At 69.3% G+C, this 57,671-nt stretch carries 40 protein-coding genes and 1 tRNA gene (2 of these 41 running past the window's edge); 17 read left to right on the top strand and 24 right to left on the bottom strand.

Annotated features, from left to right (window positions below):
- Nucleotides 1–625 carry the 5' portion of an alpha/beta fold hydrolase gene (locus tag FCG67_RS16140; protein ID WP_136910741.1) on the bottom strand. Its footprint begins 821 nt before the window's first position, so the window shows 625 of its 1,446 coding nt (coding positions 1–625); it begins with the start codon at nt 623–625; the stop codon falls past the left edge of the window.
- Nucleotides 626–710: 85 nt separating this feature from the next.
- On the opposite strand from FCG67_RS16140, the gene FCG67_RS16135 reads away from it, so the two are divergent.
- Nucleotides 711–1,265, top strand: a complete 555-nt coding sequence (locus FCG67_RS16135; RefSeq protein WP_136910740.1) for a CGNR zinc finger domain-containing protein — start codon at nt 711–713, stop codon at nt 1,263–1,265.
- A gap of 365 nt (nt 1,266–1,630) precedes the next feature.
- Here the strand turns inward: FCG67_RS16135 and FCG67_RS16130 are convergent, their stop codons facing one another.
- The 5 genes from FCG67_RS16130 to FCG67_RS16110 form a co-directional block, all read right to left on the bottom strand.
- Nucleotides 1,631–2,740: a baeRF11 domain-containing protein gene (locus FCG67_RS16130; protein ID WP_136910739.1), complete on the bottom strand. Its 1,110-nt coding sequence runs from the start codon at nt 2,738–2,740 to the stop codon at nt 1,631–1,633.
- Nucleotides 2,741–3,042: 302 nt separating this feature from the next.
- Nucleotides 3,043–4,281 (bottom strand): YhgE/Pip domain-containing protein, encoded by a 1,239-nt coding sequence (locus tag FCG67_RS16125; protein ID WP_136910829.1) that lies wholly within the window; start codon nt 4,279–4,281, stop codon nt 3,043–3,045.
- A gap of 208 nt (nt 4,282–4,489) precedes the next feature.
- The gene (locus FCG67_RS16120; RefSeq protein WP_136910738.1) at nt 4,490–6,847 is read right to left on the bottom strand and encodes an MMPL family transporter; all 2,358 of its coding nucleotides are present in this window, start codon (nt 6,845–6,847) and stop codon (nt 4,490–4,492) included.
- A gap of 33 nt (nt 6,848–6,880) precedes the next feature.
- The gene (locus tag FCG67_RS16115; RefSeq protein WP_136910737.1) at nt 6,881–7,501 is read right to left on the bottom strand and encodes an acyl-CoA-like ligand-binding transcription factor; all 621 of its coding nucleotides are present in this window, start codon (nt 7,499–7,501) and stop codon (nt 6,881–6,883) included.
- A 113-nt stretch (nt 7,502–7,614) separates the two neighbouring features.
- Nucleotides 7,615–8,550 (bottom strand): methionyl-tRNA formyltransferase, encoded by a 936-nt coding sequence (locus FCG67_RS16110; RefSeq protein WP_136910736.1) that lies wholly within the window; start codon nt 8,548–8,550, stop codon nt 7,615–7,617.
- 119 nt (nt 8,551–8,669) lie between these two features.
- Between FCG67_RS16110 and FCG67_RS16105 the strand changes: the two genes are divergently transcribed.
- A complete protein-coding gene (locus tag FCG67_RS16105) occupies nt 8,670–9,470 on the top strand; it encodes an alpha/beta fold hydrolase (RefSeq protein WP_136910735.1) in 801 nt (266 codons plus the stop codon).
- A 3-nt stretch (nt 9,471–9,473) separates the two neighbouring features.
- On the opposite strand, the gene FCG67_RS16100 is transcribed toward FCG67_RS16105, so the two are convergent.
- The 3 genes from FCG67_RS16100 to FCG67_RS25200 all read right to left on the bottom strand — a co-directional run bounded on the left by FCG67_RS16100 (nt 9,474) and on the right by FCG67_RS25200 (nt 10,868).
- The gene (locus FCG67_RS16100; protein WP_211243227.1) at nt 9,474–9,884 is read right to left on the bottom strand and encodes a hypothetical protein; all 411 of its coding nucleotides are present in this window, start codon (nt 9,882–9,884) and stop codon (nt 9,474–9,476) included.
- 160 nt (nt 9,885–10,044) lie between these two features.
- Nucleotides 10,045–10,536, bottom strand: coding sequence for a carboxymuconolactone decarboxylase family protein (locus FCG67_RS16095; protein ID WP_136910734.1), 492 nt, complete (start codon nt 10,534–10,536; stop codon nt 10,045–10,047).
- Nucleotides 10,537–10,562: 26 nt separating this feature from the next.
- Nucleotides 10,563–10,868, bottom strand: a complete 306-nt coding sequence (locus FCG67_RS25200) for a hypothetical protein (RefSeq protein WP_211243226.1) — start codon at nt 10,866–10,868, stop codon at nt 10,563–10,565.
- A 225-nt stretch (nt 10,869–11,093) separates the two neighbouring features.
- Here FCG67_RS25200 and FCG67_RS16085 point away from each other — a divergent pair, with 225 nt between their 5' ends.
- The 3 genes from FCG67_RS16085 (at nt 11,094) to FCG67_RS16075 (ending at nt 29,639) form a co-directional block, all read left to right on the top strand.
- On the top strand, nt 11,094–27,887 hold the full coding sequence (locus FCG67_RS16085; RefSeq protein WP_136910733.1) for a non-ribosomal peptide synthetase: 16,794 nt from the start codon (nt 11,094–11,096) through the stop codon (nt 27,885–27,887).
- A 121-nt stretch (nt 27,888–28,008) separates the two neighbouring features.
- On the top strand, nt 28,009–29,403 hold the full coding sequence (locus FCG67_RS16080) for a lysine N(6)-hydroxylase/L-ornithine N(5)-oxygenase family protein (RefSeq protein ID WP_136910732.1): 1,395 nt from the start codon (nt 28,009–28,011) through the stop codon (nt 29,401–29,403).
- On the top strand, nt 29,400–29,639 hold the full coding sequence (locus FCG67_RS16075; RefSeq protein ID WP_027503481.1) for an MbtH family protein: 240 nt from the start codon (nt 29,400–29,402) through the stop codon (nt 29,637–29,639). Before FCG67_RS16080 ends, FCG67_RS16075 begins: the two co-directional genes overlap by 4 nt.
- Before the next feature lie 31 nt (nt 29,640–29,670).
- Here the strand turns inward: FCG67_RS16075 and FCG67_RS16070 are convergent, their stop codons facing one another.
- Together FCG67_RS16070 and FCG67_RS16065 are read right to left on the bottom strand one after the other, a co-directional pair.
- Entirely contained in the window at nt 29,671–31,113 is a 1,443-nt protein-coding gene (locus FCG67_RS16070) for a threonine/serine exporter family protein (RefSeq protein ID WP_246045108.1), read from the bottom strand.
- A gap of 1 nt (nt 31,114) precedes the next feature.
- Nucleotides 31,115–31,489, bottom strand: a complete 375-nt coding sequence (locus FCG67_RS16065) for a nuclear transport factor 2 family protein (RefSeq protein WP_136910731.1) — start codon at nt 31,487–31,489, stop codon at nt 31,115–31,117.
- Nucleotides 31,490–31,639: 150 nt separating this feature from the next.
- Here FCG67_RS16065 and FCG67_RS16060 point away from each other — a divergent pair, with 150 nt between their 5' ends.
- The 3 genes from FCG67_RS16060 to katG are packed head-to-tail and all read left to right on the top strand — an operon-like array spanning nt 31,640 to nt 37,550.
- Complete coding sequence (locus FCG67_RS16060; RefSeq protein ID WP_136910730.1) at nt 31,640–34,816, top strand: multicopper oxidase family protein; 3,177 nt, start codon at nt 31,640–31,642, stop codon at nt 34,814–34,816.
- 42 nt (nt 34,817–34,858) lie between these two features.
- Entirely contained in the window at nt 34,859–35,374 is a 516-nt protein-coding gene (locus tag FCG67_RS16055) for a Fur family transcriptional regulator (RefSeq protein ID WP_136910729.1), read from the top strand.
- Complete coding sequence (gene katG / locus FCG67_RS16050; RefSeq protein WP_136910728.1) at nt 35,361–37,550, top strand: catalase/peroxidase HPI; 2,190 nt, start codon at nt 35,361–35,363, stop codon at nt 37,548–37,550. The genes FCG67_RS16055 and katG overlap by 14 nt, the downstream gene beginning before the upstream one ends.
- Before the next feature lie 61 nt (nt 37,551–37,611).
- On the opposite strand, the gene FCG67_RS16045 is transcribed toward katG, so the two are convergent.
- Nucleotides 37,612–38,790: an acyl-CoA dehydrogenase family protein gene (locus FCG67_RS16045; RefSeq protein WP_136910727.1), complete on the bottom strand. Its 1,179-nt coding sequence runs from the start codon at nt 38,788–38,790 to the stop codon at nt 37,612–37,614.
- A gap of 291 nt (nt 38,791–39,081) precedes the next feature.
- Here FCG67_RS16045 and FCG67_RS16040 point away from each other — a divergent pair, with 291 nt between their 5' ends.
- Complete coding sequence (locus FCG67_RS16040; RefSeq protein ID WP_136910726.1) at nt 39,082–39,933, top strand: alpha/beta fold hydrolase; 852 nt, start codon at nt 39,082–39,084, stop codon at nt 39,931–39,933.
- Here the strand turns inward: FCG67_RS16040 and FCG67_RS16035 are convergent.
- A complete protein-coding gene (locus FCG67_RS16035; RefSeq protein ID WP_169310547.1) occupies nt 39,867–40,391 on the bottom strand; it encodes an AraC family transcriptional regulator in 525 nt (174 codons plus the stop codon). The genes FCG67_RS16040 and FCG67_RS16035 overlap by 67 nt on opposite strands.
- A gap of 244 nt (nt 40,392–40,635) precedes the next feature.
- Here FCG67_RS16035 and FCG67_RS25045 point away from each other — a divergent pair, with 244 nt between their 5' ends.
- On the top strand, nt 40,636–41,070 hold the full coding sequence (locus FCG67_RS25045; protein WP_169310546.1) for a YjdF family protein: 435 nt from the start codon (nt 40,636–40,638) through the stop codon (nt 41,068–41,070).
- Nucleotides 41,071–41,083: 13 nt separating this feature from the next.
- On the opposite strand, the gene FCG67_RS16025 is transcribed toward FCG67_RS25045, so the two are convergent.
- Nucleotides 41,084–42,058, bottom strand: a complete 975-nt coding sequence (locus FCG67_RS16025) for a helix-turn-helix transcriptional regulator (RefSeq protein WP_136910723.1) — start codon at nt 42,056–42,058, stop codon at nt 41,084–41,086.
- Nucleotides 42,059–42,153: 95 nt separating this feature from the next.
- On the opposite strand from FCG67_RS16025, the gene FCG67_RS16020 reads away from it, so the two are divergent.
- The 3 genes from FCG67_RS16020 to FCG67_RS16010 are packed head-to-tail and all read left to right on the top strand — an operon-like array spanning nt 42,154 to nt 44,215.
- On the top strand, nt 42,154–42,567 hold the full coding sequence (locus FCG67_RS16020; RefSeq protein WP_136910722.1) for a VOC family protein: 414 nt from the start codon (nt 42,154–42,156) through the stop codon (nt 42,565–42,567).
- A 1-nt stretch (nt 42,568) separates the two neighbouring features.
- Nucleotides 42,569–43,195 carry a YdeI/OmpD-associated family protein gene (locus tag FCG67_RS16015; protein WP_246045107.1) on the top strand — a complete coding sequence of 209 codons (627 nt, stop codon included), beginning with the start codon at nt 42,569–42,571 and terminating at the stop codon, nt 43,193–43,195.
- A gap of 12 nt (nt 43,196–43,207) precedes the next feature.
- On the top strand, nt 43,208–44,215 hold the full coding sequence (locus tag FCG67_RS16010) for an alpha/beta fold hydrolase (protein WP_136910721.1): 1,008 nt from the start codon (nt 43,208–43,210) through the stop codon (nt 44,213–44,215).
- 15 nt (nt 44,216–44,230) lie between these two features.
- Here FCG67_RS16010 and FCG67_RS16005 read toward each other — a convergent pair whose 3' ends face one another.
- From FCG67_RS16005 to FCG67_RS15970, 8 genes are all read right to left on the bottom strand, one after another.
- Nucleotides 44,231–44,638: a nuclear transport factor 2 family protein gene (locus FCG67_RS16005; RefSeq protein WP_136910720.1), complete on the bottom strand. Its 408-nt coding sequence runs from the start codon at nt 44,636–44,638 to the stop codon at nt 44,231–44,233.
- Nucleotides 44,639–44,719: 81 nt separating this feature from the next.
- Nucleotides 44,720–45,280 carry a dihydrofolate reductase family protein gene (locus tag FCG67_RS16000; RefSeq protein ID WP_136910719.1) on the bottom strand — a complete coding sequence of 187 codons (561 nt, stop codon included), beginning with the start codon at nt 45,278–45,280 and terminating at the stop codon, nt 44,720–44,722.
- 16 nt (nt 45,281–45,296) lie between these two features.
- Nucleotides 45,297–45,890 (bottom strand): PepSY domain-containing protein, encoded by a 594-nt coding sequence (locus tag FCG67_RS15995; RefSeq protein WP_136910718.1) that lies wholly within the window; start codon nt 45,888–45,890, stop codon nt 45,297–45,299.
- Nucleotides 45,891–45,931: 41 nt separating this feature from the next.
- A complete protein-coding gene (locus FCG67_RS15990) occupies nt 45,932–46,903 on the bottom strand; it encodes an antibiotic biosynthesis monooxygenase (protein WP_136910717.1) in 972 nt (323 codons plus the stop codon).
- 10 nt (nt 46,904–46,913) lie between these two features.
- On the bottom strand, nt 46,914–49,640 hold the full coding sequence (locus tag FCG67_RS15985; RefSeq protein ID WP_136910716.1) for a molybdopterin-dependent oxidoreductase: 2,727 nt from the start codon (nt 49,638–49,640) through the stop codon (nt 46,914–46,916).
- Nucleotides 49,637–50,464, bottom strand: a complete 828-nt coding sequence (locus tag FCG67_RS15980) for an FAD binding domain-containing protein (RefSeq protein ID WP_136910715.1) — start codon at nt 50,462–50,464, stop codon at nt 49,637–49,639. The genes FCG67_RS15985 and FCG67_RS15980 overlap by 4 nt, the downstream gene beginning before the upstream one ends.
- A 155-nt stretch (nt 50,465–50,619) precedes the next feature.
- Nucleotides 50,620–51,285: a response regulator gene (locus FCG67_RS15975; RefSeq protein ID WP_097211889.1), complete on the bottom strand. Its 666-nt coding sequence runs from the start codon at nt 51,283–51,285 to the stop codon at nt 50,620–50,622.
- Nucleotides 51,282–52,466 carry a sensor histidine kinase gene (locus FCG67_RS15970; protein WP_136910714.1) on the bottom strand — a complete coding sequence of 395 codons (1,185 nt, stop codon included), beginning with the start codon at nt 52,464–52,466 and terminating at the stop codon, nt 51,282–51,284. The genes FCG67_RS15975 and FCG67_RS15970 overlap by 4 nt, the downstream gene beginning before the upstream one ends.
- A 259-nt stretch (nt 52,467–52,725) precedes the next feature.
- On the opposite strand from FCG67_RS15970, the gene FCG67_RS15965 reads away from it, so the two are divergent.
- The 4 genes from FCG67_RS15965 (at nt 52,726) to FCG67_RS15950 (ending at nt 56,403) form a co-directional block, all read left to right on the top strand.
- Entirely contained in the window at nt 52,726–53,919 is a 1,194-nt protein-coding gene (locus tag FCG67_RS15965; protein ID WP_136910713.1) for a serine hydrolase domain-containing protein, read from the top strand.
- Nucleotides 53,920–54,002: 83 nt separating this feature from the next.
- Nucleotides 54,003–54,074: transfer RNA gene (locus FCG67_RS15960), tRNA-Thr, on the top strand.
- Nucleotides 54,075–54,261: 187 nt separating this feature from the next.
- Nucleotides 54,262–55,098 (top strand): tyrosine-protein phosphatase, encoded by an 837-nt coding sequence (locus FCG67_RS15955; protein ID WP_136910712.1) that lies wholly within the window; start codon nt 54,262–54,264, stop codon nt 55,096–55,098.
- A gap of 57 nt (nt 55,099–55,155) precedes the next feature.
- Nucleotides 55,156–56,403, top strand: a complete 1,248-nt coding sequence (locus tag FCG67_RS15950) for a cation:proton antiporter (RefSeq protein ID WP_136910711.1) — start codon at nt 55,156–55,158, stop codon at nt 56,401–56,403.
- On the opposite strand, the gene FCG67_RS15945 is transcribed toward FCG67_RS15950, so the two are convergent.
- Both FCG67_RS15945 and FCG67_RS15940 read right to left on the bottom strand, forming a co-directional pair.
- Nucleotides 56,312–57,247 carry a pentapeptide repeat-containing protein gene (locus FCG67_RS15945; protein ID WP_136910710.1) on the bottom strand — a complete coding sequence of 312 codons (936 nt, stop codon included), beginning with the start codon at nt 57,245–57,247 and terminating at the stop codon, nt 56,312–56,314. The two genes, FCG67_RS15950 and FCG67_RS15945, sit on opposite strands and share 92 nt — an antisense overlap.
- A 37-nt stretch (nt 57,248–57,284) precedes the next feature.
- Nucleotides 57,285–57,671: the 3' end of an amidase gene (locus tag FCG67_RS15940; protein ID WP_169310545.1), read on the bottom strand. 1,041 nt of this gene lie beyond the right edge of the window; 387 of the gene's 1,428 nt are visible here — the last part of the coding sequence; the start codon falls outside the window, past its right edge; its stop codon occupies nt 57,285–57,287.

Here is a 57,671-nt window from a genome sequence, read left to right as displayed (position 1 = left end):
GGGCGACGTTGTTCTTGTAGTCCAAGGCCAGGGCGCGCTGGGCGTCCTTGCGCCCGGGTAGGTCGAGGAAATGCTGGTCGAGGGTCCATCCGTCGGGGGCGATCAGTTCGGGCCTGGTGGTGCCGCTCTCGTACTGGCTGCGGGTCACGGGCAGGGTGAACATGCCGTCGAGCGCGTCGGCGGGCGCGGCGATGGTGTCCAGTGCCAGGCCCGACAGTCCTTCTTCATAGGCGTTGGCGTTCTGCACGATCAAGCCGGCGATCCATTCCGGATGCCGGGTCGCCAGCCGAAGGCCGATCGGGCCACCGAAGTCGAAGAGGTACATGACGAAGCGGTCCAGCCCCTTCGCGGTGACGAAGCCTTCCATCACGTCGGCCAACCGGTCGAAGGAATAGACGAAGTCGTCGGGCGTCTCGGTGTGGCCGAACCCCGGGTAGTCGGGCGCGATCAGCCGGTAGCGCGAGCCGAGCGCGTCCATGAGTCGGCTGAACTGGTGCGAGGCCGTCGGGACGCCGTGCAGCAGCAGGAGCGGGATTCCGTCCTCGGGCCCGGTCTCCCGGTAGAAGACGCGGACGCCGGCGACGTCGACGTATCCGTGGCTGATGCGGGGGATCTGGATCGTCATGCCACATGCCTCTTTCGGTTGATGTTGCATTAGTTATAGCCATCGCAGGATTAATGTGTCAAGTGCTTCATGTAGCATTAGTTGCATGAGGTTCTTGACAGGCGAGCCGCTGGCGCTGGATCTGCTCAACACGCGCGCGCACACCCCGAGCGGCGATATCGATGCACTGGACACAGGCGAGGGCTTTCAGTCCTGGCTGGAGGTACAGGCCGACCGGCTCACCCCGCTGTCGGCGGCGCCCACCGATGCCGACCGCGCCGCGGTCCGGCAGCTGCGTGAGTACGTGGCCGGAGCAATCGAGCAGGCGCGGCAGGGCGCTCGGCCCTCTCCGGAAACAGTGGCGGCACTGAATCGGGCCGTCCGGGCGGCGCCGCGGTACACGGTTGCGACCTGGGACGGCGAGAGGCTCGTCGCCGACGTGCGCCGAGACGGCGACGAACGGGACCGGTTGCTCGCTGGGCTGGCCGAGGCCGCCGTGGAGCTGCTGACCGACCCCGATGTCGTCAAGGTGCGAGGGTGCGAGGGCCCGCACTGCACCCAGCTCTTCCTCCCCGCGCACCCACGCCGACGCTGGTGCTCACCCGCACTGTGCGGCAATCGCGTTCGGGTCGCCCGCTACAACCAGCGTCACAACGGCTGATCGTGCGCGGGGCGGTCCACCCCGCGGCGGAAGCCCGGAGCGGAAGTTCCACGAGGTCGGGGACGCGCTGGTGTGGAAATTCCAGCAGGCCGCGGGATAGGAATTGATCAGAAAGGGCGCGAAGTCGTCATTCGTCGCCGCTTGGCCGTGCACACCAGCGAAATCAAGGGGCGGCTTTCTATAACTGGTGCATTTGCGAAATCGTCATGTTCCCGATGATTCTTGGGATGGATTCCCAGTGCTCGACGGTGTGTCCCACCACGGATATCGGTTGCGCGCAGATCGCCGAATTATGGACGGGCACCAAGAAATCGGCGAACATGTTCTGATTTCGCTGCGTCGTGGTGCAGCCGCAGCCGGACCTCTTACATCGCGTAGCGCAGGATTGCCGCCGCCGCTGCCGAGTCCGGGATATCGGCGGTGCGCACGGCGAACACCCGTCCGCCCGAGAGGAGGACTCGGCGCGCGACCTCATCGAGGACACCCGGTGCGTCGAGATCGGAATTCGTTGCCAGGGTGAGTGTTCCGTCATCCTCAGCAATGACGCCATGGATGGTCGTGTCGATATCGACCAGCAGGGTGTCGATGATGCCGAAGGTCGCGGCCCGGGCAATGTCGGCGAGGTCGGTGGTGCCCCGGCCTTCGGCGCGCCGATCCTCGAAAAGGACTCGCAGATCAGCCAATTCGCTTTCGTAGTGCCGGTCGAGGATCTCGCGCGCCCGGGTGGCGAGTTGCTCGTCCGAAAGGTGTTCCGGATTGCCTTCGATGGTCTCCGCAAGCAGGCCGTCGTAGCTGTTGACCGAGCGGAACAGGGCCCCGATCGGTTCGGCGGAGGCAAGGATGAGCGGCAGGTCGCGCCCCGACAAAATGTCGCGCAGCTCCTGATCCACCGCGCGCGCATACTGACGCACGCGGACCTTGCGACCCTCGGTGCCTTGGATTCGGCCCTTGGGCGCGCGACCACTCAACGATGCCTTGTTCGCGTAATCAGCTGCACTGGATGGCATTCCGTGAACCAGTACATCCTCGGCCGGGCGATCCGGGGTGATTTCCACCAGTCGCGCCGACCCCTCGGCAAGGGCAAGTACGAATGCGGACTGTGGGAAGGTGACCGCCCGCAGCAGCGGCTTCACGAAGAACCGATCCCCGACGGTGACGCCTGCCTCGAGCCGATTGGGAATCCGGAAGGTGCGCATCCGCTCCGGCGTCGCGTGTACAACCAGCGTGCGCGCCTGAAACCGCCAGAACTCCTCATCCTCGATCAGATCCTCGAGCCCCTCCTCCAGCGCGACCCGCGCATCCCGATCATCGATACGCCCCAACGCATCTCGCGTCTGGTTGGAAAACGCGATCCGATTCTGCTCCGGCGTCGCAGTATCGGCCTCGGTCGGCGTATAGATCGACACGGACCACGGCGCGGAAGCATTCACCAGCGCCTCGATCTCGGAGCGAGTGGGGATATCGGTATGCAACATGTCGACCCTTTCGAATGCTCTTGTCGGTTGCCCCCAACGTAGGACGAATGCGTAACGTTCACGTCTCGCGCCATACCGAAATCGTTGAATCCAGAATCCGACAGAATCAGAAACCCGCCGGTCAACAACCGAAAACAGCGCAACGGGTGACAATGGCCACCCACAGCGAAAGCACGGGCCCAAAAGTGCCGATCGAACGCAACTGGACCGCAGCACGTCACAAATATTCCGCACGGTACGGCCGGTCCGTGTCTACATCAATCCCCGCGCCGGGACGTTCGGGTCGCCCGCCACCGCCAGCGTCACAACGGCTGATCGTGCGCGGGGCGGGCCGCGCCGCGGTGGAAGCCCTTCCGGTCGTAGAGCAGGGTCACCGTCGCGCCGAGCGTCAGCCCGACCAGCAGGCCGATCAACGTCATCATCACGGCGTGCGTGAGGTCGCCCGCGCCGCCGCTGGTGAAGTAGAGCAGGGCGCGGGCGCCGAGGAACACCTGGTGCATGGGTTCGAAGTTCGCCAGCCAGCCGTAGATCGGTGGGGTCGCCTCGATCGGGATGGTGCCGCCCGAGGACGGCAATCCGAGGACGACGAACAGGATGAGGTTGACCAACAGTCCGACGGTGCCGAACACCGCGAGCACCGACAGCGCGGTGATGCCGACCGCGGCGATGGCGAAGGTGCCGTACATCCACAACGCGAGCTGGTTCGGGATCGGCATGCCGAGGGCACGGCCGACGGCCACGTACAGCCCCGAGACGAGCGGGGCGAGCACCGCCATCACGGCCCACTTCGACAGCAGCGTCCGGAACCGTGAGATCTCGACCGCCGGGTTGTGCACATACCGGGGGCCGAACTCGGTGGGCGCGAAACCCAGCATCCCGTCGGCCAGGGAGTTCACGATCATGCCCCCGGTGAACCCGGCGAGCACCAGCAGGAGCGCGTAGTAGAACGCGGACAGGCCGTTGCCGGTCCCGTCCGGCAGCGGATTGTGTGCGGTGGTGAGCACCTTGATCGGTTCGGCCAGACTCAGCCGCGCGGCGCCCGAGAGCGCTGGGGCGTCTGCGATCGCCGCGAGCTGGGCGTTGACCTGCTCGGTCAGCTGCGCGCCGACCGTGTCGTTGACCGCGTCGAGGGCGGGCCAGGCGATGCCCGTGACCAGCCCGACGCCGAACGTCCCGGCGCGGGGATTGGTGTAGACGGTGATGATCGGTTTCTCGACGTCTCCGGGGATGACGCCCGCCTTGGCCAGGATCAGCAGTCGCTTGGTGAAATCGCTCGGGATGACGATCGCGCCGTAGATCTCGCCGGTATCCAGCCGGGACTGGGCCTGCGCGATACCGATCTGCTGCAGGTCGACCTTGTCCGCCGGGACTTTCGCCACCAATCCCTCGGTGATCTGGTTGCCGAAGTTCTCCGGCTTGTCGCCCTCGGGGGTGGACACCGTGTCGCCCTCGTCCTGGTTGACGATCGCGACGGGGAAGTCGTGCAGGTTGCCCTTCGCGTCGAGGATCCCGCCCAGATACAGCGCCGCCAGTAGGGACATCAGCAGGGACACCACGACGAGAGGCGCCAACCAGAATCGGGGCGTGCGCACGATGTGCGTCGGACGGTCGGTCGAACCTCGCCTCAGCGATGTCACAGTGGCAACCCCTCGTCCGCGGATATCCGTGTGCCGATTGTCGCAGCAACGACGGAGGCCGGCAGTGCATCGCGCCGCCGGCCTCCTCGATTCGATCCGGATGTCGCCGCCGCTAGCGGGCGGCCACCGTCTCCTCGCCCTCGAGCGCGTGAGCCGGCAGCTCGCGCTGCAGCTTCTCGCCCTCGATGTCGACGTTCGGCAGGATCCGGTCCAGCCACGCCGGGAGCCACCACGCCTTGTCGCCGAGCAGGGCCATCACCGCGGGGATGATCACCATGCGCACCACGAAGGCGTCGAAAAAGACCGCAGCCGCAAGGGCGAAGCCGATCGACTTGATGAACGAGTTCGGCTCCGCGATGAAGGCCGCGAACACCGACATCATGATCAGCGCGGCGGCGGTGACCACCCGCGACCCGTGGGTGAACCCGATCGTCATCGCGTCCTTGGCGGAGGCGCCGTGCACGTATTCCTCACGCATCCGGGTCACCAGGAAGACCTGGTAGTCCATCGCCAGTCCGAAGACCACACCGATCAGGAAGATCGGCATGAAGCTGACCAGCGGCTGCGGGTTCCCGACCAGCCCGCCCCAGCCGTTCTGGAAGATCGCGACCGTGGCGCCGAAGGTGGCCGCGACACTGAGCAGGAAGCCCAGAGTGGCGGTCAGCGGCACGAGCAGCGACCGGAACACCAGCGTCAGCAGGATGAATGCCAGCCCGACCACCACGAGCAGGTAGGGGATCAGGGCGTCCTGCAGTCGGTCCGAGATGTCGGTCTCGAGCGCGGTCTGACCGGTGACGCCGTAGTTGACGCCGATCTGCTCGTGCATCCCGGTCTCGCTGTCGCGGATGGACTGCATCAGGTCGACGGTCTTCGGGTCGGTCGGGCCACTGGCAGGGGTGACCAGGATCTGCGCGGTATCGCCCGCCTGGTTCACGCCGATCACCTGCGCGTTGGCGACATCGGTCTGCTCGGAGATCGTCGCAGCGACATCGCCGAATGCCTGCATCGCCGGGACGCTGGCGTCGCGGGCATCGACGACCACCAGCAGCGGGCCGTTGCGGCCGGGTCCGAAGCCCTCGTCGATCAGGTCGTAGGCCTGACGGGCGCTGGTCGCGGGGTCGCCGGTGGCCTGGCTGGGCAGCGCCAGCTTGAGGCCGGCCGCGGGCACCGCGAGCACGGCGAGCAGCAGCACGCCGCCGATGAGGGGGATCAACGGGACACGCGCGACCCAGCGGGCGTAGCGCATGGCCGACCCCGGCTGCATCGAGCCGGACTCGGGATCCTTGGCCTTGACGAACGGGATCCGGCCCGCGAACACCTTGCTGCCGAACAGCCCGAGCATCGCGGGCAGGAAGGTCAGCGCGATCAGCACCGCGATGAACACGGAGAAGCCGGCGGCCATGCCCATGTCGGTGAGGAACTTGATGCCGACCACCCGCAGCGCGACGAGCGCGATGATCACGGTCAGCCCCGCGAAGACCACGGCCGATCCGGCGGTGCCCACGGCGCGTCCGGCCGCTTCCTCGCGGTTGTCGGTGACGGTCAGTTCGTGCCGGAAGCGCGAGACGATGAACAGCGAGTAGTCGATCGCGACGGCCAGACCGATCATGATCGCCAGGGTCGGCGTCATCGATCCGAGCTCGGTGAATCCGGTCGCGATGGTGATGCCGAGGCTGCCGATGCCGACGCCGATGATCGCGGAGATCAGCGGCAGGCCGGCGGCGACGAGCGAACCGAAGGTGATCATCAGGACGATCGCGGCCACGGCCATGCCGATCAGCTCGGTGGTCCCCCCGGGAGCCTCCTGGACCTGCGCGGCGCTGCCGCTGAGCTGAACGTTCAGCCCGGCGTCGCGGCCGACCTGGGCGGCGGCGTCGATCTCCGCGATCAGTTCGTCGGTGACGTCGGTGACCTCGCCGGTGAACGGCACGTCGACATAGCCGACGGTCGCGTCCGCGCTGAGCGAGGACAGCGCCTGCGCGTCGGCGAGCGCGCGGTCGAGTTGCTTGCCGGACTCCTGTGCCTGCCCGGTGACCATCTCGATCAGGCCGTCATGGGCGACGACGGGGTTGACCAGGGCCTTGCTGCGTTCCCCGGCGGCTGGCGGGGTGGCGGGGTCGGCCTTCGCGGCGGGATCGACCTGCTCGATGCCGCGTACCCGGTCGAGCACCGCGTCCATCGCGGCCTCGTTCGCCGGGTCGGTCAGCGTCTGGCCGTCGGGCGCGGCGAAGACGAAGCGTGCGCTGAGCGAGTTGAAGGGGTCGCTGCCTGCGGCCTCGGGGAAGCGCTCGGCCATCAGGTCCTGCGCCTGCTGCGCGGGCGTCCCTGGGATCGAGAACGAGTCGTTGGTCGGCCCGGAGAGGGTCGCGGCGCCGACGCCCATCAGGACGAGAAGGGTGAGCCAGATGGACAGGACCGTGCCCTTTCGCCGATAGGCGAACTTGCCGATCCGATAGAGATAGGTGGCCATGGAGGACCCTTCGTTCGTGGTGGTACGGGTCGGTCAGTGCTGCGTGGGGAGGGGCGGCTGCGGGATGCCCGCGCGGAGTTGGCGGAACGCCTCGGTGACGAGTTCGCCGGGGTTCGCGTAGTCGGAGGTGCCCTGCATCCAGAGGTCGATCGCCGCCTTACATGCGGCCCCTGCGGCCATCTGCAGCAGGTTCGGGTACAGATCCCGTTCGACGTCGGTGCCGGTGCGTTCGGCGATCGCCTCACCGAAGATGCGGTTGACGCGCCCCTGTAGCTCGAGCTGGCGGGCCAGCAGCGCGGGGCTGTCCTCGACGAGGGCCATCACGGCGAAGGTGTCGGTGAGGTCGCGCTCGGGATCCATCACGATGCCGACGACCACCGTCTCGAGCGAGTCCCAGATGGGTTCCTCGGCCGGGCGCTCGCGGAGCTGCTGCACCCACTGGGTCACTTCGGTCTCGAAGCGGAAGAGGATGGCCTCTTCCTTGGACGGGAAGTAGTTGTGGAAGGTGCGCGTGGAGACGCCCGCGTCGGACGCGATGGCGTCCGCCGTCACGCAGTCGATGCCGAGTGTCCTGGCGAGCCTGACCGCGGCGTCGCTCAGTGCCCGTCGGGTGGCGGCCTTCTTACGGTCGCGCAGGGGCAGTTCTTGGATCACCCCATCGACGGTACGGACTTTGCAGACCTCTGCAAGGTTGCAGAGGTCTGCAAAATTGGTGTGGTTGCCCACACTCGACGCCGCTCGGTGACGGGGGTCACCGAGCGGGGTCGTCAGCTCAGGTAGCCGCCGCCGTGCGGGAAGAACTCCTTGCCGGTCATCTCGGTGCCGTCGTCGAGGCGCACACGCTCGATCGACAGGCCCCGGTTGTGGCCGCTCCACGCGTCGGGCCCGGCGACGATGACCATGCCGTCGCCCTCGTGGATGAAGACCCGGCCGGGGGTCCCGCCGTAGCAGCCCTTGGACACCGAGGACTCGATGACGCGGATGCGCTGGCCCTTGAAGTGGGTGAAGGCGTTCGGGTACGGGTCGGACTGCGCGCGGACGAGTCGCTCGATGACCTCGGCGGGCCAGGTCCAGTCGATCAGGCTGTCCTCCGCGGCACGCTTGTGGAAGAAGGTGGCCTGCGACCGGTCCTGCGGGGTCCAGTCCGTGCGGCCGGACTCGATCAGGTCGAGGGCGTCGACGGTGATCGGGCCGATCATGTCGACGGTCCGGTGGAACAGGTCGGTGACCGTGTCCTTGGGTCCGACCGGGGTGCTGCGCTGCAGGATGATGTCGCCCGCGTCGAGTTCCTCGTCCATCAGGTGCGCGGTGAGGCCCACCTCGGGCTCGCCGTTGATCAGGGCCCAGATCAGCGGGGAGAATCCGGTGTACTTCGGCAGCAGCGAGTCGTGGATGTTGAGGGTGCCGTAGCGGGGGGCGTCGAAGACGTCCTGCGGCAGCCAGGTGCGCCAGTTGTTCGCCACGATGATGTCGGGGTCGGCTTGCTTCAGCGCGGCCTTGAAATCCTCGTCGGGCTTGTTCGCGATGTGGACCGGCACCCCGTGCTCAGCGGCGAGGTCGGCGACCGAATCGGCCCACATCCGCTCGTACGCGTGGTCGCTCTTGGGGTGGGTGATCGCAAGCACCACCTCATGTTTGGAATCCAGCAGCGCCTGCAGGGTACGGTGACCCCAGGTCTGGTATCCGAGCGTGGCGACTCTCAACGGGTTCCTCCTGGACGAGCGCGACAATTGCCGTCGAGTGATCGACGCGGGGCTAGCTTAGGCTATCCATAGCGCCGGCGCCGGGCCGTGTCCCCGGTTCTCGCCAGAAAGGCTCGTCGATGCCCCTCGCCACGATCAATGGGATTCAGCTGAATTACCAGGTCAAAGGCTCAGGAGACCTGGTCGTCCTGATCATGGGGACCGGCAGCCCCGGTCGGGTCTGGGATCTCCACCAGGTTCCCGCGCTGCTGGCAGCCGGATATCGGGTGTGCACCTTCGACAACCGCGGCATCGCCCCGACCGACGAGTGCACGGACGGCATCGCAATCGAGGACATGGTCGCCGACACCGCGGCGCTGATCGAGCACCTCGGCGGCCCGGCCCACGTGATCGGTACCTCGCTCGGCGCCCGCGTCGCGCAGGAGCTCGCGCTCTCGCGCCCCGAGCTGGTGCGCAAGGCCGTCTTCCTCGCCGCGCACGGCCGCCGGGTCGCGCTGCAGAAGGCGCTGTCCGAGGGGGAGCGGGAACTCGACGCACAGGGCATCACGCTGCCTGCGAGCTACCGGGCGGCGATCACCGCGGTGCTCAACCTCTCGCCCGCCTCGCTGGTGGATCAGATGGCGGCCCAGGACTGGCTGGACATCTTCGCCTTCTCCAAGGCCGAGACCAGCCGCGGTGTTCGCGCCCAGCAGAACCTGGACGACTTCGGCGACCGCCTCGCGGCCTACCGCCGGATCACCCGGCCCTGCCTGGCGATCGGGTTCGCCGACGACCGGTTGGTGCCGCCGCACCTGGCCGCCGAGGTGGCCAAGGCCATCCCTGGGGCGAACTACGTGGAGCTGCCCGACTGCGGCCACTACGGCTACCTCGAGCGCCCCGACGCGGTGAACTCCGCGATCCTGGACTTCCTCACCGGTTAGCTTTCACGAATTGGGCGATGCGGTCCCACGCCGGGGAAGTGGCTCCGGGCTGGGACAGTGCCGCCAACCGCGCGATGGTCGGGTTGTGGACGGGGCGGGTCTCGGATCGGCTGTCGTGGTTGGCGAACCAGTTCCGGGTGCGGTGCGGTGCGCGAGGGCGGGGAGACGGGGATCGTTCGGCGACCTGTCGTACGCGGCGTCGTGTTCGAGGTAGACGACGCGGAAATCGGGATCGGTGATGAGCTCGCGCTTTTCGGCGAGCCGCACAGCGGCGTCCTCGGGTGAGGCTGTCTGCATGAGGATCCAGCCGTCGCGTTCCAGGCACAACTGGCGCTCGCTGACACCGAGTTCACGCAGATCGCCGAGATAGTCGGCGACGTCCGGAGAGACGAAAAGCCGGTCGCCGCCGCGCAACTGGGCGAGTTGATCACGGGTTCGCCGCAGCTGCGCGATGCGGTCTCGGAGGTTGCGATCGATCTCGGCGATGACCGCGGTGAGCGCATCCGAGCCGCCGCCGCCATGACAGCGGACGGCGCGCCCCGGCCCTGAGCGCCCTCGTGACGGAGGGATCAGGTCAGTCCCACTGCTCGTCCGCCAGCGAGGAGACCGGCTGGGGCTTGCCGATCAGGGCCAGGGCGATGAAGAAGTTGATCTGGCCGATCGCGATGGTGAGGGTGGCCAGCGCCTTCTCGTCGTAGTGCCTTGCCGCCTCCGCGTACAGCTCGTCGCTGACACGCTCCTTGCCCTGCTGGGCGGGCTGGAGGACCGCCTCCACCAGGGCCAGCGCTGCTCGCTCGGCCTCGGTGAAGTACGGGGCGTCCTGCCAGGACGACACGGCAGTGATGCGCTCCTCGGACTCGCCGGCCTTGCGGAGGAAACCGGTGTTCAGGATGGTCAGGTAGGTGTTGCCGACGATCTGCCCGGCGCGCAGGTGGACCAGGCTCATCGTGGCGCGGGGGACCGACTGGTTGCCCGTGGCACGGAACAGGGCAGCGCTGATGTCCTTCAGCTCCGGCACGAACTCGCCGGGGTTGGGCATCCGCGAGATGGAGGTGGTGTTCGTCATGGTTGCTGCTCTCTCTCGGTTGGCGTCTACACATCACTGACGGACGCGGCGGCGGGAGTGTGACAGGTGCCGGGAAATCTCTTTGCTGCGACGCGAGTTCGTCGGGTCAGGCGGCCGCCGGCGTTGCGGAAGCGCGCCTGGCCGTCGCGGACGTCGTGGGAGGAGATGCGCAGCAGTCGCAGGTATCCGTCGAACGCCTCGAGTGGATATCCGGCTGGTGCGAACAGGCCGGGACGGATCGGCGCGCAGCGCTGCGGCGGGGCGGAGGTCATGCCGCCGGCGAGCTCGGTGGAGATCCGCTCCTGTGATTCGTCCGCCGGTTCGTAGGTCACCCGCTCCTCCAGCTGACCGTCGACGATGCTGATGTCGATGCGCAGCTGATCGGAGTGGTAGGTGCCGACGAAAGGGGACAGGTCGACGTCTTGCTCCGGTTCGGTGATCAGCGTGGGGATCTGGACGCCGAGCCGGGTAGTTTGCCTACCCTAAGGGTAGGTAGCCTATCCTAAGGTCTGAAATCACGGCGACGACTGGCGCCGCGCGACGAAGATCGGACCTGTATGTCTTCTCCCTCGGACTCGACGGCACTCCCGCACGCCACCGGCCAGTGGCTTCCCGTCACCGCTGCCCAGTCCGAGGTGTGGGTCGCGCAGCAGCTCACACCCGCCAGCCCGGCCTACAACATCGCCCTCGCCGTCGAGGTGAACGGGCCGCTCGACATCGCCCGCGCGGTCGAGTCCGTGTACCTGACCATCCGGCGCGCCGAGGCGCTGCACGTGCGGTTCGCGGTCGGGCCGGACGAGGTGCTCCGGCAGCAGCGACTCGACCCCGAGGGCTGGACCCTGCGGATCGTCGACCTGCGCGACCGGCCGGACCCCGCGGCCGCCGCCCGTGCCTGGGTCGAGAACGACATGCAGACCGTCGCCGAGCTGGAGAGCCATGAGCCGCTGTTCACTCAGGCGGTCCTGCGGATCGACGACGAACTCACCTGGTGGCACCAGCGCTACCACCACAGCATCATCGACGGCTATGGCATCGTGCTGCTGGTCGCGGAGGTCGTCGGCAGGCAGGAACACCCGGAGCTGCTGTTCGACGAGCAGGACTGGTCGCTGCAGACCGCGATCGACTCGGACATCGAGTACCGCGAGTCCGGACGGTACGAGGTGGATCGTGCCCACTGGCTGGAATGGCTGGCCGACGCCCCCGAACCCCCGGTGCTGCTGCCGCCTTCGCCGGACCCCACCGCGCCGCCGATCAAGGCGACCGTCGAACTCGACCCCGAGACCGTTGCCGGGCTGTTCCGGTTCGCCGACGCCCAGGACATCCGGCGCAACCGGATCCCGTTCGCGATGATCGCCGCCTATCTGCACCGGGTCAGCGGCCAGACCGACCTGATGCTGTCGGTGCCGCTGACCGGCCGCACCGGTCGGGCGCTGCGGAACCTGCCGTCGATGGCCTCGACCATCCTGCCGATGCGACTGCAGGTGGACGGCGACAGCACGCTCGCCGCACTGACGGCCCACATCGACAAGGGGCTGGTCGGGCTGCTCCGGCACGGCCGCTACCGCGGTGAGGATCTCGCCAGGGAGATGCGTGCGCTCGACCCGTCCCGGCGGGTGTTCGGCCCGGGCGTCAACATCGTGATGTTCGAGCATCCCATGACATTCGGCGGCAGCCCCGCGTTCGCGCAGAACATGGTCACCGGCGCGATCGGCGAGCTGGACTTCACCGTCCAGGGTGGTCAGGAGGGCCAGTCGATCAGGATCGACCTACGCGTCGGTGCGGGCCTTGAGGACGAACTCGAGCGGCACCGCGTGCAGTTCACCGAGTTCCTCCGCCAGCTCGCCGCCGCGCCCGAGGCCCCGGTCTCGCGGTTCGACGTGCTGTCGGACGCGCAGCGGCGCCAGGTGCTGGTGGACTTCAACGACACCGACCGGCCGCAGCCCAGCCACACCGTGCCCGAACTGTTCGCCGCTCAGGTCGCGGCGACCCCGGACCGGGAGGCGCTGATCGCGGGCGACGTCCGACTCACCTACCGGGACCTCGGCGCGCGGGTGAACCAGCTCGCCCGACACCTGACCGAGCGTGGGCTGGCGCCGGAAGAAGTTGTCGCGGTCGGTGTTCCGCGCTCGGCCGAGATGGTCGTCGGACTGCTCGCGGTGATGGCCGCGGGCGGCGCCTTCGTGCCCCTCGACCCGGCTTGGCCGCAGGACCGCCGTGATCAGGTGCTCGCCGACGCGGGCGCACGGCTGGTGCTCACCGGACCGGGCGGGGTGCAGGCTTCCCCGGACGCCACGGTGGCGGTGGACCTGGCCGACTGGGCGCACGCGGGGCAGTCCGCGGATCCCATCGACGCCGCGATCGAGGGCCGGTCGCTGGCCTACGTCATCTTCACCTCCGGTTCCACCGGCAGGCCCAAGGGTGCGATGATCCGCCACGAGGCGATCTGCGCCCGGTTGCTGTGGCAGGTCGAGGAGGTGCTCGGGTTCGGTGTCGATGACGCCTCGCTGTTCAAGGCGCCGCTCTCCTTTGACATCTCGGTCAACGAGATCCTGCTGCCGCTGGTCTCCGGTGGCCGGCTGGTAGTCGCCGAGGCGGGCGGCGAGCGCGACCCGCACTACCTGCTCGATCTCATCGAACGCGAGCGGGTCACCTTCGTGTACCTGGTCTCGTCGATGCTCAGCGTGCTGCTGGACCTGGCCGAGGGCGGCCGCTCGCTCGACGGCCTCCGGCACGTCTGGTGCGGCGGCGAGGTGCTCACCCCGGAACTGTTCGACCGCTTCCGGCGCCGGCTCAGCACCACCCTCTATCACGGCTACGGCCCCGCCGAGGCGACCATCGGTGTCTCCCATGTGATCTACCGTGACCGGGCCGAGCGGATCGCGTCCTCGATCGGCAGGCCGAACCCCAACACCCAGCTGTACGTGCTGGATTCGCAGCTGCGGCCGGTGCCGCCCGGAGTCGGCGGCGAACTGTATGCCGGCGGATACCTGCTCGGCCGCGGCTACGTCGGCGCCGCCGCCCTGACGGCCTCCCGATTCATCGCCAACCCCTTCGCCGAGGACGGGTCCCGGCTCTACCGCACCGGCGACCTCGCGCGGTGGGCGGAGGACGGCAGCCTCGACTTCATCGGTCGCGCAGACAACCAGGTCAAGATCCGCGGCATGCGCCTCGAGCTCGAGGACGTCGAGGCCGCCCTCGCGTCGCACCCTGGCGTCCGTGACTGCGCGGTGCTGGTACGGGAGAACAACGGATCCAAGTACCTTGCGGGCTATGTGGTCTCGCACGCGGCACACCCGGGGCTGACCTCCGACGAGGTGCGGGCCTGGGCGGCGGCCAAGCTGCCCGAGTACATGGTGCCGACCGCCGTGCTGATCCTCGAGAAGTTCCCGTTGACCGCGAACGGCAAGCTGGACCGGCGGGCACTGCCGGAGCCGGACCTGCGCGCCGCGCTGCCCGGTCTTGCTCCGCGCACCGAGCGCGAGCAGCAGCTGTGCGCCATCATCGCCGGGGTGCTCGGCGTCGACAGCGTCGGCGTCACCGACGACTTCTTCGCGCTCGGCGGTGACAGCATCGTCGCCATCCAGTTGGTGAACCACGCGCGCGGCGCCGGCCTGAACTTCAGTGCCCGCGAGGTCTTCCAGTTGCGCACCGCGGAGGCGCTCGCCCGCGAGATCGAGGGCCGCGCGGAGGCATTGGTGGACCGGCTCGACGTGCCGCTCGGCGAGGTCCCCGCGACGCCGATCATCGCGCACACCAGCGAATCCGGCGAGGCCATCGCCCGGTTCCACCAGTCGGTGCTCGTCCAGACGCCGATCGGGTTCAACGCGGACGCGGCGCGCGCGGCGCTGGCCGCGGTGATCGAGCGCCACGATGCGCTGCGCGCCGCGCTGGTCCGCGGTGAGCGCTGGGCGCTGTCGGTGCCCGAGACCGCGGCCGCGACGGACCTGCTCCTGCTCGACGCGGAGCATCTGTCGGCGGCCGAGCTGGATGCCGTGGTTTCACGCGAAACAATCGACGCCGCAGCGCGACTCGACCCCGATGCGGGCGCGATGGTCGCGGCGGTCTGGTTCGACGGCGGGGCGGACCGCCCGGGCCGGCTGCTGCTGGTGGTGCACCACCTGGTGGTGGACGGCGTGTCCTGGCGGATCCTGCTCGAGGACCTGGCCAGGGCGGGATCGGCGGCGACGGCAGGCATTCCCGTCGAGCTGGCCCCGGTGGGCACCTCGCTGCGCCGGTGGTCCGAGCTGCTGTCCGAGCGGGCCGAATCCGGTGCGTTCGACGGCGAACTCGACCACTGGCTCTCGGTGTCGCGGACGCCGGACCCCGCGCTCGGCTCCCGCGCTCTCGACCCGGCGCTCGACCGCTGCGGCGCAGCCGAGTCGATCACGGTGAGCCTGGCGCCCGAGTTCACCGGGCCGCTGCTGACCGCCGTGCCCGCCGCGTTCGGCGGTCAGGTCGGCGACGTGCTGCTCACCGGACTCGCCGCCGTGCTGGCGGACTGGCGCGGCCAGGACAGTTCCGGCACCCAGGTGGTCATCGACCTCGAGGGCCACGGCCGCGAGGAGGACGCCGCGGGCAGGCCGGTCGACCTGGGACGCACGGTCGGCTGGTTCACCAGCCTGTACCCGGTCCGGATCGACGCGGGTGCGCTCGCGGACGGCCTCGACCCGGCTGCGCTCGGCGCGGCGGTGAAGACGGTCAAGGAGCAGCTGCGGGCGGTGCCCGGCAATGGCATCGGCTACGGCGCGCTGCGATACCTGAGCCCGTCGGGTGCCGACCTGGCCGGCGGCGTCACCCCGCAGGTGCTGTTCAACTACCTGGGCAGGGTTTCCGCCTCCGAGGGCGCGGACTGGCTGCCGATCGCGATGGACGGCGCCAACGACCCCGATGCGCCGATGGGGCACGCCGTCGAGTTCAACGCGATCGCGGAGGACGGACCCGACGGGCCGACCCTGCGCACCACCATCACCTGGGCGCCCGGGTTGTTCCCCGCGGCGCGGATCGCCGCCCTGTCCGAGGCCTGGACCGCGGTGCTGCGTGCGCTCGCGGCGAGCGCCCCGTTCGGCGGCCACACCCCCTCGGACTTTCCGCACGCGCGGCTGGGCCAGGCGGACGTGGACCAGCTCGAGGCCGCGGCCGCCGACCTGGTCGACGTGCTGCCGATGACCCCGCTGCAGGAGGGCATCTACTTCCACAGCGCGTTCGAGACAGAGCACTCCGATCCCTATGTGGTGCAGCAGAGCATCGAGCTGACCGGTTCCGTTGACCCGCAGGCGCTGCACACCGCGCTGCAGACGGTCGTGGACCGGCATGCGGCGCTGCGCACCGGGCTGCGGGCGGTGTCCGACGGCCGGGTGGTGCAGGTGGTCTCCGGCGACGCCAGCGTCCCGATGGCTGCGGTGGACCTGCGTGGGCTGGGTGCCGACGAGGTCTCGTCCCGGGTCCGGCAGATCCTCGCCGACGAGCGGGTGCGCGGGTTCGACCTCGAGCAGGCGCCGCTGCTGCGGTATGTCCTGGTACAGGTCGGACCGGACGAGCACCTGCTGCTGCAGTCGATCCACCACATCGTCGCCGATGGCTGGTCGGTGCCGGTGATGCTGCGCGAGCTGATGGCGCTGTACGCGCCCGCGGGCTCGGCGCCCGCGGCGCTGCCCGCCCCGGAGCCGTACCGGAACTACCTGGGCTGGTTGGGCTCCCGTGATCGGGAGGCATCGATCGAGGTGTGGCGCGCCGCGCTCGACGGCGTCGATGAGCCGACCGGGCTCAGCAAGGCCGAGCGCGGCACCGAGGTCGGCGTCCGCGAGGTCAAGGTCAACCTGTCGGCGGCGCAGACCGCGGACCTCATCGCGTTCGGTCGCGCTCGCGGATTGACGCTGAGCACGCTGGTGCACGGCGCCTGGGGCCTGCTGCTGGGCCGGCTCACCAAGCGCCGCGACGTGCTGTTCGGCTCGACGGTGTCCGGGCGCGGTGGCGACCTGCGCGGCATCGAGACGATGGTCGGGTTGTTCATCAACACGGTGCCCGCTCGATTGCGGTACCGCGCCGAGGAATCGGTCGCGGAGGCGCTGACGCGTTGGCAGGACGAGCAGTCGAGGCTGCTCGAGCACCAGTACATCGGCCTGAGCGAGCTGCGCAGGCTGACCGGGCTGCAGGAGCTCTTCGACACCCTGGTGGTGTTCGAGAACTACCCGATCGGCGAGGGCGCCGTCGCCGACCCCACCGGCCGGCTGGAGATCACCGGCATCACCTTCGAGGAGAACCCGCCGTACCCGGTGACGCTGATCGTCGCGCCCGGTGACGAGCTGCGGCTCGAGGTCAAGTACCAGGCCGCGGTGGTCGACTCGGCCACGGCCAACCGGTTGGCCGACGGCATGGTGTCCTTCCTCGGCGAGCTGGTGCGCGACGGCGACCAGCCGATCTCCGCGCTGGCGCTGGTGACCGCGGCCGAGCGGGACGAGCTGGAGGCGAGCTGGGCCGCGTCCCTCGGATCCGCCGAGGACCGCACCCTCACCGACCTGCTCGACGAGCAGGCCGCCCGGACCCCGGAGGCGGTCGCCGTCGAGTTCGAGGGCGAGGCGCTCACCTACGCCGAGCTGCACGCGCGGGCGAACCGGCTGGCGCGAGACCTCGTCGACCGCGGGGTTGGACCGGAGTCGCTCGTCGCGGTCGCGCTCGGGCGTTCACTCGAACTGATGGTCGCGCTGCTGGCGATCGGCAAGGCGGGCGGCGCGTACCTGCCGCTCGACCTCGACTACCCGGCCGACCGGTTGTCGTACATGCTGGCCGACGCCGAGCCCGTGTGCGTGCTCAGCGACGGCGGGCCGTTCGACGCCGGGCTGCCGGTGCTCACGGTGGATCTGTCCGAGCCGCTGGGGGATTCGGGTGTGCTGCCGACGGTCGCCAGGGCCGCGGCAGGCAATCCCGCCTATGTCATCTACACCTCGGGTTCGACCGGCAGGCCCAAGGGCGTGCTGGTGCCGCACGAGGCCATCGTCAACCGGTTGCTCTGGATGCAGTCCGAGCACCCGCTGGCGGTGGGGGAGCGGGTGCTGCAGAAGACGCCGTCGAGCTTCGACGTCTCGGTGCCGGAGTTCTTCGGGCCGTTGATCGCCGGGGCCACCGTCGTGCTGGCCCGTCCCGGCGGGCACAAGGATCCGGCGTACCTCGCCGGCCTGATCGCCGAACGCGGCATCAGCCGTGCGCATTTCGTGCCGTCCATGCTGGACCTGTTCCTGGCGGAGCCGGGCGCCGCCGCCTGCACCGCGCTGCGGGTCGTCGGCTGCTCGGGTGAGGCGCTGCCCGCCGCATCGGCCCGGCGCTTCGCCGAGGTGCTGCCGGGTGTGCGGCTGGACAACCTCTACGGGCCCACCGAGGCCGCGGTCGAGGTGAGCTACTTCTTCGGGGCGCAGGAGGTTTCGTCGGCGGCGCTCAGCGTGCCGATCGGAGCGCCGGTCGCGAACACCCGGCTGTACGTGCTCGATCAGTACCTGAACCCGGTGCCGCCGGGTGCCGAGGGAGAGCTGTACCTGTCCGGGCCGCAGCTGGCCCGCGGCTACCTGGGCCGCGCCGCGCTGACCGCGGACCGGTTCGTCGCCGACCCGTTCGTCGCAGGCACCCGGATGTACCGGACCGGCGACCTGGTGCGGTCTGTGGACGGTGAACTCGACTATGTCGGCCGCGCCGACGACCAGGTGAAGCTGCGCGGCTTCCGGATCGAGCTCGGCGAGATCGAGGCCGCGCTGCTGGCCGATCCGTCGGTGGTCCAGGCCGCCGTCCTGGTGCGCGAGGACCGCCCCGGCCAGCAGCGCCTGGTCGCCTACGTGGTGCCCTCCGGGCCCGTGAGTCCTTCCGGCCGCAAGGGGGACCAGAAGTACTCACAGGCTTTGGCCGCCTCGCTGCCGGAGTACATGGTGCCCAGCGCCTTCGTGGAGCTGGATGCGTTGCCGCTGAGCCCGAGCGGCAAGCTCGACCGCAAGGCCCTGCCCGCGCCGGACTTCTCCGCCGCGGTGTCGGCACCCGCCTCGAGCACGGGCACCGAGGAGCGCATCGCCGCCCAGTTCGCCGAGGTGCTCGGCCTGGACCGAGTGGGCCCGGGAGACGACTTCTTCACCCTCGGCGGCGACAGCATCCTGGCGATCCGGCTGGTGAACCTGGCCCGCCGCGACGGTGTCACGCTCACCCCCCGCCAGATCTTCGAGCAGCGCACCCCGGCCGCGATCGCGCGGTTGGTCGGTGAGGCTGACCCGGTCGCTCAGGCGGCCACGCCCGACGCACCCGTCGCCGACGGCATCGGCGAGGTCATCCCGCTGCCGGTCGTGCACCGGCTCTCCGAATGGTCAGGCGGCACCGACCGCTTCAACCAGGCCGTGCTGCTGCACACCCCGGCAGGCGCCGACGAGCGCGCACTCCGGAAGGCGCTGCAGGCCCTGCTCGACCACCACGACGGCCTGCGTGCCCGCCTGACGCGGCACGCGCCAGGGGTGTGGTCGACGGTGACCACCGAACCTGGTTCGGTGAGCGCCGCCGCCCTCCTCACCACCGTCGACGCCCGCGACCTGGAGTCGTTGCGCGACATCGTCACCGAGCACTCCGAGGCGGCGACCGAGCGCCTCGACCCCGAGTCGGGCGTGATGCTGCAGGCGGTGTGGTTCGATGCAGGACCGGAGACCACCGGACGCCTGCTGATCGTCGCCCACCACCTCGTGGTGGACGGGGTGTCCTGGCGGATCCTGCTCGAGGACCTCGCGATGGCGAACGTGGCGTCGGCATCCGGTCAGGATGCGGCGCTCGATCCCGTCGGCACCTCGCTGCGCGGGTTCGGCCGGATCGTCGCCGAGCAGGCGCAGGGCGCCGAGCGTCTCGCCGAGCTGGCGCACTGGACCGCCGTCACGGCGCCGGGAGCGGCGCTGGTGCCGGAGGTCAGCGGGCACGCGACCATCGGAACCGGTTCCCAGCACCGGATTTCGTTGTCCGTCGAGGACACCGCCGCCGCGCTGACGACCGTGCCGGCGCTGGCGAACGCCGACGTGACCGACGTGCTGCTCAGCGCGCTACGGATCGCCGTCAGCCGCTGGCACCGCGACACGGGCCGCGCCGCCTCGGACCTGCTGGTCGACCTGGAGCGGCACGGCCGCGAGGAGCTGACGTCGGGCGTGGACCTGTCCCGCACCGTCGGCTGGTTCACCAGCATCAGCCCGGTCCGGCTGCGGGCGGGCGAGCGACCGCTTGACGTGCTCAAGGACGTGAAGGAGCGGCTGCGGGATGCGCCCGAGGGCGGCATCGGCTTCGGCATGCTGCGGTACTCGAACGCCCGCACCGCCGCCCTGCTCGCCGCCCGCGCGGAGTCGCAGGTCCTGTTCAACTACCTGGGGCGGATGCCCTCGGCCGATCTCGGCATCGCGGTCCCGTGGGCCCCCGCGCCCGAGACCGACGCGCTGTCAACCGATCCCGATGCGGACATGGGCGGTCCCTACTTGCTGATCGTCAACGCGATCTGCGAGGACACGGCCGAGGGCCCGGTGCTCCACGCGAACTTCGGCCGCTCCGACCTCGGGCTGACCGAGTCCGACGGTGAGGCGCTGAGCCAGGGCTGGGCCCAGGCGGTGCGCGAGCTCGTCGAGACCGCGGCGCGCCACGACGGACCCGGCGTCCTGACGCCGTCCGACGTGCCGCTGGTGGCGCTGACCCAGGACGAGCTGGACCTGATCGCCGAGCGCAGCCCCGCCGGGGTCGACGCGGTGTGGCCGCTGTCCCCGCTGCAGGAGGGCCTGTACTTCCAGGCGACCTTCGATGAGGGCGCCGACATCTACACCGCGCAGTTCTCGCTGGACTTCGAGCATCGCCTCGACGTCGAGCGGCTGGCCGCGGCGCTGCGCACCCTGCAGCGCCGGAACCCGACGCTGCGTGCGGGATTCCTCAGCGACGGCCTCACCACGCCGGTGCAGTTCATCACCGCCGACCTCGACGTCCCGATCGTCGAGTTCGACCTGCGCGAGCTGGCGGAATCCGATCGCGAGGCCCATGCCGCCGAGCTGATGGCCACCGACCGGCTCACCCCGTTCGACCTCACGGCGCCGCCGCTGTGGCGGGCGATGGTGATCCGCCAGGGCGACGACCGCGACCGCCTGGTGGTCAACCGGCAGTTCCTGCTCTGGGACGGCTGGTCGAACGGCATCGTCGTGAGCCAGCTGCTGGCGCTCTACGAGTCGGCGGGCGACGACAGCGGGTTCCCCACCGCGACGGGCGGTTTCGACGACTACCTGGGCTGGCTGCGCGACCGCGACAGCGAAGCGGGGAAGGCGCAGTGGCGGCGCGCGCTGGCCGGTCTCGAGGAGCCGACGCTGCTCGGGTCGACCGTGGCCGGGGCGCAGGCGCTGCCCGGCCGTCGCGACACCGTACTCACGGCGGACCTCAGCGAGCGGCTGCGGACCAGGGCATCGGCGAGCGGGGTCACCTTCAACGCCGTCCTCAGCGGCGCGCTGGCGTTGGTACTCGGCGCCGAGACCGGGCGCGACGACGTCGTGTTCGGCATCACCGTTGCAGGCAGGCCCCCCGAGGTCGAGGGCCTCGACACGGTGGCCGGACTGTTCCTCAACACGGTCCCGGTCCGCACCACGCTGCGTCCGGCGGAGCGAGTGGAGGACCTGTTGCGGCGCAGCCAGTCCGAGCGTCTCGGCCTGATGCCGCACGACTATCTCGGACTGGCCACCATCGGACGCGAGTCCGATCACCGCCAGCTCTTCGATGTGCTCTACGTGCTGCAGAACTTCGTCGACGAGAACCAGGTGTCGGCGCTCAACAGCGCGCACGACATCAGCGGCGGGGACAGCGTCGACCACACCCACTACCCGCTGACCGTGGTGGTGACACCCGGTAACCGGGTGAAGATCAAGTTCGAGTTCCGCCCCGAGGCGGTGGCCGAGGCGACGGTCGAGTCGATGCTGGCCCGGTTCGTCGGGCTGCTCGAACTGTTCGCCGACGACGTGTCCGCACCGGTCGGGTCGCTGGACCTGTCGCTGCCCGGCGAGCGTGCCGCGCTGGCGTCCCGCAGCGCCGAGCGGGAGCTGCCCGAATCCACCATCGCGGACCTGTTCGCGGAGGCGGCCGCGCGCACCCCGGAGGAGGTCGCGCTGGTCTTCGGTTCGGAGTCGGTGACCTACCGGGGCCTGGACGGCCGGATCAACGCCATGGCCCGGCTGCTGCTGGCACACGGCGCCGGACCGGAACGGATTGTGGCGCTTGGCCTGCCGCGGTCGGTGGAGATGGTGGTCGCGCTGTTCGCGGTGCTGCGCACCGGGTCGGCGTACCTGCCGCTCGAGCTGGATCACCCGGCGGAGCGCCTGCTCGGGATGCTCGAGGACGCCCGGCCGGTGGCGCTGGTGACCACCGTCGCGGTCCGCGAGACCCTCGCCGGTTTCGGGGGCGCGGCGATCGTCCTCGATGGCGACTCGACCCAGGACCACGGCACCGGACCGTTGACGGACGCCGAGCTGGGCGGCTTCGCGCCCGGCACCCCCGGGCGGCTGGACCACCCGGCGTACGTCATCTACACCTCCGGCTCGACCGGTAAGCCGAAGGGCGTGGTCACCGGGTACCGCGGCCTGACCAACATGCAGTTCAACCACCGCGCGGAGATCTTCGACCCGACGATCGAGATGACCGGCGGCAGGCGGCTGCGCATCGCGCACACGGTCTCGTTCGCCTTCGACATGTCGTGGGAGGAGCTGCTCTGGCTCGTCGAGGGTCACGAGGTGCACATCTGCGACGAGCACCTGCGCCGCGACGCGGAGGCCCTGGTCGCGTACTGCAACGCGCATGCCATCGACGTCGTCAACGTGACGCCGACCTACGCGCAGCACCTGTTCGAGGAGGGCCTGCTCGGCGACGGTCCTGCCGAGCACCGGCCGCCGCTGGTGCTGCTCGGCGGCGAGGCGGTGCCGGATTCGGTGTGGAGCCGGCTGCGGGACACGGGGGGGACGTTCGGCTACAACCTGTACGGCCCCACCGAGTACACGATCAACACGCTCGGCGGCGGCACCGCGGACTCCGCGACGCCCACTGTCGGCAAGCCGATCTGGAACACCCGGGCCCACATCCTCGACTCCTGGCTGCGTCCCGTCGCGGACGGGGTGGCCGGTGAGCTGTACATCGCGGGCATCGGCCTGGCCCGCGGCTACCTGGACCGCTTCGGGCTGACCGCCGAGCGCTTCGTGGCCGACCCGTTCACTGCGGGCGGCCGGATGTACCGCACCGGCGACCTGGTGCGGCGCGGCGTCGATGGCAACATCGACTTCCTCGGTCGCACCGACGACCAGGTGAAGATCCGCGGTCATCGCGTCGAGCTGGGCGAGATCGAGTCGGTCCTCGCCGGCCTCGACGGGGTGCGGCAGTGCGCGGTCATCGCGGCGCCGGGCCCCGGCGGCGTCAAGCGGTTGGTCGCCTACGTGGTGCCCTCCGGGCCCGTGAGTGGTTTTGGCCCCCAGGGGGGCCAGAAGTACGCACAGGCGCTCCGCGCCTCTTTGCCGGACTACATGGTTCCGGCGGTCATCGCGGCGACCGAGACCTTGCCGATGACGGTGAACGGAAAGCTCGACGTCCGAGCACTGCCGCCGGTGCCGGACGCGGTCGGTTCGGGCTCACGCGCACCCGCAGATCACATCGAGCAGGCGTTGTGCGAGCTGTTCGGTGAGGTCCTCGACGTCGGCGAACTCGGCGTCGAGGACAGCTTCTTCGACCTCGGCGGGCACTCGCTGCTGGCGACCAGGCTGATCAGCCGGGCCCGGTCGGCGCTGTCGACCGAGCTGACGATGCGGGACCTCTTCGAGGCGCCCACCGTGGCGGAGCTGGCGGAGCGGGTCCGCGCGCGGGGCCAGGCTGTGCGCCCGATGCTGGCGCCCGCGGTGCGGCCCGAGCACCTGCCGATGTCCTCCGCGCAGCAGCGGCTCTGGCTGATCCAGCAGATCGAGGGGGATTCTGCTGCGTACAACTTCCCGATCGTGTTGCGCCTCAGGGGCGACCTCGATGCCGAGCTGTTCGCGACCGCGCTCGCGGACGTGGTCGGCAGGCACGAGTCGCTGCGCACGGTGTTCGGCGAGGTCGACGGCCTGCCCGTACAGCGGATTCTCGACGAGGCGATCCCGGAGCTGACGGTGGTGGACGGGACCGAGGCCGAGATCGCGGGCCTGGTCCGCGGCGCCGTGCTGCGTCCCTTCGACCTGACCCGTGAGATCCCGGTGCGCGGCACCGTGATCCGGCTGGCAGCGAATGATCACGTCCTCGCGCTGGTGCTGCACCACATCGCCACCGACGAGTGGTCGGACCGGCCGTTCCTGCGTGACCTGATGCTCGCCTACGCCTCACGGGCGCACGTGCAGGCGCCGCAGTGGGAGCCGCTGGCCGTGCAGTACGCGGACTACACGCTCTGGCAGCGCGAGCTGCTCGGCGATCCCGCGGACCCGGATTCGGTTCTGAGCGAGCAGCTCTCGTACTGGGAGCGGACGCTGTCCGGTGCGCCGGAGGAGCTGACGCTGCCCACCGATCGGGCCCGGCCCGCGCGGCCGAGCTTCGCGGGCGGCGCGATCGAGCTGGATCTGGATCCGCGCACCACTGCTGCGCTGCGGGCGCTGGCCGCCGACAGCGGCGCGAGCATGTTTATGGTGCTGCACGCCGCCGCCGCGGCGCTGCTGCACCGCATCGGCGCGGGCGAGGACCTGCCGCTCGGTGCGCCCATCGCGGGCCGCACCGAGCAGGGCCTCGACGAGCTGGTCGGTTTCTTCGTCAACACGCTGGTGCTGCGCACCGACGTGAGCGGCAACCCGACGTTCGGCGAGCTGCTCGGCCGGGTCCGCGAGCTCGACCTCGCGGCGTTCACCCACGCCGACGTCCCGTTCGAATCCGTTGTCGAGCGCCTGAACCCGGCCCGCACGCTGGCCAGGAACCCGCTGTTCCAGGTGATGGTCGGCTACCACAGCCGGGCAGCCGACATCACGGAGCTGGGCGGGCTGACGCTGGAGCCGGTGCCGCTTCAGGAGCGGACCGCGAAGTTCGACCTGGTGTTCAACTTCACCGAGTTCCTGCCCGCGGCAGCGGGTTCGGATGTCGGCGACGGCAAGATCACGCTGCGGCTGGAGTACGGAGCAGACCTGTTCGACCGGTCCACCGCCGACGCGATCGCACACCGTCAGCTGGCGCTGCTCGACGCTGTCGCGCAGGAGCCGTCGACGCCGATCGGCGCGGTCGACGTGTTCCTGCCCGGCGAGCGGGACCTGGTGCTGGTGGACTTCAACGACACCGGCAGGGAGGTGCCGGAGGAGACCCTCGACGCCTCGTTCGCGCGCTGGGTCGCGGCCACGCCGGACGCGGTGGCCGCGCTCGACGAGTACCGCAGCACCACGTACGCCGAGCTCGACGAGCGGTCCGACCGGATCGCCGCCGTGCTCGCCTGCCGCGGCGTCGGCACGGAATCAGTGGTGGGCCTTGCCGTTCCGCGCTCGGTGGACATGGTCGCCTCGGTGCTGGCCGTCCTCAAGCTGGGCGCGGCCTACCTGCCGCTCGACCTGAGCCACCCCGCGGACCGGATCTCGTACATGCTGGTCGACTCGAACGCGGGGGTGCTGCTGAGCACCGCCACGGAGTCCGCGCGGATCGAGGAGGTGCCGGGCTTGCGTCGGGTGCTGCTCGACGAGCCGGGGACAGTCGCGGAACTGGCCGCGGCATCGAAGCCGCTGACCGCGGTGCCCGACGGCATCGACCACGCCGCCTATGTCATCTACACCTCCGGGTCGACCGGCAGGCCCAAGGGCGTGGTGGTCCCGCACGAGGGCATCTCCAGCCTGGTCGCCACCGCCGAGGACCGGATGAAACTGGTCCCGGGTTCGACCGTGCTGCAGTTCGCCTCGGTCGGATTCGACGTCGCGGTGTTCGAGCTGTCGATGGCGCTGTGCACCGGGTCGCGGCTGGTGATCGTGCCGGATCGCTCCCGGGTCGCGGGCCCGGAGCTCACCGACTTCATGCACGAGCACGAGGTCACACACGCGATCATCCCGCCGTCGCTGATGGCCGCGCTGCCGCCGGGCGCCCTGGTGCCCGCGGGTTGCACGGTCCTGGTCGGCACCGAGACCGTGCCGCCGGACCTGATCGGACGGTGGGCGGAGCGGCTCAACCTGCTGGCCGCCTACGGCCTCACCGAGGCGACGGTGAACAACACCCTGTGGCAGGCGCAGCCGGGCTGGAACCAGGCCGTGCCGATCGGCATCCCGGACCCCAACGAGCAGGCGTTCGTCCTCGACGCGCGACTGCGGCCGGTTCCGGTCGGCGTCGCGGGCGAGCTGTACATCGCCGGCCGCGGGCTGGCCCGTGGCTACCTCGGCAAGCCGGCGCTGACGGCGGGGCGTTTCGTCGCCAATCCGTTCGGCCCAGGCCGGATGTACCGCACCGGCGACCTGGCGCGCTGGCGGGCGGAGGGCAATATCGACTTCCTCGGCCGGGTCGATGACCAGGTGAAGATCCGGGGCTTCCGCATCGAGCTCGGCGAGATCATCGCGGCGCTCGCGGACAGCCCGGGCGTCAACCAGTCCGCGGTGGTCGCCGACCGGGACGGGTCGATCGCCCGGCTGATCGGGTACGTCGTGCCGCACGAGGGTGCAGTGGTCGATCCGGCCGCGGTGCGCGCCCACGTGGCGTCCTCGCTGCCGGACTACATGGTGCCCAGCGTGGTCATCGTGCTGGACGGGCCGCTGCCGCTCACACCGAACGGCAAGCTCGACCGCAAGGCGCTGCCCGCCCCGGACTGGTCGGAGCTGACCGGCGACGTCGCACCGCGGACGCCGAGGGAGCGGGTGATCGCGGACCTGTTCGCGGAGATCCTGCACCTGCCCTCGGTCGGTGTGCACGACAACTTCTTCGACCTCGGCGGTCATTCGATGGCCTCGATGCAACTGGTCGGCCGGGTGCGCACGGAACTGGGTGCCCAGCTGAGCATTCGGGAGGTCTTCGACGCGCCGACGGTCGCGGAGCTCGCCGAGCTGACCGAGGCGGACAACGGTGAGGGCAGGCCGGCCCTGCTCGCGGGCGCGCCCCGCGAGGGCGCGGCGCCGCTGTCGCCGCCGCAGCGCAGGCAGTGGCGGATGTACCGGGAGTCACCGACCGCCAGCCACGCCCTCTCGCTCTACCCGGAGCGTCGGCTCGACGCCGAGTCGCTGGCGTTGGCGCTCGACGACGTGGTCTCGCGGCACGAGCCGCTGCGCACGGTGTTCTTCGAGCGCGACGGCGGGGTGTTCGGCCAGGAGGCGGTGCGCCCGCAGGTCGGGCTGGTCGACGTCGGTGACGGCGATCTGCACGCGCGGGTCTTCGAGCTGGCCCAGCAGCCGATGGATCTCACCGAGGAGGCACCGCTGCGGGTGCAGCTCGTGGAGGACTCGTCGGGTCGCCAGGGCCTGCTGCTGGTGATGCACTACCTGGCCGTCGACGAGTGGTCCGTGGTGCCGTTGCTCGGAGAACTGCTCGCCGGTTACCTGGCACGGCAGGCCGGACATGCGCCCGAGTTGCCGCAGCTGCCGGTGACCTACGGCGACTACGAGCTGTGGTCGAGGCAGGTGCTCGGCGACCCAGCCGACGAGTCGAGCAGGCACGCAACGCAACTCGCGTACTGGCGGCAGCGGCTGTCCGGCGTGCCTGAGGTCCTCGCCATGCCAGGCGAGCGGCCGGGCGGTCCCCGCCGCGGCGACGTGGTGCCGCTGCCGATCGACGAGTCGCTGCACCGCGAGATCGACGCGCTTGCCCGCCGGACCGGCACCTCGATGTTCATGGTGTTGCAGTCGGCACTGGCCGTCGCCCTCACCGAAGCTGGTGTGGGCGAGGATCTTCCGATCGGGGCCCTGGTTGCCGGCCGGACCGAGGAGGCGCTGTCCGGGTTGATCGGCTGCTTCTTCAACACGGTGGTGCTGCGGACCGACACCTCGGGTGAACCGACCTTCGCGGAGTTGCTGGCCCGGGTCCGGGAGAGCAACCTGTCCGCGCTCGAGCATCAGGATGTCGGATTCGACGACGTGGCAACCGATCTCGGCGGCGACGCGCTGCGGCCTCAGGTGATGGTCGTGCACCACGAACAGGCGCGCCTCGGCGAGGTGGACGGGGTCTTCGGAGGGCTGCTGCCGGTCCCGGTCGGTGAGCCGGTGTCGGACCTGACGCTGAGCTTCTACGAGCCGGTGGGGGAGGGCCCCGTGCACGCCTACCTCGGCTACCGGGCGGACGTGCTCGATTCCGCCGTCGCGTCCGCACTGGCGGACCGACTGCTGGCCGTGCTGGCCGCCGCGTGCGCCGACGCGGATCGTCGGATCGGGGTGGTCGGGTGATGGCCCGCCCCGCCACCCGAATTAGGGTAGGCTGCGCTACTATTCAGCGCGGCCCGAATGTTGGACCCCGAGCTATGTCAGCAACAAGCAGCACTGCCGCCGGCCGAACCGGCGAGGATGGATGACCGTCATGGATACGACTCTCTCGGCCGCTGACCGCGACCAGTCGCCGACCTACGACCTGGTCGGTGTCGGCTTCGGGCCGTCCAACCTGGCGCTGGCCATCGCCATCGAGGAGCACAACGCGAGCTGCGCCCCCGGCGACCGGATCCGGGCGCACTTCCTGGAGAAGCAGGACCGCTTCCGCTGGCACCCCGGCATGCTGCTGGACGGTGCGACCATGCAGATCGCGTTCCCGAAGGACCTGGTGACCTTCCGGAACCCGGCCAGCTCGTTCAGCTTCTTCTCCTACCTGTTCGACAAGGGCAGGCTGGTCGACTTCGTCAACCACCAGACCTTCTTCCCGACCCGGCACGAATTCAACGACTACCTGCAGTGGGCGGCAGGCCGGGTCGACGCCGACGTGCGATACGGCACCGCCGTCACCGGCGTTCGCGGCCTGCCCGCCGCGGATGGGGCGGTGGACGAGTTCGAGGTCGAGACGGCCGACGGGCAGGTCCTGCGGACGCGGAACCTGATCGTCGGGGCCGGGCTGCGCGAGCGGATCCCGGAGTGGGCGACGCCGTCGGCGCGCTGCTTCCACAACCATCAGTTCCTGTTCCGGATCGACGAGCTGCCCGAGCTGCGGCACCAGCGCTTCGTGGTGCTCGGAGCAGGCCAGAGCGCGGCCGAGGTGGTCCAGTACCTGCACCGCAACTACCCGAAGGCCGAGGTGCACAGCGTCTTCTCGCGCTACGGCTACAGCCCGGCCGACGACAGCCCGTACGCCAACCGCATCTTCGACCCCGGCGCCGTCGACGAGTTGCACGGTGCCGACAGCACCGAGCGCGAGCGGATCCTGACCCTGCACAAGAGCACCAACTACTCGGTGGTCGACATCGAGCTGATCAACGAGCTGTACACCACCGAATACCAGGAACTGGTGCGCGGCCAGCGGCGCCTGTTCATGCGCCGGGCCTCGGAGATCGACGGCGTGGTCGAGACCGAGGAGGGCATCGAGGTGAGCGTGCGCAGCAGCCTCGATGGCCTGACCGACTCGCTGATGTGCGACGCGCTGGTGCTTGCCACCGGGTTCACCCCCACCCCGCTGAGCAACCTCATCGGCGACCTGGCCCCCGAGGGCGGGGTGGCCACCGAGGTGGACCGCGACTACCGGCTGGTCACCCCCGAGAACGTCCGGGGTGGCATCTACCTCCAGGGCGGCACCGAGAAGACGCACGGCCTCACCTCGTCGCTGCTGTCCAATGTCGCCGTTCGCGCCGGTGAGATCCTGAATTCTGTGCTGGATAATCGTCCCGACCACGGCGATCTTGATAGGGTCGAGGTGTCCGCTGGGACGGAAACCTCAGCGCTGGAAACACCGATGAACGAATTTGCGACAAGCGAGGCCAGATGAGCACCAATCCCTTTGACGACGAAGACGGCCGTTTCTACGTGCTCGTCAACGACGAGGACCAGCATTCGCTGTGGCCGACGTTCTCGGACGTCCCGCAGGGGTGGCGTGTGGTGTTCGGTGAGGACAGCCGCCAGGCGTGCGTCGAGTACGTCGAGGCCAACTGGACCGACATGCGCCCGAAGAGCCTGCGTGAGGCCATGGAACGCGACGCTGCCGAGCGCGGGAACCAGAGCTGACAACCCGGCGCCACCGGCGCCGGCGCACTGACTACGACGCCCGATTCTGACCCGACCGCCGTCGGCTCAGGGTCGGGCGTTTCAGCGTTCCGGTGCGGCGCAGGATCCGCGGCCGCCGCATGGTCCGGGCGATCCACTCGCCGAGCGTGACCCCCGCGGCGAGCGCACATCCGATGCCGAACGCCGACAGCAGCGCGCTGAAGCCGTCCAGCAACTCGTTGTTGAGCAGGGCGTACAGGCCGCGGTAGAGGGCGAGACCCGGCAACAGCGGGGTGATGCCCGCGACCGCGATCACCTGCGGCGGGGTCAGCGCCCGGCGGGCCAGGATGCCGCCGACCGAGCCGACAACGGTCGCGGCGATGGCCGAGGCGATGACCGGGCCGATGCTCACGCTCAGCGCCAGGGCGTAGACGAGAATGCCGGCTGCGCCGCCGATGCCGGCGACGGGCAGCGCCCGCCGCTCCGCGTAGCAGGCCACCGCGAAGAACAGCGAGGTGAACGCGCCCGCGACCACCTGAACCGGGATCTGGGCCAGGGCGGGCGGAGCGACGGTGGTCAGCACCGGCAGCGTCGAACCGAGGGCGCCCGCGATGCGCAGCGAGATCGCGACGCCCGCGATGATGCCGCCGGTCATCATGAGGACCTCGAAGAACCGCGCGACGGCGGTGATCGGTGCGCCGGTGATCGCGTCCTGCACCGAGCCGACAAGCGACAGCCCCGACAGCAGCACGATCACCCCGGCCGCGATGATCAGTGACGGCCGGATGGTGATGCCCAGCTGGTCGCTGAAGGTATAGAGCAGGCTGGCAGGCGCGGCGGCGATCAGTCCGCCCACCACGTGCTGGAAGAAGAACGGGAGCCCGATGGCGTTCAGCCTGCGGTTGACCCGGTCGATGACCATGGTGGTGAGGAAGCTGACGATCGCCACCAGCAGGCCGCCGCCGAGCAGCACCGAGGCGGACGCGGCCATCGACGCCCACGCCAGCGTCGCGGTCCAGCGGTTGTAGGGATGTGGCGCGCGGGTGATCCGGGTCAGCTCGTCGTGCGCGTCGTCCGGGCTGACCGCCTCGGTCCGCAGCCGGCGGGTGAGCCGGTCGACCGCGGCGAGCCGGGTGAAGTCCAGTGCCCGGTAGTGCACGATCCGCATGGTGGCCGCGGGCGGCATCGTCGGCCCGCGGTGTGCGCTGATGCGGATCGCGTTGTAGGTGACGTCGACGTCGCAGCGCGCGAGCCCGTAGCTCGCGGCGACGAACTGGACCTGCGCGGTGGTGTCCATCGCGGAGGTGCCGGACGCGAGCAGCACCTCGCCGGATCGGAGGGCGATGTCGAGGACCTCGGCGACCTTGGCGTCGTCGGTCAGGTCGATCGGCTGGAGCGGCGCGGGGGCCGATGTCTGGTCGTCGACCACCGCCCGCTCTTCACCGATCAGCCGGTTCAGCGAGGTGAGTGCGTCGCGCAGGCGCCCCCTCGCCACGTCAGGACACCGCGTCCGCTTCGCTCAGATCCGTTGCCGCAAAAGCTGCTTCGAGGTCGTTGTGCCGGAAGATCGAGGTCACCTGGTCGTGCACCACTCGGAAGGCGGTGGCGACGGTCGACTTCTCGTCGGGCTTCGAGGCCCAGCTGGCCTCCTCCTCGACCACGACGACGCCCTCGTGCACGAACATGCGGCCCGGGGTCAGGGTCAGGCTCGCGCTGGAGGCCCACTCACGCAACGCTGTGAGACCCTGTCCGGCACCCTGCGGGCCGCCCACCTCGACGTCGTCGCTGGACAACGCGAGGAGGGTGTCGATGTCGGAATCGTTCAGTGCGTCGTGCCACGCGAGAACCGTGGCGATCTCCGAGGTGCTCATGCCGTCCACGCTATCGGGTTTCCCGCCGCGGGGGCCGCGCACGGGCCGAGCGCAGTTTCGTGTGCGACCGCCGCGGCGGCGAACTAGGCTTTTGAGGCGCTGACGCTGGAGCGCCGGTGCCCGTATTCGTTCACGGAACGGGGCAGCGAGATGGTCGCGAATCGTCGAAGGCCGATCGCCGTCGTCGCGTGCGCCGCGGTCGCCATGGCGCTGGTCCTCACCTCGTGCTTCTCGACGACGGGGGAGCCTGGCGTCAACGCAGGCCCCGATGGTGCCCCCGCCAGATACCGGGAGCCGGTCAAGCTGTCGAGCGAGGACGGCGTGCTCGAGGTGCGGCTGTCGGCCCACCAGGGCACGGTCGCCCTCGACACGGCCTCGGGGCCGGTCTCGAATTTCCTGCTGTTCGGGTATGAGGTCATCCGGGGGACGGCCTCGGACGGCTCGACCGAGGGCCAGGACGTGTACCCGGCGCCGACGTTGCGGGTCGATCCGGGCGAGCGCCTGATCATCCACTACGACAACGACCTGCGGGGCCTGACGATCGAGGACTTCAACGACCCGGCCTTCACCCCGGCGGGCGGCGACGTGCCGATCTATCCGCAGGCGCTGGCGTCCGCGCCGCTGAACCTGCACACCCACGGGCTGCACGTGAGCCCCGACGGCAACGCCGACAACGTGCTGCTCGACATCCCCGCCGGGATGGGCAACCGCTACGACTACGCGGTCCCGGAGGACATGCCCAACGGAATGTACTGGTACCACAGCCATCGCCACACCCTCACCGCGCAGCAGACGTACCTGGGGCTCGCGGGTCTGCTGGAGATCGGGCGGCCGGACGGAAACCTGCCGTTGGTGACGCAGAACGAGATCCCGATCCGCGACATGGCGTTGCAGTACAACTTCGTCGTCGACCGCAAGGGCAGCGGCCGCCAGCTGAACAACGCGTACTGGTCGCAATGGGTGAGCACCTTGAAGCCTCCGGAAGGAGCGCAACTCGCCGACGGCACCTACCGGCCGAGCCTGGCCCCGGTGAACTTCGACGAGACGACGAAGGGCTCCCGGTACATCACCAACTGGTACACCGGGCCGCTGTCCCCGGCCAACCATCGTGGGCAGAACCAGTTCATACCCGGCAACCTGCAGACCTTCACCAGCGACACGGTGACCGTCCCGGCGGACCCGTCGCTGCCGGACAACCAGCGCGACGTCCAGTTCACGATCAACGGGCAGTTCCAGCCGGAGCTGAAACTCGCGCCGGGTCAGACGGAGATCTGGGTGCTGGCGAACATCAGCGACATCGCCTACATGCCGCTTCGGCTCACCGAGACGGCCACCGGAAACCATCCGAAATTCGCGATCGTCGGGCAGGACGGCAACCCCTTCACCCGGGTGGAGCCGCCGGTCGGCGGCGACGGCACCCGGCTCGTCGTACCGCCCGGCTCACGGTTCGCGATCGCGGTGACGATGCCGAAGACCGGCGACCTCGTCCTCGACATCCCGCCGCTGGAGGGTGCGAAGCCGGTCACGAACCCGGGCGTGCTCTACACCAACGACGGCACCGAGAACCCGCCCGCGGTGCTGGGCACGGTGACGGTGGACCCATCGGTGATCAGCTACGCCGACGGCTTCTTCACCTTCCCCACCCAGACGCTGCTGCACGCGACCCCCGGCGGCGGGCAGGGACAGACGACGGCCTTCGAGCCCGGCCAGAACCTCGACACATACACGTCTTTCGTGGACACCTCGGTGATGACGCCGGACGTGAAACGGACGCTGACGGTCTCGGGCGGCTTCGGCAACGACAAGGCCAGCAAGAGCGATCCGAAGGCCTTCACCTACGAGTTCGACGACAACACCTTCCCGAACATCCCCCTGCTCCAGCCACGGCTGAACTCGGTGGAGGAGTGGACGATCACCAACCTGAACAACGACGAACATCCGATGCACATCCACGTCAACGACTTTCAGGTGATGGAGGTCGTGGATCCGGTCGCGGGCACCAGGACCGGCGTGCAGCCGTGGGGCATGGACAACGTGAACGTGCCCGCGCCGGTGACCGACGAGAACGAACAGGCGCTCGAGCCGGCCTCGGTGACACTGCGGACCAAGTTCACCGAGTACACCGGCACCTTCGTGATCCACTGCCATCGTCTCAATCACGAGGACAACGGGCTGATGGCGCTCGTCAGCGTGATCCCGGAGGTGTCGACGTACGCGGTCGCGGTGCCGGGGTCGCCCGGCACACCCGCGACGGTGCGGGTCCACGACGGCACCGGTGACAGGGTGATCGCCGCCGTCACGCCGTTCCCGTCGTTCGAGGGCACCCCGACGGTGGCGATGGCCGACGTGAACGGCGACATGGTGCTCGACCTCGTCGTCGGTACCGGTGCGGGCCGCGAGCCGGAGGTGGTGGCCTACGACGGAGCCGACCGCGCCGACGGCGCGTTCAGTGCCGAGCTGACCCGGTTCGCCCCGTTCGATTCCGGGTTCCGCGGCGGGGTCAACGTCGCGGGCGTCGACATCGATGGAAACGCCTTGGCCGACAACATCATCGTGGGCACCGGCCCGGGCGTGGAGACACAGATCAAGGTGTTCTCCTCGACGCTGCCCAACGGGAAGGGCGAGGCACCGGAGGTGTTCTCGAGCTTCACCCCGTACCCGGGGTCCGAGGCGGGGGTGTCGGTCGCGACGGGGCTGGTGGACACCGCCTCGGGCCGGGCCAGCATCGTGACTGCGCCGGGCCCGGGGGAGGCGCCGCGGGTGAAGACCTTCCGCTACGACCTGTTCGAGCCGACCGCGGTCGCGGCGGCGTCGAAGAGCGGCCACGGCGGGCACGGCGGCACGGGCGCGAGCGGTGGCGGTACCGACGAGCCGACGATGACGTCGGAGTTCCTGGCCTTCGACGAGGGCTACCGCGACGGCGTCTCGCTCTCGACGGGCTGGGTGGCCGGTGCCGAGGGCGGCGCGAAGAGCATCGTGACCGGCATGGCGGGCGGGCCGGGCACGGTGCGGGTGTGGTCGAGCGGCTCGCGGCTCGACGGCGCGCCCGGGATGTACCTCGACAGCCCGGATCACCACTCGGGCCCAGTGGATTTCCGGCAGATCGCCTCGTTCGAGCCGTTCGCGGGCGGCGGGGTGCAGGTGGCCACCACGAGCACCACCACCGGCGCGGACCTGCTCGTCAGCGGCGTCGGTGCGACGGGATCCGAGGTCCGCAAGTTCGGGCTTGGCCGGGCGGACCCGCAGTCGACGACGCTGACGCCCGCGCCGCTGGGGGCGCTTCCCCCACTGCCCGCCGCGGGCGCGGTTCCGCTGGGCGGACGGTAGTTCCGCGATCGACCCCGAAAACTCTTGACCGAGTCCAGAACGATGCGCCATTGTATTGAGGTGCCCTCCGCGAGGGAATACGCAGCGCATTTGCGCACGGCAGAGCTTCGCGTGACCCGCCCCCGGGCCACGGTGCTCGAGGCTGTGCACAAGCACCCGCACGCCGACACGAAGACGATCTACCGCGCCGTGCGCGCCGTCCTGCCCGAGGTCTCCCGCCAAACCGTGTACGACGTGCTGCAGGCACTCAGCGATGCGGGCCTGGTGCGGCGGATCCAGCCGGCGGGCACCGCCGTGCGGTACGAGGCCCGCGTCGGCGACAACCATCACCACTTCGTCTGCCGTACGTGCGGGGTCATCGCCGACGTCGACTGTGCGGTCGGCGCGGCCCCCTGCCTGACCGCGCCCGACGACAGCGGTTTCGTCGTCGACGAGGCCGAGGTCACCTACTGGGGATCGTGCCCCGACTGTTCGGCAGCACAGATTTCGCGACCAGGTTCGCGATCGCAGTCCGATTCACCCACTCCTGGAAGGAAGGACCGTCGTGTCCAACAGTGAAAGCGAATGCCCGGTAATCGGCTCCCCGAGCCCGCAGGAGCACCGGCCCAGGACCAACCGGGACTGGTGGCCGAATCAGCTGGACCTGCAGGTTCTCCATCAGCACTCGCCGCTGTCCGACCCCATGGGCGAGGACTTCGACTATGCGGCAGAGTTCGCGACGCTCGACGTGGACGCGCTGAAACGGGACGTCATCGAGTTGATGACGGCGTCGCAGGACTGGTGGCCTGCCGATTTCGGACACTACGGGCCGTTGTTCATCCGGATGAGCTGGCACGCGGCGGGCACCTACCGCATCGCGGACGGCCGTGGCGGTGGGGGCGAGGGCGCCCAACGCTTCGCTCCCCTCAACAGTTGGCCGGACAACGCGAGCCTCGACAAGGCACGGCGGTTGCTCTGGCCGGTCAAGCAGAAGTACGGCCGGAAGATCTCCTGGGCGGATCTGCTGGTGTTCGCCGGCAACTGTGCCTACGAATCGATGGGGTTCGAGACGTTCGGCTTCGGCTTCGGCCGCGAGGACATCTGGGAGCCCGACGAGGTGTTCTGGGGGCCGGAGGACACCTGGCTCGGCGACGAGCGTTACACCGGCGACCGGGAGCTCACCGGTCCCTTCGGCGCCGTGCAGATGGGCCTGATCTACGTGAATCCGGAAGGGCCCAACGGAAACCCGGACCCGCTCGCCGCGGCCGTCGACATCCGTGAGACCTTCCGCCGAATGGCGATGAACGACGTCGAGACCGCCGCACTGATCGTCGGCGGCCACACCGTCGGCAAGACCCACGGCGCGGGACCGGCCGACCTCGTCGGGCCCGAGCCGGAGGCCGCGCCGATCGAGCAGCAGGGCCTCGGCTGGAAGAGCTCCTTCGGCACCGGCGTCGGTGGGGACGCGATCACCAGCGGCCTCGAGGGCACCTGGACGCCCACCCCGACCAGGTGGGACAACAGCTTCCTCGAGACCCTGTACGGCTACGAGTGGGAGAAGGCCAAGAGCCCGGCAGGGGCGTGGCAGTACATTCCCAAGGACGGCGCCGGGGCGGGCACCGTCCGCGACGCGCACGATCCGTCGAAGTCCCACAGCCCGGTGATGCTGACGACGGACCTCTCGCTGCGCCTCGACCCGGTCTACGGGCCGATCACCCGGCGCTGGCTGGACCACCCCGAGGAACTCGCCGAGGAGTTCGCCAAGGCCTGGTACAAACTGCTGCATCGCGACATGGGGCCCGTCTCGCGCTATCTCGGCCCATGGGTTGCGGAGCCCCAGTTGTGGCAGGACCCCGTCCCCGACGTCGATCACGATCTGGTCGGGCCGGACGAGATCGCCGCGCTCAAGGCCACGGTCCTGGGGTCGGGTCTGTCCATTCCCCGGCTGGTCGGTGCGGCATGGGCGTCGGCTGCCTCCTTCCGCGGCACCGACAACCGCGGCGGGGCCAACGGGGCGCGGATTCGGCTTGCGCCGCAGAAGGACTGGGAGTCCAACAATCCGGCAGGCCTGGCCGAGGTGCTGCAGACGCTCGAGCGGATCCGGGGCGACTTCAACGGTGGGAGGTCCGACGGCAAGAGGATCTCGCTGGCCGACCTGATCGTGCTGGCGGGTGGTGCGGCGGTCGAGCAGGCCGCGAAGAATGCCGGGCAGGACGTCACGGTTCCGTTCACGCCGGGCCGCACCGACGCCGCCCAGGAGCAGACCGACGTGGAGGCCTTCGAGGCTCTCGAGCCAAGGGCCGACGGGTTCCGCAACTACCTGCGCGCCGGGGAGAAGCTGCCCGCCGAGCGGCTGTTGCTGGACAAGGCAAATCTGCTGACACTGACCGCTCCCGAGATGACGGTCCTCATCGGTGGGATGCGCGCACTGAACGCCAATGTCGGGCAGTCCGCGCACGGTGTCCTCACCGACCGGCCGGAGATGTTGACCACCGACTTCTTCGTGAACCTGCTCGACATGGGCACGGAGTGGAAGGCATCGGCCGAGTCCGAGAACGTCTACGAGGGCCGCGCTCGCGGCACGGATGAGGTCAAGTGGACGGCCACCGTCGTCGACCTGGTCTTCGGTTCGAACTCGCAGTTGCGCGCGCTCGCCGAGGTCTACGCGAGCGACGACGCGCAGCCGAAGTTCGTGGCGGACTTCATCTCCGCGTGGGACAAGGTGATGAACCTGGACCGGTTCGACCTCGCCTGATCACGGCACGGCGCCCCGCGAGCCGACCGGCTCGCGGGGCGCCCGCGTGTGTTCGACCCCGTCAGATCATCGCGCGGTGCGCGCCCTGCGGCTCACCGCCGAGCTGCGTCAGCGCCGACGAATGGAAGATCGAGCCGGGCACGTGAATGGCGTGCGAGAGGCCGGCGTGTGCGTCCCGCCAGAAGCGCTGCATCGGCGTCTTCATCTGTAGCGCACCGCCGCCTGACCGCGCGAAGATCTCGTCGACCGCCCGCACCGCCCGCCACGCGGCGGCGGTCTGGGTCCGGCGACCGATCGCGCGCTGCTCGAAGGTGACCTCCTTGCCCTGGTCGGTGAGGTCCCAGAACCGGTCCACCGTCTCGAGGATCGCCGCCCGCGACGCGGCGATCTCCGCGGCGGCCTCGCCGATCGCGAACAGCACGTACGGATCGTCCTTGATCGCCGTGCCGGACACCGTGACCCGCGCGCGCTGCGCGTCGAGGTGGCAGGCCAGCGCGCCCTCGGCGATGCCGATCAGCGAGGAGGTGATGCCCAGCGGGAAGATGCACGAGAACGGGAAGTTGTACAGCGTCTGGGTGCGGCCGGCTTCCTTCGGCGCGGTGCCGTCGAAGACCTTCGCCGCCTCCAGGGTCCGGTGCGTCGGGATGAACGCATCCTTGACGATCAGGTCCTTGCTGCCGGTGCCGCGCAGACCGACGACGTCCCAGCTGTCCTGGTCGATGTCGTAGTCGCTGCGCGGCAGCAGCACGTGCAGGATCTTCGGCGGCATCTGCGGCTTGCCGTCCCGGTTTCCGACCATCGCGCCGATCATCACCCACTGACAGTGATCGGTACCCGAGGAGAACGACCAGCGGCCGTTGAGGACGTAGCCGCCGTCCGTCGGGACCGCGACGCCCATGGGCGCATACGGCGAGGCCATCCAGGTGTCGGGGTCCTCACCCCACACCTCTTCCTGGGCCTTCGGGTCGAAGAACGCCAGCTCCCACGGGTGTACGCCGACGATGCCGCTGACCCAGCCGGTGGCGCCGTCCATCGCGCCGATCGCCATCGCGGTCTCGGCGAACTCCCGCGGATGCGATTCGAGGCCGCCGTGGTCCTTCGGCTGCAGCATCCGGATCACCCCCGACTCACGCAGCCGCTTGGCCGAGGCATCGGTCAGGCGCATGAGCCTGTCGCCCTCGACACCGTTTGCGCGGATCTCCTCCGCGTACTGCTCGATCCGCTCGTGAACCTGACCCATGACTTCCTCGTCTCGGTAGGAGTTGCCGGCTGACTGGAACCAAAACTAGAACAAGTTCCATGCATGCGGAAGGGGAACGAACTCATCGGTTCCCTTCCTGGTTGCGGCCGCGGGGCGCCGCATGTTGGTGGCCGAGTCGCGGGTTTCAGCAGGCAGAAGCCGACTATTGGGGGAGGTGTCGGGTCTCCGGCATGGCGGCCGGACGCCTGGAGTTGGTGTCGCGAATCACTGAAGGGGTGTGATCTGTCGAATAAGGAGCACAGAAACTAGAATGTGTTCTAGTGTCGAGCGATGGATGTGACCTACGAGGGGACCAAGAGGGAAGTCGCTACCGGTAAGGGGGTGTTGCGCTACCACGAGGCAGGCGAGGGGCCTCCGCTGATCCTGTTGCACGGCTCCGGTATCGGAGTCAGCGGCTGGCGAAACTACCGGGGAAACCTGGACGTCTTCGCCCGGCACTTCCATTGCTACATATTGGAGTTCCCCGGGTTCGGCGTGAGCGATCCGGTGGACGGGCATCCCGTGCTCACCGCGGGTTCGTCGGTGATCCGATTCATGGACGCCCTCGGTATTCGATCGGCCGCGATGATCGGCAATTCGATGGGCGGCGTCGTCGGCGTGAATGTGGCGATGAGGCACCCCGAGCGGGTCGGCAAGCTCGTCACCATCGGCGGGGTGGGACCGAACATCTTCAGTCAGAACCCGAGCGAGGGCACACGGCTACTGCAGGAGTTCGCCGACGGTCCGAGTCGTGAACGGCTGGTTCGCTGGCTCGAGTGCATGGTCTACGACCCCGCGGTGATCACGGAGGAGCGGGTGGAGGAGCGCTGGGAGACCGCCAACGACCCGGCGTCGCACGAGACGCTGGCGGCGATGTACGGCTCCACAGCGTTTGCGGCGCAGCAGCAGTTGATGGCCTCGTCGGACGCGCCGCCGTACTGGTCGATGATGCACAAGGTGCAGTGTCCGACCCTGCTCACCTGGGGGCGAGACGACCGGCAGTGCCCGCCGGACATGCCCATGGTGCCGATGCGGCTGATCCCCAACGCCGAGCTACACGTGTTCCCGAACTGCGGTCACTGGGTGATGGTCGAGGCGAAGGAGGCGTTCGAGCGGATCGCGATCGAGTTCCTGCTCCGGTGAGGGTGTTCCGGCCGCAGCGGTACCCAGAGCTGGCATAGGTGGCGCGCGAGCAATGCCGATGTGTACATCTCGAAAATCGGTTCGCCGTCCACGGCCAGCCCGCGGGTTTCGATTTCCTCGAAAATGCTCGACCATGCCGCACCCATGCCCTCCGCGGTGTGCGGCACATCGAATACCGCGTACTGCCCGCCGCGGAGGCCGCCAACGCCGACCGTGCTGTCGAGTTCGAGATCGTCATTCACGACGATCGCCGCGTCATAGCGGCACTCGTCGGGCGGTGTCACCGAGGGATCGTCCCTCGGAATTCCACACAGGATCGCTCCGTCGTCGAGTAGTCCCCGGCGAGACGCCCACTGCTTTATCTCGGCGATCGCTTGGGCGTTGCCCTGTCCGAACGGTCCGGTCACCCGCACGAAGGCGAGGCGATGATTCGGAATGTGGTGAAGCGTCATGCGCATGATTTCTCCCGCTGTCGTTGGTGCGGCAGCGAAGGTATCACGGTATAAATCGGTCCTGACCTGCATTTTTAATAGATGCGATACGCTCACCGTGATTGCTGGTCGCACGAATTGCACAGTCCGGAGGAAGTCCGGATGGCACGTCCCGATGGGTCCTCGGGCCCCCGGCTCGGGCGTGCTCGTCACTTCGCCGTCGAAGACTCCTGATGCTGCCAGGTTGCCTACGCATACCTGGAGGTTGGAAGTGAGTTCCACGACGTTCACCGTCTTCCACGACGGACAATTTTGGGTCGGCCTGCTCGAGGTCGTCGACAACGGCGAACTGCGCGTCGCCCGTCACGTGTTCGGGTCCGAACCCAGCGGCCCAGAACTCTACGAGTTCTCGCTGCGCGACTACGGCGCGTTGTCCGCCCTCGCGCACCGCTCACCCGCGGTGCCGGTCGACCAGAGGCAGGCAGCACCGCGGCCGGTCAATCCCAAGCGATTGGCGCGGCAGGTCGCGAAGGAACGAGCCCAGCCGGCCGTCAGCACCGTCGCGCAGGAGGCCATCAAGCAGAGCATTTCCGAGAACGCCGATGCCCGGAAGTCCAGGAGTAAGCAGCGTCGTGACACCGCTGAACATGCCCGCCGACAGATCGCCCGCGCGAAGGCGAGGGCGCGACACCGGGGAAAGGCATGACCGCCCCGGCCGCCTACCCCTCGTCGTCTTGTGTCGGTGTGGCACCGCCGGCATACCGACCGGCGAGTTCGATCCCGATTCGCGCCAACTCATCCCGCACCGACCGCGGCTCGAGCACCTCGACGTCCGCGCCCCAGCCGGCGAGGTTGCGGGCGATGTCGAGCGGGGTGGGGGCGGCGAGGCGGACCCGGGTGCGGCCGTCGTCGGCCTCGCCCTCGGTGTGGCAGTGCCTGCCGAAGTGGTCGCGCAGGATCCGCACGAACTGGGTCTCGATGAGCACGGTCGCCCAGGTGGTCGATCGTCGCTCTTCCATCTTCCCGACCACCTCTTCCCATGCGGCGGCGAGCTCGAACTCGTCGGGCCGGTCGGTGGGCTGATCGGTCGTCTCGGCCTCGGCGATCCGGTCCACCCGGAAGGTTCGCCTGCCGCGCTCGGTCCCGGCGATCAGGTACCAGGTGTCGTCCTTGTCGACCAGGCCCCACGGGTCGACAAGGCGTTCGCTCCGTTCGCGGGCGCCGTTCACATAGGTCAGCCGGACCCTGCGCCTGCGGACCACGGCGGACTGCAGTTGGTCCACCAACTCGGGTCGGCGGCGATCCCGCTCGCCCCAGCGGGTCGGGTCGATCATGGTGGCGCCCGCGGCGGCCTCGGCCTCGGCCCGAAATGTCTGGGGCAGTGCACGCACGAGCTTGCGGAGCGCGGCCTTGGCCTCGACCGACACCGCCGCGGCAGGGCCGACGAGCAGGAACAGGGCCTGCGCCTCGTGGGACGACAGGCCGGACAGGTCCGTGCGGGCGCCGCCGACGAGCGCCCAGCCGCCCCCGCGCCCGGGTTGCGGGTACACCGGGATGCCCGCCGCGGACAGTGCCTCCAGGTCGCGTCGGGCGGTGGCGACGGACACCTCGAGCTCGTCGGCCAGCTCGGCGGCCGTCACCCGGCCGCGGGACTGCATGAGCAGGAGGGTGGCGACGAGTCGGTCTGCGCGCATGTTTTTCAGTTTCCCCGTAAAAGTGCTCAGTTGGTGAGCACTTTGATCGGAAAGATGGTTCCTGTCACCAACCGAACGAGGGAAGGATCCACCACATGTTGCGAGGACTCACCACCGTCAGCTTCTTCGCCGACGATGTCGCGGCCGCCAAGGACTGGTACACCGAGGTGCTCGGGACCGAGCCGTACTTCGCCCGCGAGATCGACGGGCAGATCGCCTACGTCGAGTTCCGCATCGGCGACTTCCAGCACGAGCTCGGCATCATCGACGGCCGGTTCGCGCCCCATGACCGCTCGGACAAGGCCGGTGGCCAGGTGACCTACTGGCACGTGGACGACGTCGAGGCCGGCTTCGAGCGGCTGCTGGCACTGGGCGCCACCGTGCACGACAAGCCGACCGAGCGCGGACCCGGATTCGTCACCGCCTCTGTCGTCGATCCGTTCGGGAACATCCTCGGCGTCATGTACAACCAGCACTACCTCGACATCCTCGGCTCGAAGGAGGCGTGAGATGACCGGCGTGAGCACCCCCGACGTCAGCACCTTCGCCCCGCGCACCACCGCCGACTGGCGAGACTGGCTGGCACGAAACAGTCAGTCCGAGAAGGAGATCTGGCTGATCATCCACCACAAGGACAGCGGCACGCCGAGCCCGCGCTACCACGAGGCGATCGAGCAGGCCCTCTGCTTCGGCTGGATCGACGGCCTGCACCGCAAGCACGACGCGGACAGTTCCCGGCTGCGGTTCACCCCCCGCAGTCCGCGCAGCACGTGGAGCCGGGTGAACCGGGAACGCGCGGCGAACATGATCGAGCTGGGCCAGATGACCCCGCACGGCCAGGCCCTGATCGATGTCGCCAAGGCCGCCGGGACCTGGCAGGTGGTGCCCGACGACGGCGCCGCGCTGCCCGAGGATCTGCGGGAACCGCTGCACCGCAACGAGGCGGCCCGCACCAGCTTCGAGGGCTTTCCGCCGTCCTCGAAGCGGCTGATCCTGGAGTGGATCGCGACGGCGAAGCGACCGGAGACCAGGCAGCGACGGATCGATCGAACGGTCGCGCTCGCGGCGGTCGACATCCGGGCCAATCACCCCGGGGTGCGGGCCGGCGACGCCCTCCCGCAAAACCTCGCGGTGTGACACGCTGAGATCATGCGCGCCACTCCGGGCGGGCGTATCGCCGCCCTGCGGTTCGCGGCGGCCGTCCTCGGCGTCACGGCGTCGCTGATCGCGTGTGGCAGCGAGGAGGAGAACCCCGCGGGCAACACGGTGCCCACGGCGGACACGCCGCAGGCCGATATCGCCCGGACGTTCGACATCGGCGGCGGGCGGCAGATGTACCTGGAGTGCCGCGGCACCAGATCTCGCGATGATGACGTCCCGACGGTGGTGCTGGTGCCCGGCGCCGTCGCCGCCGCGGACACCTGGCGCGAGGTCGCCGATCAGTCCGGTGACATGGTGCCGAGCGGTTCCGCCGTGTATCCGGAGGTCGGCGCGTTCACGCGCGTCTGCTCCTACGACCGGCCCGGGACCGCACGCGCGGGCGACGAGTTCACCCCGTCCACGCCGGTGTCGCAGCCGACCGATCCGGAGCGGGACACCGCCGACCTGCACGCGTTGTTGACCGCGGCGGAGGTGCCCGGTCCCTACGTCCTCGTCGGGTGGTCGTACGGGGGACCGATCGCGAGGGTGTACGCGGGCACCCATCCCGACGAGACGGCCGGTCTGGTCCTCGTGGACGGCATGTCGGAATTCCTCGAGAGCGAGTTGACCCCCGCCGAGTTCTCGGTGTTCCTGCGGATGAACGAGCTGGACAACGCACGCCGCACCGCCCAGTGGGCGGACGTCGAGCAGCTCGACCCCGCCGCGATCTTCCCTCAACTGCACGCCGCCCCGCCGGTTCCCGAGGTGCCGGTCGTGGTGCTCAGCGGGGACACCTTCGACCCGGACGCCTTCCGCGCCCGCCTGCCCGCCGACGCGCCCGCCGACTACCCGGAGGTGTTCTGGCGGGCGCAGCTGGCGTCGCAGGACAGTCTCGCCCGGCTGTTTCCCGGCGCGCAGCACATCACGAAGACGAACAGCGGTCACAACATCCACAACGAGTCGCCGCAGCTGGTGGTCGACGCGATCCGCGACGTCGTCGCGGCGGCGGGCGGCTAGGACGCCGGAGCCGCATCACTGCTCGTCCTCGGCCGGCACACGAGCCGCCGTGATGTGGGTCAGCACGCACAGCCACCGGTCGTCGCGCCGGACGAACACGTCCGATGTCCATTCATCGGCGTCGAACCGTTGGCCCGCATAGTGCGCGGTGTTCGTCACCCGCGCCGTGAACACCGCGGTGTCACCGTAGATCCGGACCCGCGCCCCACTGGCCCGGTCCATGGCGGAATGGGTCAGCTCGCCCGACCTGACAAAGCCGAGGAACTGCGCTTTCGGTGCGATCCCCGACTCGGACACGATCACCCAGTCGTCCGCCATGAAGGCGGCGATCCGTTCGGCGTCGTTGGACACGATCGCCTCATACCAGTCGTCGCAGATCGTGACGAGTTCCGCCCCGGCGTCCGCGATCAGGTCGTCGTCCATGGCACGCTCCGTCCTCCGGCTTCACCTGCACACACCCTATGAACGGCGAGGCGCTGCAGGCTTGGACGATTGGGAACCCGGTCAGGCCTTGCCGTACCGCGAGTAGGTGATGCCACAGCGGAAGGCCTTCGCGTCGAGCAGTGCCAACTCCGGTATCTCGAACCCGTCGGGGAACAACCGGCGGCCCTGGCCCTGCACAACCGGGTAGACGAACAGCCGGTACTCGTCGACGATTCCCGCCTCGATCAGGGTGTGGCACAGCATGATGCTGCCGGTGACCACGATGTCCTTGCCCGGCAGCGCCTTCAACGCGCGGACCTCCTCGGTGGGTTCGCCGGCGAGGACCGTCGAGTTCTGCCACTGTGGGTCGGTCATGGTCGAGGAGACGACGTACTTCTGTACTCGGTTGAGGTAGTCGGTGATCCCCGTGGCATCCTCGGACTGCTTCGGCCAGTATCCGCGTAGGTCCTCGAAAGTGCGCCTGCCCACCAGAAACCCGTCGGCCGCACGGTCTTGGCGGTGCGACTCCTCGAGCAGATCAGAGTTGTCCACGTCGCCCTGACCCTGGGGATCGAACCACTCTCCCAACATCTCGATCGAGCCGTCGACGGTGATGTTCTGCGTGACTGCCAGCGTGCGCATCTCGGCTCCCCGCGGATCAGTTGTCGGGCACGACAGCGCCGGTGGCGGCGTCGACGTCCACGTCGTAGTCCCAGCCTTGGGTGTTGCGGATGTGGACGTGCCACACGGTCTTGCCGTCGTGCTGATTGGTTTCGGACGACACGACCGTGCCGCCGGGGACGGTCGCGAGGGCGGTCTGCTCGGCCTGTTCCTTGGTCACCGTCACCGCCGGGTTCGGCGAGGCGGGCATGGTTGTGCGGTCGTCGTCGTGATCGTCCTGGTCTTGATCCACCACGGTGCCGGTTGCGGCGTCGACGTCCACGTCGTAGTCCCAGCCTTGGGTGTTGCGGATGTGGACGTGCCACACAGCCTTTCCGTCGTGCTGAGCGGTTTCCGAGGAGACGACCACGCCGCCGGAGACGGTCGCGAGGGCGGTCTGCTCCGCCTGTTCCTTGGTCACCGCCCCCATCGCCGCTGTGCCCGTGGACATGGGCATGGACATGGACGTGGCCCCGGCGCTCGTCGAGGTCGTGGGGGTGTCATCGCTGTCCGAGCCACATCCGGCCAGCAACAGTGTCGCCGCCGCGGCGATGGGGATCAGGCTCGCGCCTCGCACCATTCTCGCGTTCATCGTGGTTCCTCGATTCCGTTCCGTAGAAGGTGACTCCTCTGTCAGGGCAGCGTCCAGAACTGTCTCGTCACGAGATAGAACACGACCACCCAGAATGTGTTGACCCCCGCGACGATGGCGATACCCCGGAGATTCGTCCCGGTTTCCGGTACGTCCGGGGGCGGCCGCAGCCAGCGCCCCAGCAGCCGGTTCACGTAGTACGGCATGGTCACGAAGGTCATGGCGAAGCTGGAGAACAGGTTTCCGATCAGCAGGCCCAGCCACAGCGGCATCTTCAGCGGGGACAGCGCGAGGGCGAGCAGCACGACGGTGGGGTAGAGGCCGACCCAGACGGCGATGGAGGTCTTGATATCAGACGGTGGTGGCGCCTCGTTCCCCTTCTCGTCGAAGGCGAACCAGCTGCCGAAGGAGTTGTCGACGGTGCGTGAGGAGAACTCGTGGAACCTCTCGCCCTCGGCCAGGAGCTGTTGCCGCTTGTTGGAGGTGAGCCACGTGAAGAGGTTCGCGGCGTTGTCGTAGCGGTAGAGCGCGGTCCACTCGTCCTGGATGCCCTCGATGGGGCGGAACAGTTCGCTACCGCGAAATCCCTCGAACTTGCATTCCGCCAGCCGCATCCGGTTCTGCCACTCGAGGAAGTCGTCGACGCTGTCCGGTGCCACGCGGTGGGTCACGACGACCGTCACGAGCTGATCGGTCGGCCGGGATCCGCCGGTGATCACCTGCTGCGTCGCGGGGCCGTCGAGGTACTGCTGCCCACGGCCGAGCCAGTCCTGGCGGGTGGCGCTGTTGACCCAGGCCTGCACGTTGGCGACAGAGTCGAAGCGGTAGACCACCACCCAATCGGGTTGCACGGCAGTGGGTGCCGAGATCTGGGCGCCGAGGAAACCGGCGTAGTGCGAGGCGGCGACGTTGATCTCCTCCTGCCAGGCCTTGAAGGCCGACTCGCAGCCGCGGCGCACCCGCTGCCCGATGATGACCGTGGCGGTGTCGCGGGTGCGCTCCTCGGGGGCCATGGCCGCCTCCCTACGGGCGCACCGACGGGGCGCGGGTCCGCGACAGGGCCAGCGGGCCGTAGATGCGCTCGGGTGTCAGCGGCAGCGCCCGGAATCGCACGCCCGTCGCGTTCTGGAGGGCGTTGGCCAGCGCGGGCGCGACCGGGTTGATGCAGCACTCCGCCATGCCCTTCGCGCGCATCGGCCCGACCGAGTCCGCCGAGTCGACCAGGAGCACCTCGGTGCGGGGCACGTCGGCGTAGGTGGGGATGCGGTAGTTGCGCAGGTTCGGGTTGATCATCGCCCCTGCGCCGTCGACGTGGAAGTTCTCGGTCAACGCGAAGCCGATGCCCTGCGCGACGCCGCCCTCGATCTGCCCGCGCACCTGCGCCGGGTTGATGATCACCCCGGCGTCGGTGGCCTGCACGCTGCGCAGGACGCGGATCTCGCCGGTGACCCGGTGCACGGCGATCCGGAAGCCGTGCGTGTTGGACACCACGCTGCGCGGCGAGCCGTACGCCTTGCGGGCGGCGGTGAACCGGATGCCGCGGGCGCCTGCGGCGAGCTGGAGCACGGCCAGCGGTACGCGGGCGCCGTCGCAGAGGACGCCGCCGTCGTCCATGGCGCAGGTGGCGACGTCGACCCCCGTGTGCGCGGCGGCGAACGCGAGGATCCGGTCGCGCAGGGCGTTCGACGCCCGCAGCACGGCGTTGCCGGACACGAACAGGCCCGCGCTGGCGAAGGCGCCGGTGTCGAAGCCGGTGCGGTCGGTGTCGGACTGCACCAGGCGGATCCGCGACGGCGTGGTCCCGAGTTGGTTCGCCGCGATCTGCACGTGCGCGGTCGAGGTGCCCTCGCCGAACTCGACGGTGCCGACGGCGAGCTCGTAGACGCCGTCGTCGCCGAGGGTCACCCAGGCCTCGGAGACGTGCTCGGTCGGGGGAGCGGTCTCGTGCAGTGAGCTCGCGGCGCCGGTCCCGACGAGCCAGTCGTCGCCGGCAGGCGGATCGGAGCAGCCGCGCCGCAGGGCCTCGTCGACCAGGTCGATGCACTTGCCGAGCCCGTCCTCCGCGAACACGACGTCGTCGGGTCCGTCCTCGAAGGCGACGAGGGAGTCGCCGGGGCGCACGATGTTGCGGCGGCGCAGCTCGAGGGGGTCGATGCCGAGCGCGACCGCCAGCTCGTGCATGGCGGACTCCACCGCGAACGCGGGCTGGGTCATGCCGTAGCCGCGCAGCGCGCCGCTCGGCACGGTGTTGGTGTACACCGAGTACGCGTCGTATTTCTTGTTGGCGCACCGGTAGATCGAGACGGCGGCCCCGCCCGCGAACAGCGTCTCGCCGCCGTGGTTGCCGTAGGCGCCGGTGTTGGAGACGTTGCGGATCTTCATCGCGGTGAGGGTGCCGTCGGCCTTCGCGCCGAGGGTGACAGTCAGCTTCATCGGGTGCCGCGGCGAGGCCGTCGTGAACTCCTCCTCCCTGGTGAACTCCAGGCAGACCGGGCGTCCGGTGTCCAGCGTGGCGAGGGCCACCAGGTCCTCGGAGATCACCTCCTGCTTGCCGCCGAACCCGCCGCCGACCCGCATGCAGAACACCCGCAGCTGATCGGGGCGCAGCGCGAACAGGTGGGCCAGCTTGACCTTCGCGATCGACGGCGACTGGGAGCTGGTCCGCACGTGCAGGCGGTCCTCCTCCATCCACGCAATGGACCCGTGCGTCTCCAGGTGCGCGTGCTGCACGCGCGGGGAGAAATAGGTGCCCTCGTGGACGACATCGGCCTCGGCCAACCCGGTCTCGACGTCGCCGACGTGCCCGTGCAGTTCGAGCAGGATGTTGTGAACCGGGTCCCGCACGAACGGGTCGTGCGAGCCGTGCAGCGCGGGCGCACCGTGGGCCATCGCCTCCTCGGGATCGAACACCGCCTGCAGCGGCTCGTACTCGACGACCACCCGGCGGCAGCCCTCCTCCGCGGCCCCGACGGTGTCGGCCAGCACCGCGACCACGCGCTGTCCGACGAAGCGCACCGTGTCGTCGAGGATGTAGGTGTCGTCGGGATCGACGAGGTGATCGGTGTGGATCGCGGTGGTGAAGCGCTTGCGCGGCACGTCTTCCCAGGTGTAGACGCGGTGCACGCCGGGCACCGCGAGCGCGGCGGTCTTGTCGATCGAGACGATGCGGGCGTGCGCGTGCGGCGAGTGCAGCACCTTCAGGTGCAGCATCCCCTCGATCTCAGTGTCCATCGTGAACTCGGCACGGCCGGTCACCACGTCGGTGGCGGCCGGGGCTGCGACGCTGGTGCCGACGGCGCGACCGGGGAGCGCGTCCTCGACCCCCGTGACCCCGTGCACGGCGTCCTCGATCGACCGGTAGCCAGTGCAGCGGCAGAGGTTGCCCTTGAGTGCGCGGGGCAGATCCTGCTTCTGGGCGTCGGTGAAGGTCGCCGACGTCATGATCATGCCGGCGGTGCAGAAGCCGCACTGGAATCCGGGGGCGTCGAGGAACTGCCGTTGCAGCGGGTGCAGATCCTCGGGAGTGCCGAGGCCCTCGATGGTCGTCACCTCGCGGCCCTCTGCCCGGAACGCGGGGGTGATGCAGCTGTGCACCGGATCGCCGTCGAGCCACACCGTGCAGGCGCCGCAATCGCCTGCATCGCAACCCTTCTTGACGCCGTGGTGGCCGAGCTCCCGCAGGTGCGTCCGCAGGCACTGGCCGGGCCGCGGCTCCTCGTCGAAGGTCCTGCCGTTCACCGTGTACGTCATGACCGGTCTCCCGACTCGAGCTCGACGCGGATCTCCTCGGCGAAGTGCCGCGCGAGGTGGTGGCGGTGCTCGGGGGTGCCGTTCGGGTCGTCGAACCACAGGTCGTCGGGCAGGGCGTCGATGCTGCGCCGCATCGTCTCGGGGTCCGGCACGGTCTCGAACTCCATACGCACCGGGCGCGTGGTGCCCGCGGTGATGGTGAGGGCGAGGTCGGCGGTGCCGGGGGTCTGGGTGGCGATCATGAACAGGGTGGAGCGCCCCAGCCGGGTGAGGGTGAAGCGGCGGTGGGTGTGGCGTTTGCGCAGCGCGGCGGCCGGGATGTCGATGCGGCGCAGGACCTCGCCTGGCGCCAGCACATTCCGGTGGTCGCCGGTGACGAAGTCGGCCGCGTCGACGGTGCGCTGCGATCCGTCGGGCGCCCACAGCGTGTAGGTCGCCTCGAGTGCCACGGTCATCGTGATCATCGGGCCCGCGGGCAGCGACATGCAGATGTTGCCGCCCACCGTCGCCGAGTTCCACACCTTGAACGAGGCCAGGAACGCCTCGCAGCTCGTCCTCAGTAGCGGGCCCGCTCGCCAATCACTCTGCGGCGCAAGGTCATACAGATCACTAACCGTGCATGTCGCGCCGATCTCCAGGCCGGACTCGCTCGGCACGAGGGCATCCCAGCCGAGTGCGGTGAGGTCCACCAGCCTGCGCAGCTCGGGCTGCGGAACGGAGAACAGCCACGTTCCCCCGGCCAGCCAGGCATCGCCCTCGCGCCAGTCCGCGCCGGGGCGGTCGGGTGGTCGCCGCACGACATCGCTGATGGTGTTGAGATCCATGGGACCGCTCCCGTCAGGGAATGTGTCGTGCCAAACATACGCCGACCGGGTCCGCGCGGGTCGGCGTTTGAGGTGCCGGGAGGCATATTCGTGCGGCCTCGGATGGCTGGACCGGCCGGATGGGTCTCCGCATGTCGCGCCTCGCGTGGCGGTGCTCAGTTTCCCGGGGTGATCAGGCCCGATTCGTATGCGAGCACCACGGCCTGGACCCGGTCACGCAGGTCCAGTTTCGACAGAATTCGTCCCACGTGGATTTTCACGGTGCCCTCGGACACCTGCAGGTCGCCCGCGATCTCGCGATTCGACCGGCCGGCCGCGAGTCCGGCGAACACAGTCCGCTCCCGGTCGGTGAGCGCGTTGAGAACCGTGTCGCGCCGGGCCTGCCGGTCGGGTTCGGGCAGAAGCGGCATGAACTGGTCGATCAGGCGTCGGGTCGCGGTCGGAGCGAGCACGGCCTCCCCGTCGGCCACCGTGCGAATCGCGGCGAGTAGAGCCGTCGGGGGCGCGTCCTTGAGCAGGAATCCGCTGGCACCGGCCTTCAGCCCGGCATAGAGGTACTGGTCGACATCGAAGGTGGTGAGGATCAGGATCTTGCAGGCGGGCTGGGCGTCGAGAATGGCGGCGGTGGCCGCGATGCCGTCCATGGTCGGCATCCGGACGTCCATCATCACGACGTCCGGTTCGAGGGCCGCAGCCATCCGGACCCCGGTCGCGCCGTCCCCGGCCTCGCCGACCACCTCGATGTCGGATTCGGCCTCCAGAATCAGCCGAAATCCCATCCGCAGCAGGGATTGATCGTCGACCAACAGCACACGAATCACGTGCTCTCTCCTTCGTCCGTGCGAAGCTGAGCGGAGACCCGCCAACCGCGGGGCCCCATCGGACCGGACCGCAACACGCCGCCATATGCGTGGACTCGCTCTCGCATCCCGATCAGGCCGCCGCCCCCGCCGGGCGGCGTCGTCGCGGCCGCTCCGTCACCGTCGTCCTCGACGTCCACCCGGATCTCGCCGGGCAGGTACCGCAGGCGTACCGAGGCGCGGGTGCCCTTGCCGCCGTGTTTGAGGGTGTTGGTGAGCGCCTCCTGCACCAGCCGATAGACCGTGAGCTGGACGGTGGCCGGTAGGTCGGTGGCGCTCCCGTTCACCTCGAATGAGGTCGGCAGTCCTGCGCCACGCACCCGGGCGATGAGCATGTCGAGTTCGGCCAGGTCCGGGACGGGCGCGAGCGCGCCATCGCCGGGGTCCCCGACCCCGTCTTCGCGCAGGACGCCGAGCAGCCTCCTGGTGTCGGCCAGTGCCTGTCGGCCGGTGGCGGACACTGTGCGCATCACCTCGATCCCGCGTTCGGGCGAGGTTGCACTCGCGGCGACCGCGCCCTCGCTGAGGGCAACCATGACGGTCAGGTGGTGCGCGACGATGTCGTGCATCTCGCGGCTGATCCGCGCGCGTTCCGCGGCCGCGGCCAGCTCACCCTGCTGGTCGCGCTCGCGTTCCAAACGCACCGCGCGATCGCGGAGTTCGGCAAGGTATGCGCGCCGGGTCGATGCGTACAGTCCGAGCCCGAGTGCGGTACCGACCAAGCCCGACACGAGGATCGAGGCGTGCCACCAACTGCCATCGGTGGTGCGGACGGTGTCGACAATCATGGCGAATTCGAGGAAGGCCGCCGCTGTCAGCGCCTCCAGTCGCGATTGCGTTGCGGCGACGGTGTAGAGGGCGATGAGCAGGCCCAGGTCGGCGGCGATGTTGTCGTTCCAGAGTCCGGCGGCGACCGCGCTGATCAGGACCCAGGTGAATACCGGGATCGGAAAGATGCGCCGGACCGCCAGCGGGGCGAGCACGGCGACCAAGACCGCGATCGCGACCCAGGGCGGGCCCTCGCCGTCGTGGAAGAGGTCGGGCATCGCCACCGCCACCGCCAGCGCCGCGACGATCGCATCAAAGGCCCAGCGGGCCGACGAGCGGTCATCGAGATGTTCCGCAGGGCGGAGGCAACGCATGGTGGTCATTGTCGCGTGCGCCCCCCTTCTATCGCCTCGGCGACTCCGACTCGATCGACGCTAGAACCACTATGCCCGTCTTTGCATCGTCCGAGCGGACACATTCGGGGCCTATCGGGTATGTCTCAAGGCCTATACGCATATACGCCGCAGGTCGCGATTCTTCTGAAATGCGTAGTCCTGTATCGGTTTTAGTGAATTCAACTGCTCTACTGGGTCTGCATCCAGGGCGGATGCGCTGGAGCGGGAGGGCAGGTCGATGTCGATCAATTGTGTGCGTTCGAGGAGGGCCTTGTGCGCCATCGCGGGGGCGCTCGTGGTGGCGGTCGGGGCCACCGGATGTGGTGGCACGGGTGAGGGCTCCGCGTCGGTTGGCTCGGAGTCCTCGGCGCCTGCCGGCGTGCAGATGGATCAGGCGACGACCGCGAAGCTGGACTCGGCAATAGCGGAGGCGGTCCGGAAGACCGGGGTACCGGGCGCGATCGTGGGCGTGTGGGGACCGAACGGCAGCTATGTCAGAGCAACGGGGACGGCGGACACCGCGACCGGGGCTCCCATGAAAACCGACTTCTACAGCCGGATAGGTAGCGTGACCAAGACTTTCACCGCGACGGCTCTGCTACAGCTGGTTGATGAGGGCAAGGTCGGACTCGATGATCCGATCTCGATGTACGTCGACGGTGTGACCGAGGGCGACAGAATCACCCTGCGCCACCTGGCGGGCATGCGAAGCGGGCTGGCCGACTACACGTACGACGAACAGTTCGGCACCGATTTCCTTGCCGACCCCAAGGGTGATTTCAGCCCGGGGCAGCTGGTGGGATACGTCAAGGGCGACCCGTTGCATTTCGAGCCGGGTGACCGGCTCGAATACTCCAACACCAACTTCATCCTGCTGGGGATGGTCGTCGAGAAGGTATCGGGGGACTCGATGACGAACATCATCAAGGGGAAGATCCTTGAACCGCTGGGGATGAAGGACACCAACTTTCCCACGTCGAACGCTTTTCCGGAGCCGCACGCCCAGGGTTACACGACGCAGACGAAGGACGAGACGCTCGGGGTAGCGACCGATTGGAATCCCTCGTGGGGGTGGGCTGCCGGTTCGATGATCTCGACGCTCGACGATCTGCGGACCTGGGCGCACGCGCTGTACAAGGGCGAGCTGCTCGATACGGATACCCAGAAGCAGCGATTGCAGATGCTGCCGGCTGAGGGGATCGACGGCGTCGGGTATGGCCTCGGCGTCTTCGATGTGCAGGGATGGATCGGGCACAACGGGAGCCTGCCCGGTTACAAGAGCGTCGTCGTGTACCTGCCGGAGAAGGATCTGACCATGGTCATTCTGATCAACTCGGACGTCGACACTCTGGACACCGGGTCCAGTGGCGTCCTCGCCACCGCGATCACCGAGGTGATCAGTCCCGATCACCTCTACACGTTGAGCGGGTAGGTCCGGTAGCCGGTCAGGCGCGCATCCGCGCTGTCGGTTTCGGGGCCTCGGAGGCGGCCAGATATGATGGGCGCGCTTTGTCCGCCTCCTTAGCTCAGTGGTAGAGCACTCGCCTTGTAAGCGAAAGGTCGTCAGTTCAATCCTGACAGGGGGCTCAGCGAGCGGATGCACTCCGCTGCAGGTGAGGGCCATTTCCGAGTTTCGGAAGTGGCCCTCACTGCGCTTTTGCCCACATCTTGCCCACGCTCTCCGGTCTCGCCCGTATTGTGCTCCGGCCCCGTACATTTGCAACGTTGTCGGCTCATCCAGGTTCACTTGACGTCAAGGTGAGGAGTAGTTCGGATGGATCTGTCCTCGATGCTCGAGGTAACACATAACGCCCGCGGTCTCGAGGGGCTACCACTCGTAGGTGGCGGCGCGGTGCGTGCTGGGGTGCTGTATCGCTCCGACGCGTTGAGTTCGCTCACCCCGATGGGAGTTGAGCAGTTGGTGTCGTTGGGGATCGGGACGGTCGTGGATCTGCGGACCGAGGGAGAGCGGCATCGGGCACCGGATGTGCTTCCTGCGGATGGTTCCGTCCGGTTCATCTCGCTGCCCATACAGGGTGGGGCCATGGACGAGCTCGTCCAGCAACTGCTTCCCTCCGATGGCCGCAGTAGACCGCTGACGCACGATCAGGTTCAGACCATCGTCGATCAGGTTCCGACGTTGAGTGACCTCTACGTGACGATTCTCGAGAACAGTGCTGCCGCGTTCGCGACCGCAGCGAGGAGCATCGTCACTCCTGCAGACGGGTCTGGTCCGGGCGTGCTTTTCCACTGCACCGCCGGAAAGGACCGGACCGGGTTGGTATCGGCGATACTGCTGATGCTCGCCGATGTCGAACGGCGGGCGATCGTTGAGGACTACACGCGTACGGGAGAGAACCTGGCGGGCCCGTTCGCCGAGCGGTTGCTCGGCCTCATCACCTCCTCGGGCATTCCTGCTGTGCCGAGACTCCGCGCCCTCGCGACGGAGTCGCCGACCGATGCGATCGAGACGGCTATGGACTGGCTTGATCGGGTGCACGGCGGCGCAGCTGGATACCTGCGTGCCGGTGGGTTGTCCGACGCCGAAATCGAGAGCGTGCAAACACAGCTACGCGACGCGCGCGTGGAAACGGCCGCTGGCGCACACTGACCGGCGGATACTGGACATGACCTGGTAGCCCGGCGAGGTGAGTGGGGCGGTGGCGGCATGACATGGGCGCTACCCGTGATCGCCGGGGTCCTGCTCGTCTTCGCGGCGCTGTCCCGGCGCCTCGAGGGCACGCCCATCACGGCCCCCATTGTCTTCACCGCCGCAGGCCTCCTGCTCGGGGGGAAGTCCGCGGGTCTGATCGACGTGCACGTCACAGCCGAGACCGTGAAGCTGCTCGCCGAGGTGACGCTCGCGCTGGTGCTGTTCTCCGATGCCGCCCGGGTGGACCTGTCCGCCCTCCGCACCGAGATCTCCCTGCCCGCCCGGCTGCTCGGCATCGGCCTGCCGCTGACCATCCTGGCCGGCTTCGGTGCCGCGGTGGTCGTGCTCGGCGACCTCGCCTGGCCCGAGGCCCTGCTGCTCGCGGTGATCCTCGCCCCGACGGACGCCGCGCTCGGGCAAGCCGTCGTGACCCTTCGGTCCTTGCCGTTGCGGGTGCGGCAGGGACTGAACGTCGAGAGCGGGCTCAACGACGGCATCTGCGTGCCGCTCTTCCTTGTCGTGCTGGCCATCGCGGAGGCGGAATCGGGTGCGCTCGGAGGCGGCGCCGCGGCCCGGCTGGTCACCGAGCAGATCGGCTACGGCATCGCGGCGGGCGTCGGCGCGGGCGCGGTCGCCGCCACGCTCCTGGCCGCCGCGCGCAGGCGCGGCACGATCGACCCGCTGTGGGCGCAGATCGTCCCCGTGATGGCGGCCGTGCTCGCCTATACCGCCGCCGTGCCACTGGGCGGCTCGGGTTTCATCGCCGCGTTCATCGGCGGACTGACCTTCGGCGCGATCCGGCGCAGAAGCGGCGGCGACGAAGAGGGGGAACGCCTGCTGGACGAGGGCGGCGACATGTTCAGCGCCGTGACCTTCATCGTCTTCGGCGCCGTGCTGCTCGGCCCCGCCCTGGGGCACCTGTCCTGGGCCGCGCTCGGCTATGCGGCGCTGAGCCTGACCGTCGTCCGGATGGTCCCCGTCGCGCTGTCACTGGTCGGCACGCACCCGCGCGCGCCGACCGTCGCGTTCCTCGGCTGGTTCGGTCCCCGCGGACTCGCCACGATCGTCTTCGTCATCCTCATTCTCGAGGAACCGGGGCAACTGCCCCACGAGGACCTGCTCGTGACGACGGCGGTGATCACGATCGGGGCCTCGGTGCTGGCCCACGGGCTCAGCGCGGCGCCGCTGGCCGACCGCTACGCCGCCTGGTTCCGCCGCCACCCGCGCGACGAGGACGACCTCGCGAAGCGGGGTTCGCCGTGAGTCCTTCTGGCGGCGAATCGCCCCAATGCGAGGGCGCCGTCAGCGCGGCGGGCAGGCGGGTGGTCGCGTCGCCCTTCGCGGCATTGACCTGGAACTGGGTCAGGAAGATGCTCTCGGTCAGGTCCGCGCCCCGGAGATCCGCTCCCCGGAAGTCGGCGCCGATGAGATCGGACGACCGCAGGTCGGCCTTCCGCAGGTCCGCGCCGATCAGATACGCCCCCCGCAGGTTCGCGCCCCGCAGGTTCGCGCCGCGCAGCTTGGCGCCGATGAGGTCGGCTCCCCGGTGCTCACGCTTGCGGCCCGGCACGGCCCCGCGAACCAGCTCGCTGACCCGGAGCAGCAGCACGTTCACCTCCTGTCGGTGGCGATCGACGTCGATCCGGGCCACCGAGCCCGCGTCGCCGTCGGTCAGCTCCACCGTTCGGTCCCAGGCGTCACGGAGTTCGGCGTGGACCGGTTCGGCGGCCGCGGTCGTCAGCGACTCGTTCAGGTACCAGAGCAGCTCGTGCAGCTGCCGCATGATCGGGAAGACCTCGAACATCGCGCCTGCCCCGGCCGGGTCCCGGCGCCAGTCGCGCCCCTCGAAGGTCTGCTGCGACACCTTCTGACCGGCGCCGAAGCAGTCGTAGACGGTGCAGCCCGTGAACCCCCGGTGCCTCAGGTCGGTGTGTATCCCGCACCGGAAGTCGTCCAGGAGGTTCGTGCAGGGCCGGCCCGCGGACTTGTCGACGGCGAAGTCCGCGGACCTGGCGAAGGGCAGCGCCACGCAGCACAGCGCGAAGCAATTGCCGCAGTCCGCGTTCAGGCTCGGGGTCGTCGGAGGGGGGAGCTGGTCGGCAGGCACGGAAGGCGATCTCTCGGTCGGGTGATTGCCAGCGAGTCTAGTTGCCCCGCGGGGGCGCCCATCCGCCGAACGCGCGCTCCAACTCGAGCGCGGCGGCGATCGTCAGGTAGTCGTTGCCCATCCCACCGACGATCTGGACGCCAAGCGGCAGTCCGGCCGAGCCCAGCCCGAGCGGTGCCTGGGTAACCGGCAGCCCGGCGAGGCTGAACGGGGCGACGGCGTTGGTCCGCCACGGCTGGCCGGTGGACGCGCCGTGCCGCGGCGCGACGGCGGGCATCGTCGGATGCAACAGCAGGCCGTCCCCGATGATCGCCGTCACCTCGTCCGCCGCCGTGTGCGCGGCGGTGGCCAGCCGCCGCACCAGCGGCTTCGGCAACAGCTTCTCGAGGACCTCGCCGATCACCAGCGACCGCATCGGCGCCGT

Source organism: Rhodococcus oryzae (genome assembly GCF_005049235.1).
Classification (GTDB): Bacteria; Actinomycetota; Actinomycetes; order Mycobacteriales; family Mycobacteriaceae; genus Rhodococcus_G; species Rhodococcus_G oryzae.
This window is presented reverse-complemented; position numbering and strand designations above follow the sequence as displayed.

Coding starts and splice junctions, on each gene's coding strand:
- FCG67_RS15955 (WP_136910712.1), top strand. CDS start 54,262: ATGGATCTGTCCTCGATGCTCGAGGTAACACATAACGCCCGCGGTCTC.
- FCG67_RS16060 (WP_136910730.1), top strand. CDS start 31,640: ATGGTCGCGAATCGTCGAAGGCCGATCGCCGTCGTCGCGTGCGCCGCG.
- FCG67_RS16025 (WP_136910723.1), bottom strand. CDS start 42,058: ATGCGCGCAGACCGACTCGTCGCCACCCTCCTGCTCATGCAGTCCCGC.
- FCG67_RS16075 (WP_027503481.1), top strand. CDS start 29,400: ATGAGCACCAATCCCTTTGACGACGAAGACGGCCGTTTCTACGTGCTC.
- FCG67_RS16125 (WP_136910829.1), bottom strand. CDS start 4,281: ATGTCCCTACTGGCGGCGCTGTATCTGGGCGGGATCCTCGACGCGAAG.
- FCG67_RS16080 (WP_136910732.1), top strand. CDS start 28,009: ATGACCGTCATGGATACGACTCTCTCGGCCGCTGACCGCGACCAGTCG.
- FCG67_RS15995 (WP_136910718.1), bottom strand. CDS start 45,890: ATGAACGCGAGAATGGTGCGAGGCGCGAGCCTGATCCCCATCGCCGCG.
- FCG67_RS15950 (WP_136910711.1), top strand. CDS start 55,156: ATGACATGGGCGCTACCCGTGATCGCCGGGGTCCTGCTCGTCTTCGCG.
- FCG67_RS16045 (WP_136910727.1), bottom strand. CDS start 38,790: ATGGGTCAGGTTCACGAGCGGATCGAGCAGTACGCGGAGGAGATCCGC.
- FCG67_RS16040 (WP_136910726.1), top strand. CDS start 39,082: ATGGATGTGACCTACGAGGGGACCAAGAGGGAAGTCGCTACCGGTAAG.
- FCG67_RS15970 (WP_136910714.1), bottom strand. CDS start 52,466: ATGCGTTGCCTCCGCCCTGCGGAACATCTCGATGACCGCTCGTCGGCC.
- FCG67_RS16130 (WP_136910739.1), bottom strand. CDS start 2,740: ATGTTGCATACCGATATCCCCACTCGCTCCGAGATCGAGGCGCTGGTG.
- FCG67_RS16035 (WP_169310547.1), bottom strand. CDS start 40,391: ATGCGCATGACGCTTCACCACATTCCGAATCATCGCCTCGCCTTCGTG.
- FCG67_RS16020 (WP_136910722.1), top strand. CDS start 42,154: ATGTTGCGAGGACTCACCACCGTCAGCTTCTTCGCCGACGATGTCGCG.
- FCG67_RS15965 (WP_136910713.1), top strand. CDS start 52,726: ATGTCGATCAATTGTGTGCGTTCGAGGAGGGCCTTGTGCGCCATCGCG.
- FCG67_RS16135 (WP_136910740.1), top strand. CDS start 711: ATGAGGTTCTTGACAGGCGAGCCGCTGGCGCTGGATCTGCTCAACACG.
- FCG67_RS15980 (WP_136910715.1), bottom strand. CDS start 50,464: ATGGATCTCAACACCATCAGCGATGTCGTGCGGCGACCACCCGACCGC.
- FCG67_RS16065 (WP_136910731.1), bottom strand. CDS start 31,489: ATGAGCACCTCGGAGATCGCCACGGTTCTCGCGTGGCACGACGCACTG.
- FCG67_RS15985 (WP_136910716.1), bottom strand. CDS start 49,640: ATGACGTACACGGTGAACGGCAGGACCTTCGACGAGGAGCCGCGGCCC.
- FCG67_RS16120 (WP_136910738.1), bottom strand. CDS start 6,847: ATGGCCACCTATCTCTATCGGATCGGCAAGTTCGCCTATCGGCGAAAG.
- FCG67_RS16095 (WP_136910734.1), bottom strand. CDS start 10,536: ATGACGAACACCACCTCCATCTCGCGGATGCCCAACCCCGGCGAGTTC.
- FCG67_RS16010 (WP_136910721.1), top strand. CDS start 43,208: ATGCGCGCCACTCCGGGCGGGCGTATCGCCGCCCTGCGGTTCGCGGCG.
- FCG67_RS16105 (WP_136910735.1), top strand. CDS start 8,670: ATGCCCCTCGCCACGATCAATGGGATTCAGCTGAATTACCAGGTCAAA.
- FCG67_RS15990 (WP_136910717.1), bottom strand. CDS start 46,903: ATGGCCCCCGAGGAGCGCACCCGCGACACCGCCACGGTCATCATCGGG.
- FCG67_RS16015 (WP_246045107.1), top strand. CDS start 42,569: ATGACCGGCGTGAGCACCCCCGACGTCAGCACCTTCGCCCCGCGCACC.
- FCG67_RS16055 (WP_136910729.1), top strand. CDS start 34,859: ATGCGCCATTGTATTGAGGTGCCCTCCGCGAGGGAATACGCAGCGCAT.
- FCG67_RS16085 (WP_136910733.1), top strand. CDS start 11,094: ATGTCTTCTCCCTCGGACTCGACGGCACTCCCGCACGCCACCGGCCAG.
- FCG67_RS16005 (WP_136910720.1), bottom strand. CDS start 44,638: ATGGACGACGACCTGATCGCGGACGCCGGGGCGGAACTCGTCACGATC.
- FCG67_RS16000 (WP_136910719.1), bottom strand. CDS start 45,280: ATGCGCACGCTGGCAGTCACGCAGAACATCACCGTCGACGGCTCGATC.